Annotated in this window: 55 protein-coding genes (2 of these 55 running past the window's edge); 1 reads left to right on the top strand and 54 read right to left on the bottom strand. The window is 40.9% G+C overall.

The genetic code is table 11. The features are described from left to right. The 5 genes from ACQKKK_RS15035 to ACQKKK_RS15015 all read right to left on the bottom strand — a co-directional run. A protein-coding gene (locus tag ACQKKK_RS15035; RefSeq protein ID WP_427616940.1) for an ABC transporter permease crosses the window boundary here: on the bottom strand, nucleotides 1-4 show its beginning. 956 nt of this gene lie to the left of the window's left edge; 4 of the gene's 960 nt are visible here — the first part of the coding sequence; its start codon is at nucleotides 2-4; the stop codon falls past the left edge of the window. Continuing rightward, nucleotides 5-1048 carry an ABC transporter permease gene (locus ACQKKK_RS15030; protein ID WP_427616938.1) on the bottom strand — a complete coding sequence of 348 codons (1044 nt, stop codon included), beginning with the start codon at nucleotides 1046-1048 and terminating at the stop codon, nucleotides 5-7. Then, nucleotides 1041-2576: an ABC transporter ATP-binding protein gene (locus ACQKKK_RS15025; RefSeq protein WP_427616937.1), complete on the bottom strand. Its 1536-nt coding sequence runs from the start codon at nucleotides 2574-2576 to the stop codon at nucleotides 1041-1043. Before ACQKKK_RS15025 ends, ACQKKK_RS15030 begins: the two co-directional genes overlap by 8 nt. A gap of 202 nt (nucleotides 2577-2778) precedes the next feature. Next, nucleotides 2779-3870, bottom strand: a complete 1092-nt coding sequence (locus tag ACQKKK_RS15020) for a BMP family lipoprotein (protein ID WP_427616935.1) — start codon at nucleotides 3868-3870, stop codon at nucleotides 2779-2781. A gap of 156 nt (nucleotides 3871-4026) precedes the next feature. Further along, nucleotides 4027-4752, bottom strand: coding sequence for a GntR family transcriptional regulator (locus tag ACQKKK_RS15015; RefSeq protein ID WP_427616933.1), 726 nt, complete (start codon nucleotides 4750-4752; stop codon nucleotides 4027-4029). A gap of 308 nt (nucleotides 4753-5060) precedes the next feature. Here ACQKKK_RS15015 and ACQKKK_RS15010 point away from each other — a divergent pair, with 308 nt between their 5' ends. Further along, complete coding sequence (locus tag ACQKKK_RS15010; protein ID WP_427616932.1) at nucleotides 5061-5363, top strand: DUF6509 family protein; 303 nt, start codon at nucleotides 5061-5063, stop codon at nucleotides 5361-5363. Nucleotides 5364-5391: 28 nt separating this feature from the next. On the opposite strand, the gene ACQKKK_RS15005 is transcribed toward ACQKKK_RS15010, so the two are convergent. From ACQKKK_RS15005 to ACQKKK_RS14765, 49 genes are all read right to left on the bottom strand, one after another. After that, complete coding sequence (locus ACQKKK_RS15005) at nucleotides 5392-7722, bottom strand: DNA translocase FtsK (protein WP_427616930.1); 2331 nt, start codon at nucleotides 7720-7722, stop codon at nucleotides 5392-5394. A gap of 239 nt (nucleotides 7723-7961) precedes the next feature. Further along, nucleotides 7962-8189, bottom strand: coding sequence for a YlzJ-like family protein (locus ACQKKK_RS15000; protein ID WP_427616928.1), 228 nt, complete (start codon nucleotides 8187-8189; stop codon nucleotides 7962-7964). Beyond that, nucleotides 8186-8932: a ClpP family protease gene (locus ACQKKK_RS14995; RefSeq protein WP_427616926.1), complete on the bottom strand. Its 747-nt coding sequence runs from the start codon at nucleotides 8930-8932 to the stop codon at nucleotides 8186-8188. The genes ACQKKK_RS15000 and ACQKKK_RS14995 overlap by 4 nt, the downstream gene beginning before the upstream one ends. 128 nt (nucleotides 8933-9060) lie before the next feature. Beyond that, nucleotides 9061-10731, bottom strand: a complete 1671-nt coding sequence (locus ACQKKK_RS14990) for a ribonuclease J (RefSeq protein WP_427616924.1) — start codon at nucleotides 10729-10731, stop codon at nucleotides 9061-9063. 306 nt (nucleotides 10732-11037) lie between these two features. Then, on the bottom strand, nucleotides 11038-11907 hold the full coding sequence (gene dapA, locus ACQKKK_RS14985; RefSeq protein WP_427616922.1) for a 4-hydroxy-tetrahydrodipicolinate synthase: 870 nt from the start codon (nucleotides 11905-11907) through the stop codon (nucleotides 11038-11040). A 48-nt stretch (nucleotides 11908-11955) separates the two neighbouring features. After that, complete coding sequence (dapG, locus tag ACQKKK_RS14980; RefSeq protein WP_427616921.1) at nucleotides 11956-13176, bottom strand: aspartate kinase; 1221 nt, start codon at nucleotides 13174-13176, stop codon at nucleotides 11956-11958. 98 nt (nucleotides 13177-13274) lie between these two features. Next, on the bottom strand, nucleotides 13275-14333 hold the full coding sequence (gene asd / locus ACQKKK_RS14975) for an aspartate-semialdehyde dehydrogenase (RefSeq protein WP_427616919.1): 1059 nt from the start codon (nucleotides 14331-14333) through the stop codon (nucleotides 13275-13277). 213 nt (nucleotides 14334-14546) lie between these two features. Then, nucleotides 14547-15149 carry a dipicolinate synthase subunit B gene (locus tag ACQKKK_RS14970; protein ID WP_427616917.1) on the bottom strand — a complete coding sequence of 201 codons (603 nt, stop codon included), beginning with the start codon at nucleotides 15147-15149 and terminating at the stop codon, nucleotides 14547-14549. Further along, on the bottom strand, nucleotides 15146-16048 hold the full coding sequence (gene dpaA, locus ACQKKK_RS14965; protein ID WP_427617062.1) for a dipicolinic acid synthetase subunit A: 903 nt from the start codon (nucleotides 16046-16048) through the stop codon (nucleotides 15146-15148). Before dpaA ends, ACQKKK_RS14970 begins: the two co-directional genes overlap by 4 nt. Before the next feature lie 224 nt (nucleotides 16049-16272). After that, complete coding sequence (locus tag ACQKKK_RS14960) at nucleotides 16273-16542, bottom strand: YlmC/YmxH family sporulation protein (RefSeq protein ID WP_427616915.1); 270 nt, start codon at nucleotides 16540-16542, stop codon at nucleotides 16273-16275. A gap of 164 nt (nucleotides 16543-16706) precedes the next feature. Next, complete coding sequence (locus tag ACQKKK_RS14955; protein ID WP_427616913.1) at nucleotides 16707-17933, bottom strand: M16 family metallopeptidase; 1227 nt, start codon at nucleotides 17931-17933, stop codon at nucleotides 16707-16709. Nucleotides 17934-17979: 46 nt separating this feature from the next. Continuing rightward, complete coding sequence (locus ACQKKK_RS14950; protein ID WP_427616911.1) at nucleotides 17980-18939, bottom strand: polysaccharide deacetylase family protein; 960 nt, start codon at nucleotides 18937-18939, stop codon at nucleotides 17980-17982. A gap of 157 nt (nucleotides 18940-19096) precedes the next feature. Continuing rightward, complete coding sequence (pnp, locus tag ACQKKK_RS14945; RefSeq protein WP_061462449.1) at nucleotides 19097-21214, bottom strand: polyribonucleotide nucleotidyltransferase; 2118 nt, start codon at nucleotides 21212-21214, stop codon at nucleotides 19097-19099. 319 nt (nucleotides 21215-21533) lie between these two features. Further along, nucleotides 21534-21803: a 30S ribosomal protein S15 gene (gene rpsO, locus ACQKKK_RS14940; protein ID WP_061462448.1), complete on the bottom strand. Its 270-nt coding sequence runs from the start codon at nucleotides 21801-21803 to the stop codon at nucleotides 21534-21536. Nucleotides 21804-21949: 146 nt separating this feature from the next. Continuing rightward, entirely contained in the window at nucleotides 21950-22900 is a 951-nt protein-coding gene (ribF, locus tag ACQKKK_RS14935; RefSeq protein ID WP_427616909.1) for a bifunctional riboflavin kinase/FAD synthetase, read from the bottom strand. Between the two features lie 33 nt (nucleotides 22901-22933). Further along, nucleotides 22934-23854, bottom strand: a complete 921-nt coding sequence (truB, locus tag ACQKKK_RS14930) for a tRNA pseudouridine(55) synthase TruB (protein WP_427616908.1) — start codon at nucleotides 23852-23854, stop codon at nucleotides 22934-22936. Between the two features lie 168 nt (nucleotides 23855-24022). Further along, on the bottom strand, nucleotides 24023-24391 hold the full coding sequence (gene rbfA, locus ACQKKK_RS14925) for a 30S ribosome-binding factor RbfA (RefSeq protein ID WP_427616906.1): 369 nt from the start codon (nucleotides 24389-24391) through the stop codon (nucleotides 24023-24025). Between the two features lie 17 nt (nucleotides 24392-24408). Continuing rightward, a complete protein-coding gene (locus ACQKKK_RS14920; RefSeq protein WP_057913375.1) occupies nucleotides 24409-24690 on the bottom strand; it encodes a DUF503 domain-containing protein in 282 nt (93 codons plus the stop codon). Next, nucleotides 24687-26843: a translation initiation factor IF-2 gene (gene infB, locus ACQKKK_RS14915; RefSeq protein WP_427616904.1), complete on the bottom strand. Its 2157-nt coding sequence runs from the start codon at nucleotides 26841-26843 to the stop codon at nucleotides 24687-24689. Before infB ends, ACQKKK_RS14920 begins: the two co-directional genes overlap by 4 nt. 19 nt (nucleotides 26844-26862) lie before the next feature. Next, a complete protein-coding gene (locus ACQKKK_RS14910) occupies nucleotides 26863-27168 on the bottom strand; it encodes a YlxQ family RNA-binding protein (RefSeq protein WP_061144653.1) in 306 nt (101 codons plus the stop codon). A 4-nt stretch (nucleotides 27169-27172) separates the two neighbouring features. Next, nucleotides 27173-27448: an RNase P modulator RnpM gene (gene rnpM, locus ACQKKK_RS14905; RefSeq protein WP_061462443.1), complete on the bottom strand. Its 276-nt coding sequence runs from the start codon at nucleotides 27446-27448 to the stop codon at nucleotides 27173-27175. Nucleotides 27449-27465: 17 nt separating this feature from the next. After that, complete coding sequence (gene nusA, locus ACQKKK_RS14900; protein ID WP_427616902.1) at nucleotides 27466-28596, bottom strand: transcription termination factor NusA; 1131 nt, start codon at nucleotides 28594-28596, stop codon at nucleotides 27466-27468. 43 nt (nucleotides 28597-28639) lie between these two features. Then, complete coding sequence (gene rimP / locus ACQKKK_RS14895) at nucleotides 28640-29113, bottom strand: ribosome maturation factor RimP (RefSeq protein ID WP_061462441.1); 474 nt, start codon at nucleotides 29111-29113, stop codon at nucleotides 28640-28642. A 193-nt stretch (nucleotides 29114-29306) separates the two neighbouring features. Then, nucleotides 29307-33629 carry a PolC-type DNA polymerase III gene (locus ACQKKK_RS14890; protein WP_427616900.1) on the bottom strand — a complete coding sequence of 1441 codons (4323 nt, stop codon included), beginning with the start codon at nucleotides 33627-33629 and terminating at the stop codon, nucleotides 29307-29309. 164 nt (nucleotides 33630-33793) lie between these two features. Further along, nucleotides 33794-35494 carry a proline--tRNA ligase gene (locus ACQKKK_RS14885; RefSeq protein WP_427616898.1) on the bottom strand — a complete coding sequence of 567 codons (1701 nt, stop codon included), beginning with the start codon at nucleotides 35492-35494 and terminating at the stop codon, nucleotides 33794-33796. 277 nt (nucleotides 35495-35771) lie between these two features. Then, nucleotides 35772-37040, bottom strand: coding sequence for an RIP metalloprotease RseP (gene rseP / locus ACQKKK_RS14880; RefSeq protein ID WP_427616896.1), 1269 nt, complete (start codon nucleotides 37038-37040; stop codon nucleotides 35772-35774). Between the two features lie 7 nt (nucleotides 37041-37047). Then, nucleotides 37048-38208, bottom strand: a complete 1161-nt coding sequence (dxr, locus tag ACQKKK_RS14875) for a 1-deoxy-D-xylulose-5-phosphate reductoisomerase (protein WP_427616894.1) — start codon at nucleotides 38206-38208, stop codon at nucleotides 37048-37050. A gap of 42 nt (nucleotides 38209-38250) precedes the next feature. After that, nucleotides 38251-39048 (bottom strand): phosphatidate cytidylyltransferase, encoded by a 798-nt coding sequence (locus tag ACQKKK_RS14870; RefSeq protein ID WP_427616893.1) that lies wholly within the window; start codon nucleotides 39046-39048, stop codon nucleotides 38251-38253. 25 nt (nucleotides 39049-39073) lie between these two features. Beyond that, a complete protein-coding gene (locus tag ACQKKK_RS14865) occupies nucleotides 39074-39847 on the bottom strand; it encodes an isoprenyl transferase (RefSeq protein ID WP_427616891.1) in 774 nt (257 codons plus the stop codon). A gap of 400 nt (nucleotides 39848-40247) precedes the next feature. Next, nucleotides 40248-40805 (bottom strand): ribosome recycling factor, encoded by a 558-nt coding sequence (frr, locus tag ACQKKK_RS14860; protein ID WP_125161954.1) that lies wholly within the window; start codon nucleotides 40803-40805, stop codon nucleotides 40248-40250. A 3-nt stretch (nucleotides 40806-40808) separates the two neighbouring features. Then, nucleotides 40809-41531, bottom strand: coding sequence for a UMP kinase (gene pyrH / locus ACQKKK_RS14855; protein WP_427616889.1), 723 nt, complete (start codon nucleotides 41529-41531; stop codon nucleotides 40809-40811). A 125-nt stretch (nucleotides 41532-41656) separates the two neighbouring features. After that, on the bottom strand, nucleotides 41657-42541 hold the full coding sequence (gene tsf / locus ACQKKK_RS14850; protein ID WP_427616887.1) for a translation elongation factor Ts: 885 nt from the start codon (nucleotides 42539-42541) through the stop codon (nucleotides 41657-41659). A 306-nt stretch (nucleotides 42542-42847) separates the two neighbouring features. Then, nucleotides 42848-43561 (bottom strand): 30S ribosomal protein S2, encoded by a 714-nt coding sequence (gene rpsB / locus ACQKKK_RS14845; RefSeq protein WP_056526825.1) that lies wholly within the window; start codon nucleotides 43559-43561, stop codon nucleotides 42848-42850. 152 nt (nucleotides 43562-43713) lie between these two features. Next, nucleotides 43714-44352, bottom strand: coding sequence for a hypothetical protein (locus ACQKKK_RS14840; RefSeq protein ID WP_427616885.1), 639 nt, complete (start codon nucleotides 44350-44352; stop codon nucleotides 43714-43716). Between the two features lie 12 nt (nucleotides 44353-44364). Next, on the bottom strand, nucleotides 44365-44682 hold the full coding sequence (locus tag ACQKKK_RS14835; RefSeq protein ID WP_427616883.1) for a hypothetical protein: 318 nt from the start codon (nucleotides 44680-44682) through the stop codon (nucleotides 44365-44367). A gap of 295 nt (nucleotides 44683-44977) precedes the next feature. Continuing rightward, nucleotides 44978-45745 carry a FliA/WhiG family RNA polymerase sigma factor gene (locus ACQKKK_RS14830; protein WP_427616881.1) on the bottom strand — a complete coding sequence of 256 codons (768 nt, stop codon included), beginning with the start codon at nucleotides 45743-45745 and terminating at the stop codon, nucleotides 44978-44980. Between the two features lie 133 nt (nucleotides 45746-45878). Further along, the gene (locus ACQKKK_RS14825; RefSeq protein ID WP_427616879.1) at nucleotides 45879-46382 is read right to left on the bottom strand and encodes a chemotaxis protein CheD; all 504 of its coding nucleotides are present in this window, start codon (nucleotides 46380-46382) and stop codon (nucleotides 45879-45881) included. Next, nucleotides 46375-47013: a chemotaxis protein CheC gene (locus tag ACQKKK_RS14820; RefSeq protein ID WP_427616878.1), complete on the bottom strand. Its 639-nt coding sequence runs from the start codon at nucleotides 47011-47013 to the stop codon at nucleotides 46375-46377. The genes ACQKKK_RS14825 and ACQKKK_RS14820 overlap by 8 nt, the downstream gene beginning before the upstream one ends. Before the next feature lie 4 nt (nucleotides 47014-47017). After that, complete coding sequence (locus ACQKKK_RS14815; protein ID WP_427616876.1) at nucleotides 47018-47473, bottom strand: chemotaxis protein CheW; 456 nt, start codon at nucleotides 47471-47473, stop codon at nucleotides 47018-47020. A 110-nt stretch (nucleotides 47474-47583) separates the two neighbouring features. After that, nucleotides 47584-49629: a chemotaxis protein CheW gene (locus ACQKKK_RS14810; RefSeq protein WP_427616875.1), complete on the bottom strand. Its 2046-nt coding sequence runs from the start codon at nucleotides 49627-49629 to the stop codon at nucleotides 47584-47586. A gap of 20 nt (nucleotides 49630-49649) precedes the next feature. Next, a complete protein-coding gene (locus tag ACQKKK_RS14805) occupies nucleotides 49650-50747 on the bottom strand; it encodes a protein-glutamate methylesterase/protein-glutamine glutaminase (RefSeq protein ID WP_427616874.1) in 1098 nt (365 codons plus the stop codon). A gap of 10 nt (nucleotides 50748-50757) precedes the next feature. After that, nucleotides 50758-51624: a MinD/ParA family protein gene (locus ACQKKK_RS14800; protein ID WP_427616873.1), complete on the bottom strand. Its 867-nt coding sequence runs from the start codon at nucleotides 51622-51624 to the stop codon at nucleotides 50758-50760. Continuing rightward, on the bottom strand, nucleotides 51608-52765 hold the full coding sequence (gene flhF, locus ACQKKK_RS14795; RefSeq protein WP_427616872.1) for a flagellar biosynthesis protein FlhF: 1158 nt from the start codon (nucleotides 52763-52765) through the stop codon (nucleotides 51608-51610). Before flhF ends, ACQKKK_RS14800 begins: the two co-directional genes overlap by 17 nt. Beyond that, nucleotides 52762-54798 (bottom strand): flagellar biosynthesis protein FlhA, encoded by a 2037-nt coding sequence (gene flhA / locus ACQKKK_RS14790; RefSeq protein ID WP_427616871.1) that lies wholly within the window; start codon nucleotides 54796-54798, stop codon nucleotides 52762-52764. Before flhA ends, flhF begins: the two co-directional genes overlap by 4 nt. Nucleotides 54799-54838: 40 nt before the next feature. Beyond that, nucleotides 54839-55921, bottom strand: a complete 1083-nt coding sequence (gene flhB / locus ACQKKK_RS14785; protein ID WP_427616870.1) for a flagellar biosynthesis protein FlhB — start codon at nucleotides 55919-55921, stop codon at nucleotides 54839-54841. 1 nt (nucleotide 55922) lies between these two features. Then, entirely contained in the window at nucleotides 55923-56699 is a 777-nt protein-coding gene (fliR, locus tag ACQKKK_RS14780; protein WP_427616869.1) for a flagellar biosynthetic protein FliR, read from the bottom strand. Nucleotides 56700-56702: 3 nt separating this feature from the next. Beyond that, the gene (gene fliQ, locus ACQKKK_RS14775) at nucleotides 56703-56972 is read right to left on the bottom strand and encodes a flagellar biosynthesis protein FliQ (protein ID WP_089362478.1); all 270 of its coding nucleotides are present in this window, start codon (nucleotides 56970-56972) and stop codon (nucleotides 56703-56705) included. Nucleotides 56973-56986: 14 nt separating this feature from the next. Further along, nucleotides 56987-57652, bottom strand: coding sequence for a flagellar type III secretion system pore protein FliP (gene fliP / locus ACQKKK_RS14770; protein ID WP_427616868.1), 666 nt, complete (start codon nucleotides 57650-57652; stop codon nucleotides 56987-56989). Further along, nucleotides 57649-57671, bottom strand: the end of a protein-coding gene (locus ACQKKK_RS14765; protein ID WP_427616867.1) for a flagellar biosynthetic protein FliO. It continues 637 nt past the right edge of the window; only the last 23 of its 660 coding nucleotides appear in the window; its start codon lies off the right edge, out of view; its stop codon occupies nucleotides 57649-57651. The genes fliP and ACQKKK_RS14765 overlap by 4 nt, the downstream gene beginning before the upstream one ends.

Genomic DNA, 57671 nt, shown 5'->3' with positions numbered 1-57671 from the left:
CCACTTATTTCACCCCTTTCTTAAATCGAGCGGAAATCCAACGAATAAAATAACTGGATGCGACGAAGAAAATAATCAATGCAATGACAATATCTACAATTTCACTTGGTATGCCGGTTTCTAGCGGCATATTTAAGGCCCCTGCTTTTAGTCCGCCAAATAATAAGGCAGCTAGAACAACTCCTATAGCTGTATTCGCTCCTAGTAAGGCCACTGCAATCCCGTCAAAGCCCATACCTGTGAATCCACCTTTGACAGCTGCATAACCAAAAGTTCCAAGACCTTCCATCGCACCAGCAAGCCCTGCAAATGCACCGGAAATAACCATTGAAAGTATGATGTTCTTATTTACACTCATCCCTGCATATTCGGATGCATGCTGATTGAAACCTACCGCTTTCAGTTCAAAGCCCGTTTTTGTCCTTTCAAGAATGAACCACATGATGATGACGCAAATAATCGCTACCACTATTCCCCAATGCATTCGTGAAAAATCGGTTATGCTTTCAAAAAAAGGAGACCTTAGTGATGCTGTATCTGCAATTCTTTCTGTTTTATCCAGCTTGTCAGTCATTACATTCCGAATTAAATAATTCGTTACATATAAAGCTGTATAATTCAACATGATTGAAACGATTACTTCATGTACACGGAACTTCGCTTTTAAATAACCGGGAATAAATGCCCACAAGGCGCCAGCAGCTGCCCCAGCCATGATCGCCAACGGTAAATGGATGATCCTAGGAAGATCAAAAGCGATTCCGACCCAAACTGCCGCCAGCCAGCCAACAATTAATTGCCCTTCGACACCGATATTGAATAGGCCCGTACGAAAAGCAAAAGCTACTGCCAAACCAGCGAGGATGTAAGGAATGATTGTCCTGACGGATTCCCCTACGTAATAAGAATCCCCAATAATTCCATTTATCATGGAGCCATAGCCGGCAACTGGGTCATAGCCGCTTACTAACATGATTATGGCCCCAACGACTAAGCCGAGAATAACTGCTATTAACGGACTAGTTAATTTAGATAAATACTTAGACATTTTGTTTCCCACCTGCTTCCGTCCGTTTACTGCCTGCCATAAGAAGGCCAAGCTCCTGTTCAGTCGTTTCTTTCGGATCGACAATTGCGACGATTTCCCCTTCATATATAACGGCAATTTTATCGCTCAGATTCATGATTTCTTCCAATTCAAATGATATGAGGAGTACGGCTTTTCCTGCATCCCGCTGTTCGATTAGCCGTTTATGGATAAATTCAATCGCTCCTACATCAAGCCCGCGTGTAGGCTGTGCAGCAATCAATAAATCCGGGTTTCTATCAACTTCACGACCGATTATTGCTTTTTGCTGGTTCCCCCCAGAAAGGGCCCTTGCTGGGGTATATTCACTCGGAGTACGAACATCGTAACTTTTAATCAATGAACGGGCTTTTTCAAATATTTTCTTTGAATTCAAGATACCAGCTTTTGAGAAAGGCTTTTGATAGTAGGTTTGCAAGACAATATTTTCCCCTATGCTGTAATCAAGAACCAAACCATGCTTATGCCTGTCTTCTGGAATATGGCCGACGCCTGCTTCAGTGATTTTACGCGGCTTCAGATTCCTGATTTCTTTTCCATTTAGTTTTATGGAACCTGCCGTTGTCTTCCTTAGGCCAGCCAATGCTTCAATTAATTCGGATTGACCATTTCCATCAACTCCGGCAATTCCGACAATTTCTCCTGCATGGACAGTTAAATCCAAGTTCCGAACGGCTGAAACCCCCCGGGAATCCTTTACTTCTAGTCCGCTAACATCGAGAACAACATCAGAAGGGGAAGCTGCCGTTTTTTCCGTTTTAAAAAGAACTTCCCTACCGACCATTAAACTGGCCAATTCGTTAGGATTCGTTTCGTTGACATTCACCGTGCCAATTCCTTGTCCTTTGCGTATAACCGTTACCCGGTCACAAACTTCCATGATTTCCTTAAGTTTGTGTGTAATTAATATGATAGATTTCCCCTCTTTGATAAGGGCTTTCATGATATTAATCAATTCCTTGATTTCTTGAGGAGTCAGTACAGCGGTCGGTTCATCAAAAATCAATATCTCCGCACCACGGTAAAGCGTCTTAAGAATTTCGACCCGTTGCTGCATCCCTATCGAAATGTCGGCAATTTTTGCATTGGGGTCAACACGAAGCTGATATTGTTCTGATAGTTTCCTAACTTCCTCACTCGCTTCCTTTAAATCAATCTTCCCCGCTTTTGATGGTTCTTTTCCTAAAATTATATTTTCCGTTACTGTAAAAGGGTCAACGAGCATAAAATGCTGATGGACCATTCCAATCCCCAAATCATTGGCAATGTTTGGACTGGTAATCTTGACTGGCTTACCTTTCACACGAATTTCTCCCTGCTCAGGCTGGTATAAGCCGAATAAAACATTCATCAAAGTGGATTTACCCGCGCCATTCTCACCTAATAATGCGTGAATCTCCCCTTTTTCAACCTGAAGGGTAACGTTATCATTTGCGACGATGCCTGGGAATTCCTTACGGATATTGAGCATCTCAATTACATATTCCACGTATTATCAACTCCTAAAATGAGTGTAAGTATCTTATTTATTAAATGGATGATCCTACCATATTGATTTTTTTAAAAAACCAAATGAAAAACTACGATCCTATCATAATTTTTCATTCGATATTTTACAGTTTCCAGGAGCAATTGGGGAAAAGAAAGAATAGAGGGCATTTTTGCCTCCCTATTCTTCCATTTATTACAGCTTATAAACCAAGTTTTTCGAATTCTTTATCCGTACCTGGAACTACGAATTCACCTGATTTAATTTTTTTTGTCCATTCATCGACCGCTTTTAAAGATTCTTCAGTTACGTTATCTTTTGTATCAGAAATGCCTACACCATTTTCTTCAATACCGTACTCAATTACTTTTCCACCTGGGAAGTTTCCTTCTTTTGCTTTGGCAGAAAGGTCTTTAACTGCAATATCAACACGTTTTATCATAGAAGTTAAAGTAACGTTGTCGTCTGTTCCAGGAACAGCTCCTAATTTAGCTTGGTCACTATCTACACCGATAACATAGATTTCCCTTTTAGGATTTTTTTGCTTTTGCTCGACAGCTTCAGTAAATACACCTTTTCCAGTTCCGCCAGCAGCATGATAAATGATATCGATGCCTGAAGAATACATGGATCCTGCAGTTGATTTACCGATGTCAGCTTTATTGAAATCTCCGGCATATTTAACTTCCACTTTCGCATCCGGATTTACGGATAAAACACCAGCCTTAAAGCCAACTTCGAATTTCTTGATTAATTCAGATTCAACTCCGCCGATAAAACCGACCTTATTTGTTTTCGTTTGCAATCCGGCAATTACACCTACAAGGAATGATCCTTGCTGCTCTTTAAAATTAATGCTGGCAACATTCTTTTTATCAACAACTGTATCAACGATAGCAAAGTTTGAATCTGGACGCTGGTCAGCCACTTCACCGACAGCTTCAGCTAAAAGAAAACCGATACCATAAATAAGTTTGTAATCTTCACGTACAAGCGTATTCAAGTTTTTAGCGTAGTCGGCATCAGATTTGGATTGCAGGTAGTTATAGCCATCTTTACCTTTTTCCAAACCATTGTCCTTACCGAATTCCTGAATTCCTTTCCAAGCGGATTGGTTGAACGACTCGTCATCCACGCCGCCAGTATCAGTTACCATGGCAACCGTGAAGTTATCTTTCTTGTCTTTCCCATTTGAAGATTCTTTATCATCCTTCTCTGAATTACCACATGCTCCCAATAGCGTACCTGTTGCAAGAACAAGTGAAAGAGCTAGGCCTAATTTGCGCTTTTTCAAATTTTATCCCCCTAATATACATAGTTTTTTGAGCAGAAATGTTCTGAAAAGTCATTCATGTTGGCGTTTTCACATCTCGTTATTTTTTTTTGCATACGTTTGATCAATTTTTACGGAATCGAAACAAACGCTTGCACCCGTATGCCGAGTTAAGGGCTATACACGTTTACGAAGGACATGAAAACTGAACATATTGGCTTTAAAGTAGTTAACAGAATACAGGATAGGCTGGTCCCAATCATCCAGATGCATCTGCTTTAGAACGAGTAGTGCGGCTTCTGGCGAACATTTAAGGATAGGAGAAACTTTCTCATGATATCCAATAGGCTCGATCTCTGCTACGGCATGCGTAATTTTTCGATTCGCATCTCTTTCCAAAATATCAAAAAGAGACTCATCATTACGGTCAAAATTTTCTGATAGTATTGATTCAGGAATTTTGTCAACACAGTAGACAACTGGTTCGCCATTCGCTGTCCTTACACGTTCGATGATGACGATGCGTTCATCTGGTGAACAAGAAAACCTGTGTACATCCTCTTCTGTAGGTTCTTGGGCCGTAGAGCTTAAGAAAATCGTACCCGGCTTCATTCCTGCCTCTTCAATCATGTTCGTGACACTTTTTAATTGCTCGATACCTGAAGTGAAGCGAGGTTTTGGATTGACAAAGGTCCCAACTCCATGGCGGCGAATGATAACGTTTTCTTCTTCTAAAATTCGCAGCGCTTCTCGAAGTGTCGCCCTACTCACTCCCAATTTTTTTGCAAGATCGAATTCTGAAGGGAATTTTTCATTTTCCTGATAGACTCCTGCTTCAATATCCTGCTTCAGGTAATCAATGACCTGCAAATATAAATGTCGACTATCTGATTTTATTGACATACAGTTTCCCCCAGCTAATTTCTTAAGACATCAGACCTCTGATGTTGAATCATTCCTACTAATCGAAAATAATATAACATTTTTTTAGATATAAATAAATAGTGTTTTACTATTTACTTTAAAAGAATTTAGGAGAAATTACCCTCCTCTGTGTCTTTCAATCTAGGAATAGCCGCGGAATTAGTACGATTATTCTCCTAAATCAGATAAATTTTTTTTTGAAAATGCAAGATGAATCCAGCCAGCTTTCTTTTCAAGGCACCATTTTCCTGTATAATAAGATTTATCTTCTTTGAAGGGATGTACACATGATGTTAAAGATTACAGAATACACGATTGAAAAATTGAATGATCCATTCGGAATTTTATCCGGGGAGCGTTACGAGTTGTTCTTGGATATTGAAGTGCCGGAAGAGGATGAGCTCTTTTCGGAAAATGGTTTATATATCCGGGTGCTTTTTGTAGTGGAAGAACAAATAGGCAAGCTGATTAAATATGATATTTTTGAAAAAGGGAACGAAGGCGCACTCGAATTCGATTTAGAGGAAGATGAAGAAGCGATGATTACCGACTTCTGTCTTAAACATTTAGAAGAGGCGATGAATAATTAAAAAACCGGGCAGCCGCCCGGTTTTTTTTCTATGATAAATGCGCTTCATCCTGTTCATCTTTAGTGACTAATACATTTCGTGGCTTACTGCCTTCATATGGACCGACAATTCCCCTCGCTTCCATTTCATCAATCAATCTTGCTGCCCGCGTGTAGCCAATCCGGAAACGGCGCTGCAGCATGGAAACGGATGCGGTCTGCATTTCTATGATCAAGGACACGGCATCCCCGTATAAACTATCTTCGACTTCACCATTTGAAGTTTCTGCAATTTCATCCGGTATCATCTCTTCGTTATATTGGGCTTTTTGCTGTGAAATGACATATGTGACAACTTCCTCGACTTCATTGTCGGATAAAAAGGCCCCTTGGACGCGAACGGGTTTAGAAGCTCCTGCAGGGAGGAAGAGCATGTCACCCCGTCCTAATAGTTTTTCGGCTCCTCCCATGTCCAGGATCGTTCTCGAATCGGTCATTGATGAAACACTAAAAGCAATCCGAGATGGGATGTTCGCTTTAATGACCCCTGTAATAACATCGACGGAAGGCCGCTGAGTGGCTATTATCAAATGGATGCCAGCAGCCCGTGCCATTTGCGCAAGTCGTGTTATGGCATCCTCAACATCATTTGAGGCGACCATCATCAAATCTGCCAGCTCATCGACAATGACTACGATATAGGGCAGGAGCGGTTGCTTGGCATCTTCTTCAATGTTATATCTGTTAATATAATCGTTGTAACCTTCAATATTACGCGTACCAGAATGAGAAAATAGCTCGTAGCGCCTTTCCATTTCACTGACTACTTTTTGCAAGGCCTGTGCAGCTTTCTTTGGATTTGTCACTACAGGTGCGAGTAAGTGGGGAATTCCATTATAGACATTAAGCTCGACCATTTTTGGATCGATCATCATCATTTTCACTTCATGCGGTTTTGCCCTCATCAAGATACTCGTGATAATTCCGTTGATACAAACGGATTTTCCGCTGCCTGTAGCTCCAGCTACTAGTAAATGCGGCATTTTATTGAGCTCCGCCTTAACCGCTTCACCAGAAATATTCCGCCCTAGGCCTATTTGCAGTTTTGCGTCAGGCTTGTCAACTTCTTTGGCCTCCAACACTTCCCTTAATGACACCATCGCCACTTCTGAGTTAGGAACTTCAATTCCTATAGCCGATTTACCGGGTATCGGCGCTTCGATCCTAATATCCTTTGCGGCCAGTGCAAGGGCTAAGTCATCGGAAAGGCTGACAATCTTACTTACCTTCACCCCTACATCTGGATGCACTTCATATTTGGTTACGGCTGGTCCTAAATGCACTTGAGTGACCCTCGCTTTTACTCCAAAGCTATGAAATGTGCGTTCAAGCTTTGCCGCATTTTCATGGATCAATTGGTACTCTCCGCTTTGGTCCGTTTTTTTGGGCTGTAATAATAATGAAAGCGGCGGTAAAAGATATTCTTTATTTTCCACTTCAGTAAAATTCATAGCCGGAGCGGCATCATCCTGCTCTTCTGCACTTTCAGCTGCAGGTTCCGTCGCAACGGGAATTACTTCGGTTTCGTCGCTATAGGCTTTATCAGCAAAGCTGGAAATGATCCGTTCCGTCGCCACTTGCTGTGTTTCCTCTTCTTGATGAAGGGGCTGATCCGTTTCTTCCTCCGAATCTTTTTCTCGTTTCTTCTTTTTAACGGGATTTTTTTTCTTTTCTTTTTTGTCTTCATTCCACGTTTTCATATCATCCCTGAATTCAGACCATTGCTTAGTGAAAAAACCGCCAAGACCCATGAAAAACTTCCCGAGGGTTTCACCTAAAGTTTTCCCGGTCAATAGTACAGCACCTACAATGATAAAAAGGAATGAAATGATTTTCGATCCAGCTTCGTCGAATAAAAAGTATGAGGAAGCAAATAATATCGCTCCAATCATACCGCCCCCGAGGTCCTTTGTGCTGGCCTTGCCGGTCACTTCCATCCAAAATAGTTCCCATGTATTCGAAATGACGCTGGGCTTCGTAAACGGGCCTCCATCTGCAAGCATGTTAAACAGCGTCACATGACTTAGTAAGAGCATGCTCGCGACAAGGAAGTACAACCCGATGAATTGCCGTTTTAACAGGTAAGGGACCTCCCTCCTTATCATCAAATAAAACCCTGCTGCAATCGCTCCCAACAAAAAGAGGATATACCATTCCCCCATGAAGAAGCGGATTAAAAAGACCGTCCCATTTCCAACTGCTCCTAGCTTGGCAATGGCAATGATGGCTAACCCTATTAAAGTAAGGCCGATCAATTCATATTTAAGCGTTAGTTTTAACTTCTCTGTGCTTTTCTTTTTTCTGCGTTTCTTTTTTGCCATAATATCACCTGATTCTTCATGAAACTATTCTAACTTTCCTATTCAACATCACAACATGATTTCCCTTCACGAAACAAACGTTCGCTTTCCGATTATACCAAAAAAATATGTCCCTGTCCTTGATATATGTACCATTTCTTCTTAAGGCTGACAATTTGCCAGTATAATGAATAAAGCAGCCAAGCGGCTGCTGATTATCATTATAGTATATCATAATTTACCTCAGTTAGTCGTTTTTACTAGGTATTCATATGTTCGAACACATTGATGACAGCTCCCGGCTGAATGTGTACATTCATATAATCTTCAGGCTCCGTGCTCACAATTCGATCAATGCGAAAAGTGCGTCCACCGTCATATTCAACCATAACATGTACACCATTATAAATCATTTCTATTAAGTTTGCCGTCTTCTCATGGTGATGTGGGAAAATGACATCATCAGGAACGATTGTATAAAGCGTCATTGCAGAAGCCCCTTCTCTTCCCCGGCTATTTTTGGCCTTCTTTCTTCCATGAAGCTATTTAGTTTTCTCATGGCCTGGCCCACTCCTCCTACATCATCAATCATACCTATTTCAACTGCCTCGGCCCCGATTACATTCGTGCCTATATCACGGGTTAAATTTCCTTTAGCAAACATTAAATCCTTAAAACTTTCTTCCGTAACATTGGAGTGCCGCGTAACAAACTTAATGACTCTTTCCTGCATTTTATCCAAGTATTCAAAGGTTTGAGGCACGCCAATGACTAGACCTGTCAAACGAATGGGATGAATCGTCATCGTTGCTGTCTCTGCTATATAGGAATGGTCACACGAAACTGCAATCGGTACCCCGATTGAATGACCGCCCCCAAGGACAATCGAGACGGACGGCTTGGACAGTGACGCTAGCATTTCTGCGATGGCTAGTCCCGCTTCGACATCTCCTCCCACTGTATTTAAAATGACAAGCAGCCCCTCAATATTGGGATTTTGTTCAATTGCCACAATTTGTGGAATAACATGTTCATATTTGGTCGTTTTATTTTGAGGCGGCAGCTGCATATGTCCTTCAATTTGTCCAATTATCGTCAAGCAATGGATTTTTGAGTCCTGAGATAGTTGCGGGACATTAGTAGCCCCCAGCTGCTGGATCTTTTCGACTAAAGTTGAATTCTTACCTTCCTGCCGGCCTTCATTTTCATTTGGTAATGGTGCATTATCCACTATGCCAACCCCTTTCTTCTAAGCCTATAGCTTTATTATGTCTCGAGTCTCGGACTTCATTCTTCAAGTTATAAGAGGTTTGAATCGAAAAAAAGAACCCCTGATTGCTCAAATCAGGGATCCTTTACTTAATATTCCATGATGATTGGTAAAATCATTGGACGGCGTTTCGTTTTTTCATAGAAGAATTGGTTTAATGCATCACGCATTTCCTGCTTCAACGTGGACCAATCGAAGGGTTGGCGCGAGCCATTTTTTTTCACGATTTCGCTTACTATTTCAGTTGCTTCCCCAATCATTTTTTCTGATTCGCGAACATAAACGAATCCCCTTGTAATGATTTCAGGTCCTGCTGCAATGCTTTTATCCTGACGGTTCAATGTGACAACTACAATCAATATGCCATCCTGGGATAACAAGCGCCGATCACGAAGAACGATATTACCCACATCTCCAACACCACTGCCATCTATCAAGATATTTCCTGCAGTAACTTTGCCGGATAGACCCATTTTATTGCCCTTTAGTTCGATGACATCACCCTTTTCGGCAATTATGATGTTTTCCCGTTTGATTCCCGCGGCAATCCCAACTTTTTGATGGGCATATAATTGGCGGTATTCCCCATGTACAGGGATAAAGAATTTTGGATTCATCAAATTGATCATCATTTTCAGTTCTTCCTGGCTGCCGTGCCCAGTTACGTGCACTTTATATTTATTAGCAGATACCACTTCCGCACCTACCCTGTACAGCAAATCGACGGTTTTTGATAAGATAAGTTCGCCGCCCTGTAGTGGTGATGCACTGATCAAAACTGTGTCTCCCTTTTTGATCGTTACCTGCTTATGAGTCTGTTTTGCCATTTTTTGAAGTGCTGCAATGGGCTCCCCCTGATGACCCGTCGATAACACGACGATTTCACGATCGTCATACTGGCTAATTTCATTAATTGGGATGATCAGCTCTTCTTCGACCTTCAAGTAGCCAAGATTCAAGGCTGTTTCATAAACACGTTGCAGACTTTTTCCTACAACTGCAACTTTCCTGCGACTTGCAGCCGCTGCATTGAAGACATGTTGAATCCGGTTGATGTTAGAAGCGAAGCACGCAACGATGATCCTTCCGGAGGCAGCATGGAAAGCCTCTGTAATATCTCTGGCCACAACTGCTTCTGATGGCGTATAACCTGGCCTCTCAGCACCCGTACTATCCGAAAGCAAGCAAAGGACACCTTCTTCACCTATACTAGCCATTTTACCGATTTCCGGTTTATAAAGACCGGTCGCCGCTTGGTCGAATTTGAAATCTCCTGTGTATACGATTGCACCTTCACGCGTGTGGATCACGATTCCGACAGAATCGGGGATGCTATGGTTAGTCCGGAAAAAAGACACGGCTGCTTGAGGGAAACTTAAAAGAGAATCGGAATCGATTTCAGTAAATGTTGCTCTGCCGTTAAAGCCATCTTCCTTTAATTTGGTCTTGATTAAAGCAAGTGTAAGCTTTGTTCCATAAACAGGTACCGGTAAGTATTTCAAAACATAAGCAAGCGCTCCCATATGGTCCTCATGACCATGTGTAATGAATATCCCCTGCACCCGTTCCTTATTATCCATCAAATATGATATATCAGGAATAACCGCATCGATTCCCAGCATTTCCTCTTCTGGTAGCATTAACCCTGCATCAAGAAGATAGATGTCCTCATTCACCTCAACGACATACATATTTTTACCAAGTTCCCCTTGTCCTCCAAGAGAAATGACTTTTATCCCATTATTTTTATCTTTACCCAATCGAATATCCTCCTTAAAAAATCCCGTTCATAATTTCCCAATGATTTCATTATAACTGATGTTCAAAAAACATGACAACACTTACCATTTTCAAAAGGGACTTTTTCTTTTATTCATAAATAAAAATTTTTCATGTATGTACTGGACATTCATCCCATGTACTATTCGAATGGTTTTATCCTCTTTCGATCGAATATTGGAGGAAATCGCAATATTCAACCAAAACACGGAAAATATATCCTATTTCAAATACATCTTTATGTAAAAACAAGCCAATCTTCAACGATCAGCTTGTTCCGTGTATTTTTATTTTTTTAATACCGAGGTTAAAGCAAGGCGCTCCTGCTCCGTCAATTGCACGATTGGAAGTCTGACCGATCCAACGTCAATTCCATATAACTGAAGAGCTGTTTTGACAGGTGCCGGGCTTGGCGCTGAAAACAAACCTTTAATAAGCGGTAACAGTTCCTGATGCAGCTGAGCCGCCTCTTTCAGGTTACCACTGATGAAAGCCTCCACTATTTTCTGCAACTCATTACCAGCAATATGTGAAGCAACCGAAACTACACCCACACCGCCAATCGCTAGTACAGGCAGTGTTAAAGCGTCGTCCCCACTATATAATGCAAAATCATCATCTGTTCCTGCTATGATTTGAGACATAGCGTTTAAATCCCCGCTTGCTTCCTTCACGGCTACGATATTAGAAATTTGTGAAAGACGGATGATCGTTTCCGGTTCAATGTTAACCGAAGCGCGCCCAGGGATATTATATAACATAACAGGGAGAGTGGTACTGGCCGCAATAGCTTTAAAATGCTGGTACAGACCTTCTTGATTCGTTTTACTATAATACGGGGCCACCAGCATAATCGCATCGGCGCCATTTTGTTCTGCTTTTTTTGTCAACTCAATGGAAGCATACGTATTGTTGCTTCCTGTACCCATAATGATGGGCACACGTTTTTCAACCACCTTAGAAACATGACGCAATAATGCGATTTTCTCCTCCGAAGATAAAGTTGGAGATTCCCCTGTTGTTCCCGAAAGCACAAGAGAATCCGTTCCATTCGTCAATAAGTAATTAACCAACTTAGTCGTTTTTTGAAAATCTACATTTCCCTTGCTATCGAAAGGGGTGACCATTGCGGTTGATACTCTACCAAATATCATCATCTAACACCTCTTTATTTTTTAAAACCTTTATTTATTGAAAAACCATGATTAACGGACTTCATGCAGTTGAAATGCATCGTGCAGTGAATTAACAGCTTCAATTAAATCTTCTTCTTTTACGAGTGCCCAAATAGTCGTATGGCTGTCCGCAGACTGAAGAATGGCAATTTCCTTCTCGGATAGCGCTGTGACAATCTTCGCTGCAACGCCTGGCACTCCGTTGATGCCTGCACCGACTACGGAAACTTTGGCACAATTTCGTTCAATGACCGGTTCATGACCAAGCTCGGCCAAAATCGCGAGGGCTAGTTCTGTCATCTCTTCCGAAACCGTATAAACCACGCCATTTGGATAAATATTTATAAAATCCACTGAAATGGAGGCATTGGCCATTGCTTTAAAAACTTCTGCCTGTAGATTGTATTGATCTTTTTTCGCACGTACTTTGATTTGAGTGATTTTTGGAACATGGGCAATCCCAGTTACAAGCCTCTCACGTATGTCACTACCTTGGCTTTCCTTGTTCACACTTGTAACAAGTGTCCCCAAACCTTCGCTGTATGTTGACCTTATCCGAATCGGGACTTTGGCCTGCATGGCAATTTCAACAGCTCGCGGATGAATCACTTTCGCCCCTTGATATGCCATATTGCAAACTTCCGTATATGAAACGATTGATAATGGACGAGCTTGATCGGCAATACGTGGATCTGCCGTCATGATTCCTTCCACATCCGTAAAAATATCGACCCGCTCAGCTTGCAAAGCCGCACCTAATGCAGCTGCTGAAGTGTCACTTCCACCACGACCAATAGTCGTGATATCCCCATTTTTTGCCGCTCCCTGGAATCCTGCTACAACGACAACATCCCTTACTTCCAGTTCTTTCATGAGACGGTCACATTTCATTTCAATTATTTTCGCACTGGAATAGTCGGAATTCGTCAAGAACCCCGCTTGAGCTCCAGTATAGGCGACGGCTTCAATACCGTGTTCCAACAGCATGTTCGTAAATAAGACAGAAGATATCGTTTCCCCTACTGACATAAGTAAATCCTGTTCTCGTTTTGAAAGGTTGGCTTTTGCTCCATTTACTAAAGAAAGTAAGGTATCCGTTGCATAAGGATCGCCTTTTCTTCCCATTGCTGAAACCACAACCACCACTTTATACCCTTCTTTGAGTGCCTTTTCAATATGCCCTTTTGCAAATGAACGGCTTTCCTCATCACGGACAGATGTTCCTCCGTATTTCTGGACGATAATTTTCATAATATGCACCCCAAATATAAGCCAGCTTCCCGATTAGGGAAGCTGACAAAAGCTCTCTATCCTATTGAAAATTATTTTTCAAATTCATTAAGAATAAATTATTCCTTAACTGTAACCAAACCTAATTTCAAAAGGCTTTCAGCAATTTGAACAGAATTCCAAGCTGCTCCTTTTAATAGATTATCGGAAACCACCCATAAATGGAAGCCTTTATCTTCATCCAAATCTTTGCGGATCCGACCGACGAATACATCATTCTTGCCGACGGATGAAGCAGGCGTTGGGTAAATTTGTTGTTCCGGTTCATCTTCTAACACTATTCCAGGTGCCATCCGCATTAAATCTTTGATTTGGGACGCCGCTACGCCTTCTTTTTCAACTTCAATATAAACAGATTCTGAATGACCTGTTACAACAGGAAGCCTTACGCATGTTGCAGCTACTGGAAGGTCATGCATATGCATGATTTTCTTTGTTTCATTGATCATTTTCATCTCTTCGAATGTGTACCCATTATCTTGGAATTTATCGATTTGAGGAATGACGTTAAAAGCGATTTGATAATGCTTTTCGTCCCCTTTTACCGGTAAAATTTTCGGATCTATTTCTTTTTCATCAAGCAAGTCTCGAGCTTGTTCTTTTAATTCATTTATCGCTGCAGCCCCTGCACCCGAAACAGCCTGATAGGTAGAGACGACAACTTTTGATAATCCGTATGTTTGGCGGATAGGTTCTAATGCCACAACCATTTGGATAGTTGAACAATTCGGGTTCGCAATGATCCCATTATGCTGTTTCAAGTCTTCTTCGTTTACTTCAGGCACGACTAGCGGCACATTTTCATCCATGCGGAATGCGCTGGTGTTATCCACTACTATTGCTCCGCGTTTCACTGCTTCTGGAGCCAATTCCCTAGACACGCTTCCTCCAGCACTGAATAAAGCGATATCGATGCCTTCAAAGCTTTCAGGTTTTGCTTCCTGCACTTCGATTTCTTCGCCCTTAAATCTAAGTTTGATTCCAGCGGAACGAGCAGATGATAAAAAGATGATTTTCTTAATCGGTAAGTCTCTTTGTTCGAGTGTTGAAATCATTTGTTGTCCTACTGCTCCAGTTGCTCCCACAACTGCAATACGCAATCCCTGTGTCTCAGTCATTTATACATACTCCTTTTCTATCTCTTAAAATTAGTTAATAGTTGGATTTACTCTTCTTGTTCAGAATATCATTTATTTTATCACATTAACATTCCAAAGGGTCGGACTTTAACAAAATATTCTGGTAGTGGAGTGGTTTTTTATAACTTCACCCTACAAAGTTATGCATATATGTCAGTCATTAGAAAGCGGGAGCGTGCCTGAAGACTTGTTTTAGTCTAAATCATCCTTGAACCTTTCGACGATGACCGGTTGAATCTGTTCCCTTTCCAGTGCCGCAACGATCGTATCCCTTAACATGCTCATCCTGGCAACCATGGAACTTGGTTTTCCCATTGGATTATCCTGGCCATATGGAACAAAATAAATATCTTTTGCTGCCATCAGCCTCATTAGATTGACACCATTTAACCCAAGTGCATCATTCGTTGATATAGCGACCACAACTGGACGGTGATTTCTCATCGTCGCTTTTGCAGCCATAAGTACAGGCGAATCGGTAAGAGCATTTGCCATTTTACTCATTGAGTTACCCGTTAAAGGAGCGATCACCATGCAATCAAGTGGCAATTTAGGCCCTAATGGCTCTGCTTTGACGATTGTATCAACGACATGATTCCCCGTCAATTTTTCAATCCTTTCGATCCAGTCCTCGCCCTTTCCAAAACGGGTTTCCGTGTTCTGGACAGTAGATGTTACGATTGGAATGACTTCTGCCCCTTCGTTTACAAGTTTTTCTATTTCAGGAAATACTTCATCATATGTGCAATGTGATCCTGTTAATCCGAAACCGATCCGTTTCCCTTGGAGACTCATAGTTTTTTCCCCTTCCTTTTCATGAACTCGCCTTGAATCAATAGTCCCAGTGCATTTGCTAATATCTGACCAGCTGTTTTCGGGGCAACTATACCCGGTAGGCTCGGTGCCAACAGCGCTTTAATTCCCCTTTTTTCAGCGTAACGAAAATCCGTCCCCCCTGGTTTTGAAGCAAGGTCGATGATTAATGTATGAACGGGCATATTAGATATAACTCTTGCGGTAATTATCGGAAAAGGAATCGTATTGATACATATATCAACATTTTTCATTTCTGCAGCAAGATCATTTAAATGAAAAGGGGTTAGTGCCATTTCACTGATCCTCGCAATATCTTCGGTTTTTCTTGCCCCCACCTTGACTTTTGCTCCAAGGGCCTGGAATGACCGGGCTACACTCATACCGACCCTTCCCAGTCCAAGAACGGCTACATTCGATCCATGGATAGTAAAATCCGTATGTTGAATGGCCATCATGATCGCACCCTCTACAGTGGGAATGGAATTATAAATAGCCACATCATCACGTTCGAACAATAGCACGAGTCTGCGATCCGCTTTCTTAAATATCCCATTGAGGTAATCGTTACTGATTCCTGCATAAAAAGTGCAATGTGCAGGAGTCTTTTTTATCATTTCTTCAGTCAAAACAACCTCTTCACTGGAAAAGATCGTTTCCACTTTTCCATCTGAATCCGTGCCCCGGACAGGTAAAATAACTGAATCAAGTTCCTTGAAATTTATATCTTTCATTTTTTCCTTAACCGCACCGGTAAAAGCATGGTCGAGCTGTTCAAACCCTACCAATAATAGCTTCGCATCAAGCTCCGTCAGTTTACGGACAACTTCAAGCTGACGCGCATCTCCACCAATTACAGCGATTTGCATGCCTGTGAGCATTAAAACCGTCACCTTCTTTATATAAAAGATCCTAAACATTCCTCGCCTCATGATAAACTTCTCTCAAGAAGCAATTCGGTTTTTGCTACATTCTCTAGTTACCCTGCCATCTTATGTTTTCACTTAAAAAACGGTGATAAGAAAAGAAAAAACGCCTTAGCCATTGCCAGCTGAGGCGTTTTAACTATATCCAGACATTCCAAGGAGAATGGTGTGTGAGGTCTTCACCCGTCCATTTGTTCTCCATCTTTAAGTGATAGTCCTTCCTGAAAATCAATGATGACCATATCCGTGCCTATTTTTTTTATATGTTCCCATCGCACTCTTATTTCACTGCCATTCCTTAAGAGGCCGAACCATTTGACAGAAGGGATGATCAACGTGGTAATTTGTCCAGTTTCATCTATTTCCAAATCCGTCTGACCAAGGATTCCCAATCTTTCCGCTCTATTCACATCGACTATTTCCTTACCGCTCAGTTCGCTCAGTCTCAATTATAGCTCCCCCTTTTTCACCTTCTATTCAATCTATATCCGAAAAAGGGAAACTTAGAAGCATTTATCCAAATATTGTCCATAACACCGGCCCTTCCATAAGCCTTATTATAAAAAAAGCCTGACCTCCCATTAATACAAGGAAGGTGCAGGCTTGTTCGTTTTTATTTGTCCCAGTTTTCCAGCGGGCTCACTAATGACAAGGAATGTTCCGTAAAGATCTGGTTTGCCAGTTCATTGACGGTATCCTCTGTCACCCCGTCAATTTTGATGATAATATCATCAAGGGAACGGTGCTCACCCAACATAAGTTCATTTTTTCCGTTTCGGCTCATCCGGCTATTCGTGCTTTCAAGGCTAAGCATCAAGCTTCCTTTAAGCTGTTCTTTACTATTTCGTAATTCCTTTTCCGTAATGCCATCCCTCTTTAATGTATCCAGTGTTTCCTGAATGGTTTCATACAGGCTGTCTAGTTGATTTGTTCCTGTCCCCCCATAGACTGTCACCAAACCGCTATCTTGATAGCTGGAATGATAGGAGTAAACGGAATAGGCAAGGCCGCGTTGTTCCCTGACGTCCTGGAATAGGCGGCTACTCATGCTTCCTCCAAGAATATTATTCAAGGTAATTAAGCTGTATGTTTTATCATTGCCGATTTCCAACCCTTTGTAACCAAGGCATAAGTGGGCTTGTTCCGTTTCTTTTTTACGGGTGATCCTATTTTCATGGAAGGAAGGTTTGATTAATTCAAGACGGTCTTCCCCACCTTGATACGACCCAAAGTAGCTTTCAACCTCTTGAATCATTTTTTCATCCACATTACCAGCAATGGAAACCACTACTTTATCAGGTGTATACATATCATGGACGTATTTTTTCAATGTATCACTATTGAATGTTTCAAGTGTATTTTCCGTCCCTAGTATAGGATAGCCAAGAGGATGATTTTCATATACCGCCTTGCTTAAGAGGTCATGTACAATGTCATCCGGTGTGTCTTCGTACATTTTGATTTCTTCGTAGACTACATTTTTTTCTTTTTTCAATTCTTCCCCATCAAATGTTGAATTGAAGAACATATCGGCAAGGATTTCAAGCGCATAGCTTGCATGGTTATCCATTACTTTAGCATAATAGCATGTATACTCTTTTGAAGTGAATGCATTTACCTGCCCGCCAATACTATCGAACGACTCGGCAATTTCACGCGCATTCCTCGTAGTTGTCCCTTTGAAGAACATATGCTCCAGGAAATGTGAAACCCCATTCAATTCAGGTGTTTCATTTCGTGAACCTGTTTTGATCCATACTCCAATTGCTGCTGAGCGTACTGTTGGAATATTTTCTAATACAATTCTAACTCCATTTTGACACGTGTATTTCTTAATCAACTAACATTCCTCCCAATCATTCTATGCTGCTATCGTAACCAAAACATTATGGATTCGATCGCTGTTCATCTACAGCTTCTGAAACGGTAACAACATCCAGGTCTTTCTTCTTTATTTCAATTATTAACGTTTCCAATGATTTTGCAGTAGATTCCGTCGGATGCATTAAAATAAATGCTCCTGGGTGTACCTTAGAAAGCACTCGTTGTTGAAGGATTTCAGGACTTGGCTTTTGCCAGTCGATCGTATCCACACTCCACATGACTGTTTCCATACCGAAAGAATCCGCGATTTTCACCGTTTCATCTCGGTAGCTGCCACTTGGTGGCGCGAACCATTTCATCTTCAGACCTGTCACCGCTTCAATGACTTCGTTCGTTTTTCGAATTTCCTCACGTGTAGCTTGTGCGGATATATTTTTCATATCGGGATGTGAATAAGAATGATTTCCTATTTCATGCCCGCCACTCTTAATCATCTTGGCCAAATCTGGATTTTTCTTGGTCCAATTACCTTCAAGGAAAAAAGTGGCCTTGACATTATTCTTTTTCAGTACAGCCAACATATCTTGTAAGTATTCATTCCCCCAGGCCACATTGATTAAAAATGAAACCACTGGCTTTTTGGGATGGGCCCGGTAAATCGGAGCCGGATCCAGATCCTCTAAGTGTATCTTTGCAGGGACCTGCTGAAATACCAGCTTATCCTTATCGAAGACACCCTCCTTCTTCATGGCTTTATACGAATCATCAATATTTACCTTAAGGCCATTATATGCAGGAACGGTTTTCCATACCGAATCTATTCGTGCATCCTCTGGTGCAATCTCATATTTTTTTGTTGATTCTTTTATTTGTAAAAGAAGTTCATCTTCTTGCTTCATTGAAGCAACTGAATGATCTGTTAATTGGGTCAAATAAATTTGTGTATATGGATTTTGCACTAATAACCATGATATACCTGCAATGGCACTTATCGCAACTATCTGCTTCCATTTATTATTCATTTTTTACGCCCCCTTCATACCAAAATGTATGAAGAAAACGGACAAGGTAGAACATGACATACTATTAATGCCATTTACGCTATGTATTATCCAATGCCTTTTTACAAAAAAAAGCATGCAGATTCACAAGGAATCGCATGCCGGAATTTCATTTCTATTACGATTGAGACGGGTTAGCTGCCTCTTTTTGCTCTTTCAAGACCGCTTTACGGGAAAGGTTTACCCTTCCTTGCTTATCAATCTCAGTAACTTTAACCAATAATTCATCGCCAAGTGAAACGACATCTTCCACTTTTCCGACTCTTTCTTCAGCCAGTTCGGAAATATGTACCAAACCGTCCTTACCATTGAAGATTTCAACAAAAGCACCGAACTTTTCAATACGTTTAACTTTACCTAAGTATAGTTCGCCCACTACGACTTCACGTACGATATCCTCAATGATTTTCTTCGCTTTTTGAATCATTGGTTCATCTGTAGAAGATATGAATACCGTTCCATCTTGTTCGATGTCGATTTTCACGCCAGTTTCTTCAATGATTTTATTGATATGTTTTCCGCTCGGTCCAATGACATCACGGATTTTATCCGGATTTATAGACATTGTAACGATTTTTGGAGCATATTTGGATAACTGCTCACGCGGTTGATTGATTGTTGACATCATTGACTCCAAAATATGCATCCGGCCGTGTTTGGCTTGAAGCAAAGCTTCTTCAAGGATTTCTCTTGAAAGACCCTCAATCTTAATGTCCATTTGTAGGGCAGTAACACCTTTTGAAGTACCTGCGACTTTAAAGTCCATATCTCCCAGATGATCTTCCATGCCTTGAATATCCGTTAAGATTGTATAGTGCTCACCAGTTTTGACAAGGCCCATTGCAATACCGGCAACTGGAGCTTTCAATGGAACACCAGCATCCATCATTGCCAATGTGCTTGCACAGATACTAGCTTGTGAAGTTGAACCGTTAGATTCAAGCACCTCTGAAACAAGTCTGATTGTATAAGGGAAGTCTTTATCGTTTGGAATGACAGGTTCCAATGCTCTTTCACCAAGTGCACCATGACCAATTTCACGGCGACCTGCTCCACGGATAGGACCAGTTTCACCAACACTGAAATGTGGGAAGTTATAGTGGTGCATGAAACGTTTGGACTCTTCGGTTCCAAGCCCATCCAGAATCTGCACATCACCAAGTGCACCTAAAGTACAGATGGATAGCGCTTGGGTTTGTCCGCGTGTGAACAATCCAGAACCATGTGTACGGGGCAGAATGGTAACTTCTGATGATAATGGTCTGATTTCGTCAGGATTACGGCCATCCGGACGCACTTTTTCTTCCGTAATTAAACGGCGTACTTCAGATTTGACCAATTTATTCAGGATTTCTTTGATTTGTTTTAATTTAGCTTCATCAGTTTCTTCTTCATAATGAGCCAATACACGATCTTTTACTTCTTTAATCGCGTCTTCACGAGCATGTTTTTCCTGAACTTGTACAGCTTTGTTCAAGTCGGCTTCACATAGGCCTTTAACTTCTGCTTCCAGTTCTGCATCCACCTGATATAAAGCGATCTGCATTTTTTCCTTGCCGATTTCAGCAACGATTTTCTCTTGGAATGCAATGATTTTCTTGATTTCATCATGTCCAAACATGATTGCTTCAAGCATGGTTTCCTCTGGTACTTCATTAGCTCCGGCTTCAACCATGTTGATAGCATCTTTAGTACCGGCAACCGTCAAATTGATGTCACTTTTTGCAAGTTGGTCAACAGTAGGATTAATCATGAATTCATTATTGATTCTTCCTACTACAACTCCAGCAATTGGTCCTTCGAATGGAATATCGGAAACTGAAAGTGCAAGGGATGATCCAAGCATCGCTGCCATTTCAGAAGAGCAATCTTGATCGACACTCATGACCATGCTGATGATCTGAACATCGTTCCTGAAACCATCAGCGAATAGCGGGCGGATTGGACGATCAATTAAACGGCTTGCAAGAATTGCCCTTTCACTTGGTCGGCCTTCACGTTTGATGAAGCCACCTGGAATTTTACCGACTGCATAAAGTCTTTCTTCGTAGTTGACTGTCAAAGGGAAGAAGTCGACATTTCTAGGCTCTTTCGAAGCTGTTGCTGTACTTAATACAGCAGTTTCTCCATAACGGACTAAAACTGCTCCGTTCGCTTGTTTGGCCAATTGCCCTATCTCTACCGTTACATTACGGCCGGCCCAGTCAAATGAATACGTATGTTTTTCCTGTCCCATTTATTAAACCCCTCTCTGAATCTTCACTTAAAGGCTTAGTTTATCTAAACCTGTATTGGATTAAATCATTATATGTGAAAGTAACTGAACTCGAGTTAAAACCAAACTATTCCTATTATGCACGAAAAAAACAAGCATTAACAGTAAAATGAATAAAAACTTCATTCATTTGATTATGTATATCCTGATCATTTATAAATGGAAAAGGACCCGGCTCCTGCCGAGTCCCAAGGACGAAGGCTCAGCCTTTAAGTAGAACACGTCCAAATCATTTGATTAACATCAAAAAAGCGGGAAATTTCCCGCCTTCCTGAAAAAATTATCTACGTAGACCTAATTTGTTAATTAGTGTACGGTAACGAGTAACGTCTGTGTTACGTAGGTAAGTTAAAAGATTACGACGTTTACCTACCATTTTAAGAAGACCGCGACGTGAATGGTGGTCCTTTTTATGTGTGCGTAAGTGACCGTTCAAGTTGTTGATTTCTTCTGTTAAAACTGCGATTTGAACTTCTGGAGACCCAGTGTCAGTATCGTGAGTTCTGAACTCAGCGATAAGTTCGTTTTTGCGTACTTGTGTAATTGCCATGTTATTATTCCTCCTAAAATTCTGTAAAATCACCTATTACCGAGCCAGCGTCGGAGTCTCGACTAGCCAAGCAATGGTTATTTTCATACATACAATAGAATACATGTTTTTCATTAAAATTGCAAGTCTTGTCTATTACTGCCCTTTTATGCTTTCAGTTTTGAAAAATAGGCTATTGCATTTTGCTTATCCGTTTCAATCTGAGCGACCAATGCTTCAAGTCCGGAAAATTTCTGCTCACTCCGAAGCCTTGTATGCCATTCAACCGAAACCTGGTCGCCATAAATATCTCCCGAGAACTCCAAGGCATGGACCTCTACAGTAGGGTATTTAGGCTTTTCTTCGTGGAACGTAGGTTTGTAACCGACATTGCAAACTCCGCAATACCATTTACCGCTTATTTTGATCCTGACGGCATATACGCCTGCAGCAGGGAAGATATAATCGTCGCTTACTTCAATATTAGCGGTGGGGAACCCCAACTTCCTGCCCCGTTTTTCACCGTGGATGACATGACCTTTCGTTAAATAGCGCCGGCCAGCCAAATGATAAAAGTCGGAAAAGTTGCCATTACCGAGAGTTTCCCTGATTCTCGTTGAACTAACCTTTTCATCTTCAAGTGTCTGTTTTTCAACGACAGTCTGCGAAAACCTTCCTTGGGCGTAAACAGGCAAATCTTCCATTGACCCTTGACCATAGCGGCCGTATGAATAATCAAAGCCTGCTACGACGTGACGGACATTCAGCCCGGCAATGTATTCGTCAACGAACTGTTCCGGCAGTACCGAAGCAAATTCCTTGCTGAAATGGACTATGAATAAATAATCTATCTCCATCGACTCTATGATATCCACCTTATCTTCAAGTGGAGTAATATAGCGGATATTTTCCGTTTTCCTCCCTAGTACTGCTGAAGGATGCGGGTCAAATGTCATGACTGCTGACTTAAGATTCATTTCATCGGCTTTTTGCTTGGCGGTTTGAATAACAATCTGATGTCCTTTATGTATACCATCAAAAAATCCAAGCGCCATTACAAGCTCAGGAAAATCATCCGATTTAAATTGATGAGGATGCTCTATTGCGATCACTTTCACCTTTCAATCTCCTCTTTCCGACGGTAAAACGGTCTATAATTCTTGTGCCAATACTTTTACAGGTTTAATTAACCCCACTTTTGTCGGATGTATTTGATAAATGGCAATCGCCTTACCGGATGGATCGACCATCACAAAAGGCTTACCTTTTTCAACAACGACATCCTCTGTTTGTTCCAATACCGCACCGTTAAGTACTTTCTTTGCTACTTTATCACTAATCTGAAATTTGGGCAAATGAAATAATCCCCGCTCCAAAGGCAAAAGAAAATCATCAGTTCGTTCGGTTTCCATGAATGCTTCCACCTCAGCAAATGTAAAACAGTCCTCTTGCTTAAAACCTGCTGATTCAATACGGGTTAAATCTGACATATGGGCAGGAAACCCTAATTCTTCACCCATCATGACTGCAAGTGTCCGAATATACGTACCTTTGCTGCACTTGACGCGAAAACGGAAAGAAATGGTTTCCCCTTTGAATTCAGAACGATCATCGAGAAGGGTGATTTCATAGATGGAGACCTCTCTTGTCGGCCTCTCCACTTCTACTCCTGCACGAGCATATTCATATAACTTCTTCCCGTTTACCTTAACAGCTGAAAACATTGGCGGAGTCTGTTCAATTTTCCCAGTCAATGATTCCAGCACCTCTAGAATCCGTTCACGCGGAATCACTTGTTCAATCTTTTTCTCTTCCACTTTTTCACCGCTTGCGTCTTCAGTTGTCGTTGAAAAACCAAGGGTCACTTCCCCTTCATACGCTTTGCCGGCTTCAGTCAAATATTCAGCGATTTTAGTTGCCCTGCCAATACAAATAGGCAAAACACCTGTTACATCAGGATCTAAAGTACCTGTATGTCCAACCTTTTTTGTCTTTAAAATCTTTCTTAATTTAAAAACACAATCATGGGATGTCAATCCCTTGGGTTTCCATAATGGAAGAATACCGTTCACGCTTTCACCTCATCATTTATAAAACACCATACGGCTATCATGAAGCAAAATGAATTTCAATTCCGAAAGGTGTTTTTTTGTTTTTTTTAATATTTCGTTTTCAAAAAAAAGAGACCGACTTCAAGAAGTGCAAAGCACTTTTTGAGTCGGCCTCCTTTTACTGCTTGCTTATTCTTCGTCTTTTTCAGCCGGTTTTTCCTCAGAATTGATTTGGGAAATCAACGACTCGATACGATTACCATAATCAACCGATTCATCAAATTCAAAAAACAGCTCAGGGGTTTTGCGCAGGCGGATTCTTTGCCCAATTTCTGAACGCATGAATCCTTTTGCCTTTGCTAGGCCTTGCAGAGTTTTCTCCCGTTGTTCCTGGTCACCCAAAACGGAAATATAAACTGTTGCCTGCTGTAAATCGCCTGTAACCTCGACATCCGTCACAGTTACAAATCCGATTCTTGGATCTTTAATTTTTCGGCCGATAATTTCACTCAGCTCTTTTTTCATTTGTTCGCCAACACGATTTGAACGAAGGCTCATAATATCACCTCGATAGCCTAAAGCCAGTCTATATCTGTTATTGTTCGCTCTAGTTCCGGAAAAGAATCTAGAAATTTAAGGGCATTTTGAAGTTCCCGCTCTGTAGCCTTCCTTGAGGATGTTACGGTTACGATAGTAATCTTTGTCCGCTGCCATAAATCCTGAAAATCGGTCTCGGCTACAGAAATATTGAACTTCTGTTTAAGCCGTGTCATGACACGCTGAAGCACGGCCCGTTTTTCTTTCAAAGAATGGGTGTCATGGATGATGCATTCACATTGGACAGAGCCAACGATCATTTACGTTCGATCTCTTCCATTACATACGCTTCGATTACATCGCCTTCTTTAAGGTCGTTGTAATTTTTAATGGTAATACCGCACTCATAGTTCGTTGCCACTTCTTTTACATCATCTTTAAAACGTTTCAATGCATCAATTTCACCTTCGTAAATGACGACACCTTCACGAATTAAGCGAATACCGCTATCACGTGTAATTTTTCCTTCTGTGACATATGAACCGGCAATCGTACCTACTTTAGATACTTTGAAAGTAGTACGAACTTCAGCCTGACCGATAATTTTTTCTTCGAATTCTGGGTCAAGCATCCCTTTCATAGCCGACTCGATCTCTTCGATCGCTTTATAGATGATGCGGTGAAGGCGGACATCAACATTTTCTGATTCAGCTGCACGCTTTGCATTCACGTCAGGACGGACGTTAAATCCGATGACGATTGCATTGGAAGCTGTAGCAAGGATGATGTCAGACTCTGTAATTGCACCGACGCCAGTGTGAATGATTTTCACTTTAGCGCCTTCCACTTCTATTTTATTCAGGGAAGCGGCTACTGCTTCCGCAGAACCTTGAACATCCGCTTTTAGAATGATGTTCAATTCTTTAATTTCCCCTTCTTTCATTTGCTCGAACAATGTATCAAGCGTTACACGGGATTTTTCATTACGTTGTGAAGCAAGTTGTCTCTGCGCACGCACTTCCCCAACTTGACGGGCCGTTTTCTCATCTTCAAAGACGATGAAACGATCACCGGCCTGTGGCACTTCGTTCAATCCAGTGATTTCAACCGGTGTTGAAGGACCTGCATCCTTAACACGGCGTCCAAGATCGTTAAGCATAGCACGAACACGGCCGAATGTATTACCGATAACAATCGGATCTCCGACTTTTAACGTACCGTTTTGAACAAGCAAAGTAGCAACCGATCCGCGACCTTTATCCAAACGCGCTTCGATAACCGTTCCGTTTGCTTTCCGGCTTGGATTTGCTTTATATTCTTCTACTTCACTAACTAGGAGAATCATTTCCAACAAGCTGTCGATTCCTTCACCTTTTTTAGCTGAAATAGGTACGAAAATTGTATCCCCGCCCCATGCTTCAGAAACTAAACCGTGCTCTGTCAATTCTTGCATAACACGGTCTGGATTAGCGGCTTCTTTATCCATTTTATTAACAGCGACGATAATTGGAACTTCTGCTGCTTTAGCATGGTTAATCGCTTCAACAGTTTGAGGCATAACACCATCATCTGCTGCTACGACTAGGATTGTAATATCTGTAACCTGAGCTCCACGAGCACGCATTGTTGTAAACGCAGCATGGCCTGGTGTATCAAGGAATGTAATTTTTTTGTCGTTAACTTTAACTTGATAAGCACCGATATGCTGAGTGATTCCGCCTGCTTCGCCTTCTGTTACTTTCGTATGACGAATAGAATCAAGCAATGTCGTTTTACCATGGTCAACGTGTCCCATGATTGTTACAACAGCCGGACGTTCGATCAAATCTTCAGAAGCATCTTCAGTGACTAGTGACTCAAGGTCGGTCAAGTCAACACGAATCTCTTCTTCGGCGGCTACACCGTATTCTGCACAAATCAATTCAATTGCATCTTTATCCAAAGTTTGGTTGATTGTAGCCATAACACCAAGCATAAAGAGCTTTTTAATGATTTCAGAAGGTTCACGGTGAAGTTTCTTACCAAGTTCCATAACGGTCAAAGACTCATAAAACGTAATTTTCTCTGGAAGTTCTCTTTCCTTACGCTTTGTAACGGGAGCCTGTGGGGCTTGTTGTCTTTGTTTATTATTTTTATTCTTATTATTGCGACCCCTGTTAAACTGCCCTGTTGGTTTTTTCGTACCTACAGGTTTAACTGGTGGTTTCTTCTTCAGCTTTTCTTTATTAACTGTGCTCTTTTCATCCGCTTCAGCTTCGTACTTCGCAACCGTAGCGTTAGCCTTTGGTTCAGCAGCTTGGCTTTTATCTTCGTTTTTAGGTTTAATTGAATCGTTTAATTTATTTACAGTTGAATCGTCTAATGCTGTCATATGGTTTGTTACCTCTATATTCATTTCTTTAAGTTTATTTATTACATCCTTGCTTGAAACGTTCTTTTGTTTTGCATATTCATATACACGCAATTTTGTCATACGTTCACCCCCGTAAAATTTAATCGAGCAGCGTTCGGAGTTTTTGTGCAAAACCTTCATCCAGAACTGCGACGGCAACTCTAGCATCCTTACCTATCGCATGGCCGAGCATAGACCTGCTTTCGACTCTTTTTAAAGGAACCTGATAAAATGCGCACTTATCAGATATTTTTTTTTCAGTGTTTTTTGAAGCGTCCGCGGATAAAATAACAACTTTGGCATTACCGCTTCTAATCTCTTTAACCACTAATTCTTCACCCGAAATTAGCTTGCGTGCTCGATTGGCCAAACCTAATAGAGACATCCATTGTTGTTGTTGGGTCATGGTGTTAGTTTTTCTCCTTATTCACTAATTCAAGCAATTGTTCATAAAGGGAAGAATCGATTTGGGTACTAAGGTGATTAGCCAGCACGTTTTTCTTTTTGGCCAGCTCGATAACATCCCGATCAAGAGTCAAATAAGCTCCCCTTCCCGATTTCTTTCCGGTCGGATCAAGGCTGACTTCCCCTTCTTTAGATCGAACGATGCGAATGAGTTCTTTCTTCGGCTTCATTTCACCTGTAGCCACACATTTACGCATCGGGATTTTTTTTCGGCTATTCATCTTTTTTCACCTCTGAATTACTCGTTATCCTCTTCGAATTCTGTTTCCTCTTCATTAACATAACTATCTCTGCTCAAAAGGAATTCCTGTTCTTCCACTGGATAAATACCAGCTTCGCGGGCTTCCGTTTCACTCTTGATATCAATTTTCCAGCCTGTAAGTTTGGCAGCTAAACGGGCATTTTGTCCGCGCTTACCAATTGCCAGGGAAAGTTGATAATCCGGAACAATCACAGTCGTCGCCTTTTCCTCTTCTTTTACGATAACTTCAAGTACTTTTGAAGGGCTTAAAGCATTCGCAACGAAAATGACCGGATTCTCCGACCATTTAACGATATCGATTTTTTCACCTTTCAACTCATTGACGATGGCCTGAACACGTTGTCCTTTTTGGCCTACACATGAACCAACAGGATCGACTTCCTCGTTATCTGAGTGCACGGAGATTTTTGAACGGTCGCCTGCTTCGCGGGCAACTGACTTAATTTCCACTGTTCCATCAAAAATTTCAGGCACTTCGATTTCGAATAAACGTTTTAAAAGGCCAGGATGTGAACGGGATACAAAAATTTGCGGGCCCTTAGAAGTTTTTTCAACTTTAGTGATGAAAACTTTAATGCGATCATGAGGTTTATACTGTTCATTCGGCATTTGCTCATTCACCGGGAGCAAAGCTTCGATTTTACCTAGACTCACATAGATGAATCGTGAATCTTGGCGTTGAACGATCCCAGTCATGATATCCTCTTCCCGATCAATGAATTCGGCATAAATGATGCCTCGTTCTGCTTCACGCACTCTTTGAGTAACGACTTGTTTTGCTGTTTGTGCAGCAATACGGCCGAAATCCTTTGGTGTTACTTCCATTTCGACAATATCCTCTAACTGATAGTTGGGATCAATTGCTCTTGCTTCTTCAACAGAAATTTCCAGACGTGAATCGAATACTTCGTCAACAACGTCTTTTCTGGCAAATACACGCATAGTTCCTTTACCAAGGTTCAAGTCGATACGTACATTTTGCGCTTGGTTAAAGTTACGGCGATATGCCGATATAAGGGCAGCTTCAATCGCGTCGATCAAAACTTCCCTGGAAATTCCTTTTTCGTTTTCTAAAATATAGAGAGCATCCAATAACTCATTGCCCATGGTGATCCCCCTTACGGATATTTAAATTAATGATTTGCTTGACTTAAGAGAAGGTAATCGCCAATCTTGCTTTGGCCACCTTTTCGAATGGTATGACGATGGTTTTCTTTCTTGTCTTGATTCTGACTTCGAGTGTCACTTCTTTACCATCGAAACTGGTTAAGATTCCTTCGAATTCTTTTTCATCTAAAATGGGCTCGTATGTTTTTATGTAAACATTTTTACCGATAGCTTTAAGGAAATCCTTCTCTTTTTTCAGAGGTCTTTCAGCTCCGGGAGATGAAACTTCGAGAAAATAATTTTGTGGAATCGGATCAACCTCATCAAGCTTTTCACTGAGTTTTTCACTCACATTTCCGCAATCTTCAATATCTACGCCTGTTTCTTTATCAATGTACACTCGAAGGAACCAGCTTTTACCTTCCTTCACATACTCCACTTCGACTAATTCAAGCTGCAATTCTTCAAGAATTGGTAATGCAAATTCCTCTACAACTTCCGTTACCTTTTTACTCATTTGTTTCCTCCATACGTGCGTTGTATGCGCTTGGTTTCGGATTCAAAATTAAATGGTCAATACAACACGAAAGAGTGGGTTTCCCCACTCTTTTCATTGGTTCCTCTTAGTATTTCCAATAAAAATATACCATAATCAAGATATTTATGCAAATATCATGTCTGTTTCTTCCTTTTTGACAACAGTTTCCTCTTTAAAATAATGATAACTGATTTTGTTCAGGCAATGACTCTAGACAGCCTTGTTTATCAAGGTATTCAAGTATGGTCTTCGAAACCTTCCCCCGCTGTTGTAGGTCTTCTTTCGAGAGGAATTCACCATTCTTGCGTGCGTTGACGATATTGATGGCTGCATTCGTTCCAAGACCAGGTATTGAATTGAAAGGCGGTATCAAAGTATTTCCTTCAATTAAGAATTGATCAGCACTGGATTTGTACAAATCCACTTTAGCGAATGCATATCCTCGTTCACACATTTCCAAAGCTAGTTCAAGAACCGTTAAGGTATTCTTTTCCTTTGTGGATGCATCCAATCCCTTTACAGTAATTTCTTCCATTTTTGTTTTTATTGCTTGCGGCCCCCGTGTCATGGCATCGATTTCAAAATCATCGGCACGGACTGTGAAATAGGCTGCATAATACAATAAAGGCAGATGCACTTTAAAATAGGCTATCCGGACAGCCATTAAGACGTAAGCTGCAGCATGGGCTTTCGGGAACATGTATTTAATCTTCTTACATGAATCGATATACCATTCCGGCACCTCATTTTTCCTCATTTCCTCTTCAAATTCCTCCGAGAGCCCTTTCCCTTTACGTACAGATTCCATAATTTTGAACGCCAGGGAAGGGTCGAGTCCTTGATAAATCAGATAAACCATAATATCATCACGACAGCCTATAACCTCACTTAGTGTGCATATCCGGTTGTGGATCAGTTCCTGTGCATTGCTCAGCCACACATCCGTACCATGAGAAAGCCCTGAGATCTGAACAAGCTCGGAAAATGTCGTAGGTTTCGTATCTTCAAGCATCTGCCGGACGAAACGCGTTCCAAATTCGGGAATGCCGAGTGTACCCGTTTTACACATGATCTGTTCTTCTGTAACTCCTAAAGATTCGGTACTGCTGAATATTTTCATTACTTCAGGATCATCTGTGGGAACGGTCTTTGGATCGATGCCGCTTAAATCCTGAAGCATCCGGATTACAGTCGGATCATCATGTCCAAGTATATCTAGTTTCAAAATATTATCGTGAATGGAATGGAAATCAAAGTGAGTTGTTTTCCATTCGGAATTCCTGTCATCCGCGGGGAATTGAATAGGTGTGAAATCATAAATATCCATATAATCAGGAACAACGATGATTCCGCCTGGATGCTGTCCTGTCGTCCGTTTCACCCCAGTACAACCGGCAACGAGTCGATCAGTCTCAGCTCCGCGCATATGGATATTATTATCAGCGGAATACCCTTTTACATATCCATACGCCGTTTTTTCAGCGACAGTACCAATAGTTCCCGCACGATATACATATTCTTCACCGAATAAAACTTTAGTGTAGTTATGGGCCTTCGGCTGATATTCACCAGAGAAGTTCAAATCGATATCGGGAACCTTATCCCCTTTAAATCCAAGGAAGGTTTCAAACGGGATATCATGCCCGTCTTTTGTATAAGCAATGCCACATTCGGGACAGTCCTTATCTGGGAGGTCAAACCCCGAACCTACAGAACCGTCATTGAAGAATTCGGATTTCTTGCACTCTGGACATACATAATGTGGCGGAAGCGGATTTACCTCCGTAATTTCAGTCATCGTGGCAACGAAAGATGATCCAACCGATCCCCTTGAGCCAACGAGATAACCATCATTCAATGATTTTTTTACTAGTTTATGAGAAATTAAATAAATAACGGCAAAACCGTGGCCAATGATACTTTTCAATTCTTTCTCAAGACGGGCTTCCACGATTTCCGGCAGGTTCTCTCCATAGATCTTCCTTGCCATGCCATAACTCATCTCACGCATCTCTTCTTCGGCACCTTCAATTTTAGGTGTATAAAGCTCATCCTTGATTGGCTTGATTTCTTCAATCATATCAGCGATTTTATTGGTGTTAGTTACCACGACCTCTTTGGCTTTCTCTGAACCAAGGAAAGAAAATTCCCGTAGCATTTCATCAGTTGTCCGAAAATGTACGTCAGGCAGCTTATGACGATTCAGCGGGTTTGCTCCACCTTGTGAATTTACAAGGATTTTCCGGTAAATTTTATCATTCGGATCCAAATAATGCACATTTCCCGTGGCTACGACTGGCTTATCCAATTTTTCACCGAGCTTGACGATATTGGAGATGATCGTTTCTAACGATTTATCATCCCGGACATATTCAAGCTCAATCAAATGCTGATATACTTCCTTCGGATGAATTTCAAGATAATCGTAGAATTCTGCGATATCGACGACTTCCTCAAACCCCTTCTGCATCATCCCTTCAAAAACTTCCCCTTTATCGCATCCCGATCCGACCAAAATTCCTTCACGATACTTTTTAAGTTGTGAACGCGGTATCCGGGGCACACGATAAAAATAATCGATGTGTGATATTGAAATTAATTTGAAAAGGTTTTTTAAGCCTGCCTGTGTTTGCGCAATCAACGTACAATGGGATGGCCGGGAACGCTGATAAGCATTTCCTTTACCCATATTGTCATTAAGCTGATCATGATGGGTAATCTCTTTTTCCATTGCATCCTTCAGCATCTTCAGCATAAGGTAACCTGTAGCTTCGGCATCATAAATGGCCCTATGATGCTGGGTCAAATCAATATCGAACTTTTTACATAATGTATTTAACCGGTGGTTTTTAAACTCCGGATATAAGAAACGGCCAAGTTCCAATGTATCAAGAACAGGATTGGAAGCTTTAGGATATCCCATGTTTTTATAACCTATATTCAAAAAGCCCATATCGAAGGCTGCGTTGTGGGCAACTAGGATCGCATCGCCTGCCCAGTTCTTGAACTTTTCTAGTACTTCCGAGACTTCTGGAGCATTTTCCACGAGATCATCAGTGATTCCAGTCAAGTCTATCGTCGTATTGGATAATGGGTGATGCGGATTCGCAAATGACTCGAATCTATCAATGATGTCCCCATCACGAATTTTCACTGCAGCAAACTCAATGATCGTATCATAAACGGCTGACAGGCCAGTCGTCTCTACGTCAAACACAACGTAGGTGGCATCTGCCAAAGCAATATGCGCCTCATTATAAACAATGGGCACCCCATCATTCACAAGGTTCACTTCGACGCCATAAAGGATTTTGATACCATTCTTTTTCCCGGCACTATAAGCTTCAGGGAATGATTGTGCACCTGCATGATCCGTAATGGCAACAGCCTTATGCCCCCACTTGGCAGCCTGGGCAACAAGTGCAGAAGTAGGTGTCACTGCATCCATCTGGCTCATTGGGGTATGCATATGCAGTTCTACACGCTTTTCACCTTCAGGTGCCTTATCCTGCCGTCCTTGTTTAGAAATTTCATTTATATCATTTGCGATCATTACCAAGTCACGTACGAATGTATCATTTTGGATACTGCCTTGGGCACGTACCCACATCCCTTTTTTCACTCGGGCAAGTATGGCAGCATCCTCTTTATCACGCGAAAACATTTTGACTAATATTGAACTTGTATAATCCGTGACTTTAAATGTCAAGAGGCTCCGTCCGCTGCGTAACTCACGGACTTCTGCATCAAACACGAAGCCTTCGATAGCAATCCTGCGTTCTTCATCGATAATCTGTTCGATTCTGCGGAAATCCGCATCTTCTTTAATCGTATAGCCAATTTTAACCGGTCCTTCGTAGACGCCTTCGTCGCCGCCTTTTTCCGATTCTTTTTTCTGCATTTCCACTAGGGCAGCAAGTCCCTTTTCCGCGTCTTCCTTTTGTTTCTCTTCTAAAAACTTCTGGTAATCAGGATTCGAAACCGTTTCCTTCACTTCCGCTTCCAGAGTCAACGGGGGGAAACCGAATGTTTGGTAGATATTCGAAATGATGCCGGAGTACTTACGTTTTAATTGGCCAGCCTCCGTATCATTTCGGGCGCTTACGATAAGTTTATATCCATTCACTGCGGGCTCTTGTTCATTCAGAAGTGACAACAGGGCTGGAGACATGCCTTCAAGCTCGCCAATGCAATTTTTCCAATACTCTTTTACCAATTGTTCCGTCACTTGCGGATTGGCCACATTTAAGTTGAATGTTACCTTCGCAATATGGGAAAACGTACTTGCTAAATGAGTAGCAAGTCTTGTATGAACACTGCAAGGAATTAATGCAGGTATATTAAAGGCAAAATGCCATTTTTTGGACTCCCTCTCAATTGAGAGTTTATCAATTTCGGCACCTATGAAATAATTCACAAAGGCATCCTCAGTCAAGTCCATTTGCTGGAGCAAGAGTTGAAATCTCTCTCTACCGCTATTTGGATTTTGATCCATTTCCTCTCTCCCCTATCTACTATCTCTAAGATTTTATTCATTAACATTTTCACTATGATACCAGAGGCTATTATAACATATCACGAGTGTTTCACTAGTATCTAAATCCATGAAAAAGAAAGGCATCATCCAATTGAATGATGCCTAATTCCCCTATTTTGAAATTACCCAAGTATTTCTTGAAGTTTTTGAGTCAGTTCAGCTCTTTCCATTTCAAGAACCTCACCCGTTTTACGGATTTTGACTTCGACAATTCCATCGGATGCCTTTTTACCGACCGTCACCCTGACAGGAAGACCGATCAGATCAGAGTCGGCAAATTTTACGCCAGCACGTTCTTGACGATCATCCATAAGAACATCCATGCCTTGTGCCTTTAGATCATTATACAAATCTTCTGCCAGGGCAGCCTGGGCCTCATCCTTCATATTGATTGGAATCAAATGGACTTGGTATGGTGCTAAATTCGCTGGCCAGACCAATCCTTTTTCATCGTTGAATTGTTCAGCCACAGCTGCAAGTGTACGTGAAACACCAATTCCATAACAGCCCATGATCATAGGCTGAGACCGTCCATTCTCATCTAGGAATGTCGCATTCATAGCTTCGGAATATTTTGTTCCCAGTTTGAATACGTGGCCTACCTCAATCCCTTTGGCAAATTTAATTTTTCCGTTTCCGTCCGGTGATGGGTCACCCTCTTGAATGAAACGAAGATCTATATAATTGTCCACGTTAAAATCACGAGCGGGATTTACGTTTATATAATGATGGTCTTCTTCATTTGCACCACAGATTCCATTAACCATTGCTTCTACGGCTACATCGGCAATCACTTCCACTTCAGAAGTGACATTGATTGGTCCAAGGGATCCAATTGCACATCCTAAGACTTCTTTCGTCTCATTTGGATCGACCAATTCAACGATTGAAGCGTTATAGAAATTCTTCAGCTTTATATCATTGACTTCATGATCCCCTCGTACCAATACAAGCACATACTTTTCATCCACTTTAAACAATAGTGATTTGATCAGTTTCTCTGCATCTGTATTTAAGAATGAAGCCACTTCTTCAATCGATTTTTGACCAGGTGTATGAATTTTTTCAAGTGCAATTTGTTCTTCGGAGCTTTTTTCATATTTTACACTCACCGGTGCCATTTCAATATTCGCTGCATATTCGGAAGTATCAGAATAGGCGATGGTATCTTCCCCTATTTCGGATAGGACCATGAATTCGTGTGTATCCTTTCCGCCCATAGCCCCAGAATCGGCAATGACGGCACGGAAGTCCAACCCACAACGGCTAAAAATATTTGAATATGCCGCATATAAATTTTTATAAACAGCATCCAGGCTTTCTTGATTGGCATGGAAAGAATAGGCGTCCTTCATGATGAACTCACGACCACGCAACAATCCGAAACGCGGTCTTTTTTCATCACGGAATTTGGTTTGGATTTGGTAAACCGTTAAAGGAAGACGCTTGTAAGATTTCACCTCATCACGAACTAAGCTGGTTATCACTTCTTCATGTGTGGCACCTAGCGCAAATTCACGGTTATTGCGGTCCTTAAGGCGCATCAACTCTGGCCCATAGGTATACCAGCGTCCAGATTCCTGCCAGAATTCAGCTTGTTGTAAAGCAGGCATCAATAGTTCTACTGCACCAGCATTCTCCAACTCTTCACGAACAATCGCTTCAACCTTCTGAAGCACCTTTTTTCCTAGCGGCATAAAACTGTAAACCCCGCTGGAGTTTTGTCTCATAAATCCTGCACGTAATAGAAGCTGATGACTTTTAATTTCAGCATCTGCAGGCACTTCTCTCAATGTAGGGATTAACGTCATACTTTGTTTCATATCTGCACCTCTTCAATATTTCCTTTAAATTAAACTGCGGCTGCGGTAAAATTCATACCGCAGCATGAATACGGTCATATCATACAAAAAAGTCTTTCTGGTTTATTCAGAAAAGCTAATTTAATATACTCATTCTCGATTATACTTACGATTTCCCTAGAAAACAAACTATTTCCCTAAAACGGTTAAAAAACTAGGAAATGACTATTCCTTCTTGGAGATAAGAAACAGCCAACAGAAAAATCTGCTGGCCTGTTTTACCTTATCCAAACATGTCTTATAAGAAGAACCGCTGAATGTCATTCCATGTAACGACTATCATCAATAACATCAGCAAAGCAAAGCCGATGAAGTGAACCATTCCTTCTTTTTGGCGATCAATCGGTTTCCCTCTTAAGAATTCGACAACAAAGAATAACAGTCTTCCTCCATCCAATGCCGGTAGCGGTAGCAGGTTCATAATTCCCAGGTTAATGCTGAGCAGCCCTGCCCATTTCATTAACGTGAATAAACCTTGTTTCGCTACTTCTTCAGTTGATTTATATATTCCTACAGGACCGGATAGGCTGTCAATCGTAAAACCACCCGTTACGAGGTCACCAAGGATGACGAAAATTTGTTTTGTCCAAAAATATGTTTCCGTAAAACCGTATTGTATAGCTTTAATCGGTGCTTTTTCAACTGGAGGATAAACTCCGATAATCCCGATTTTCTTACCTTCCCTCTCCACTTCTTGTGGAACAACCGGCACTTCTAACGTTTTCCCGTCCCTGTCTACGACAAACTCGATCTCTTGCCCAGGGTTCTTTTGAATGCTTTCCTGAACATCTTCCCAAGATGAGACTTCCGCCCCTTCTATGGATTGAATGACATCCCCAGATTTTAACCCGGCATTAACAGCCGAACCATCTGCAGTCAACTCACCAAGTTTCGCTTCATTCACCACGACCCCTTGAAACAGGCCGATCAGCACAAAAATGACAAAAGCCAAAACAAAGTTCATTGCTGGTCCAGCTACAATCGTAAGGAAGCGATGCCCAAGCGACTTTGAAGCAAATTGCCTGTCATATGGAGCAATCTGGTTCTCCACACCATTTTCAACGATTACCGCTTCTTTATGAATGGTAAACGTTTTTAGAGTATCTTCCTCACCCTCTTCATAGCCAGTAAGGATAAGTTTATGATCAAGGTCAATCACTTCAACTTCCACAAGACGAATATCAGGATATTTATCTTTATTGTTCAAAATGATTTTTGTAACATTCTCTTCATTATCAAACATTAATCCTACTCGATAGCCTGGCTTCAATTCTATATTTTCTGCATCTTCACCAGCCATACGCACATACCCGCCCAGCGGAAGCAAGCGAATGGTATAAACGGTTTCCTTCTTTTTATATGTGAATACTTTTGGGCCGAAACCGATTGCGAACTCACGGCATAAAATTCCGGCACGCTTTGCAAACACTAAGTGTCCAAGCTCATGGAAAAATACAAGAGCGCCAAAAATGATGATGAACGCTATAATCGTTTCTAAAGTCTGCATGTTCCGGTCACCTATCTTTCACTAAAGATTCTATATACTGCCTTGTCATAATATCCACTTCAGAAATCGTTTCTAAATCCGGAAGGGCCATCACGGAATGCTGATTCAGCGCTCTTTCAATTAACGTTTCAATTTCAAGGAAGGATACCTTTCCAGATAAGAATGCAGCGACTGCCGCTTCATTGGCGGCATTCAGCACAGTAGTCATCGTTCCGCCCATTTTACCCGCTTTATAGGCGAATTGCAAACAAGGATATCTGGTGAAATCCATCTCGCTAAAATGCAATTTGCCTGCTTCAGCCAGATTCAGACGCTTGCGCCCTAATAGCGGAATACGGTCTGGATAAGTAAGTGCATATTGAATCGGCACTCGCATATCCGGTGTCCCCAGTTGTGCAATCACGCTGGAGTCATGAAACTCAACCATGGAATGGATGATACTCTCCCTATGTAACAATACATCAATTTTATCGTATGGAAGATCAAATAGCCAGTGAGCTTCAATTACTTCCAAACCCTTATTCATCATTGATGCTGAATCAATCGTAATTTTAGCTCCCATTGACCAGTTCGGATGGTTCAGTGCCTCTTCCACCGTTACATCCTTCAATTCTTCCCTGGTCCGATCACGAAAACTGCCACCTGAAGCAGTTATGACAAGACGTTCTATATTTTTTTCCTTTTCACCCTGCAATGCCTGAAAAATAGCGGAATGCTCGCTGTCAACCGGCAGCAAACGAACCCCCGCTTTTTTAGCTTCACTTATGACCAAATGACCTGCCGTTACCAAAGTCTCCTTGTTGGCGATAGCAATATCCTTTTTAGCCTTTATCGCTTGAAGCGTCGGATAAAGGCCAACGCTTCCGATGACGGCATTGACCAATATCGTCGCTTGATCATACATAGCAACAGCAGACAATCCTTCATCGCCATACATGAACTCGATATCTTTGCGGCTGGAGAATTCACTTTTCAAAACATGATAATCTTCTTCCGTCTGGACCGAAACTAGTTTCGGTTCAAACTCTTGTATATAGGTCCTGACCAATTCTATATTCTTTCCAGCAGAAAGAGCCACTATCTTGAATTGGTCAGGATGTGACCTTACCACATCCGCAGTTTGTTGACCAATCGAACCTGTCGCGCCCAAAAGGCTGATGTTTTTCAAATTGCTCATCTCCTCATTCATATAACACTGCCTATATTTATATTATAAAACATGCAATAAATGCAAAATCGGTAAAATGAATATCAAGCTATCAAGCCTGTCCAAAATTCCGCCATGTCCCGGGAGAAGTTTCCCAGAATCCTTAACCCCATAATGACGTTTATACGCCGATTGGACGAGATCCCCCAATTGGCCGAATACCCCAATGATTAGTGAAATCAATAATAATTGTAATAACGTGTAGTCAAGACCCGAGAAGACGTAAAATAGCACACCCACTACCATCGCGGAAAATAATCCGCCAATAAATCCTTCCACAGTCTTGTTTGGACTTATTTCTGGCCATAGCTTTCTTTTACCAAATGATTTACCTATGAAGTAAGCTCCAGAATCGGTTGCCCAGATCGTGAATAGGGTAAGCAAGATATAGACCAGACCCAGTCCTAAAGAATCACGTGTTTCAAAAAGGAAGTAGAAACCCATTCCCAAGTATAAGATTGAAATCACCAAAAAGCCTGCGTCATCAAAAGTAAATCGATTTTTAGAAACAACTGTATAAAGTAACAGCAGCAAAACCCCGATTAAGAAGACTTGTACTTTATCGTAATTTATTTCTGCTAAAAAAGCGGTATGTTCATTAGGCAATAAAAGTACCCACAATAATATATGAGAAAGTAACGCCTCAAAAGATACAACACGTAAATTTTTCATTTTCATCAGTTCATACAAACCAATGGACCCTAACAGATAAACCATCAGTAAAAAGGGAATTCCCCCTAAAATAACTATTGGAATGAAGATAGCGGCTGCAACGACCGCCGTAATAATTCGCTGTTTCATTATTCCATTTTCCTCGCCTTCTACATTAAACGCCACCGAATCTTCGTGAACGTTTTTGATACTCCTCAACTGCCTGTAATAAATGCCCTTCACTAAAATCCGGCCATAGCACCTCTGTAAACCATAACTCAGTATAAGCCGCCTGCCAAAGCATGAAATTACTCAAACGGATTTCACCACTTGTACGGATCAGTAAATCAGGATCCGACAAATGTTTGGTCATCAGGTAACTGGATATAATTTCCTCATTTACATTTTCCTTTATTATACCATTCTTAACATCTTGAATCATGCTATTCACTGCAGATACAATCTCCCCGCGGCTTCCATAGTTCAGGGCAAAATTCAGAATCATCCCATCATTATCCTTCGTGTCTTCCATTGCCCGTTTAACGGCATTTTGAGTATGTGAGGGAATGAGTGACAAGTCCCCGATCGTTTCAACTCTTACATTTTCAGAAATGAGCTCGGGTAAAAATGTCCCAAGAAATTCCTGGGGAAGCTTCATCAAAAAGTCGACTTCACTTTTCGGGCGTTTCCAGTTTTCAGTGGAAAACGCATAGACTGTCAAAGTTTTAACCCCTAATTTATTGGCAACTTTCGTAATTTTACGAACGGTTTTCATTCCTTCATGATGACCCGCCACACGTGGCAATGCACGCTTTTTGGCCCAGCGGCCGTTTCCATCCATAATGATGGCGATATGCTGAGGAACATCAAACTGTTTAATATGCTGAATCCTATTTGTTACATCGGAAGAAGCATCTTTTTTAACGAAACGCTTCCAAAGTGAATACATATGTTAGTCCCCCATCAGGTTGTACTTATCTCTCTACAAAGGCAAAGTTATCGTGCACTATGTATATCAAGCTTTCTGCCGCTTAAAAAGAATCTATATCATAATATCAAAAAAAAACTGGTTCTCATATTATTATTATGAAAATTATTTCTTCATTAGAAGCTAGAAAGGGAGAAATCATTACTTCTTTTTTTCTAAAACCGGATATAATTACCGTGAAAAATGCAAAAAAAGGACCACCTCCAACGTTTGCATGCAACATACTAACTCAAGGAATAATCATTATCGGAGAAACCTTATTATAACAGTTTTCTCTTTTAAGCACACCTATATGTTAGAATCAAGACATGACCCAGTATGGATTCGGCCCTCTTTATTTAATCAATTCTTTAAGTAAAAATTATACTTCCAAAATTTCTTTTTCTTTATCTTTTGTAATATCATCGATTTTCGTGATATTGCCATCTGTCATCTTTTGGATGTCATCAGCATAGCCACGTAAGTCATCTTCAGTGATTTCACCATTTTTTTCAAGCTTTTTCAAATCATCATTAGCATCGCGACGCACATTACGGACAGCTATTTTCGCTTCTTCCGCTTCTTTTTTGACAACTTTCACAAGCTCTTTTCTGCGTTCTTCAGTTAAAGCGGGAATGGCTATCCTGATGATTGAACCATCATTAGAAGGATTCAATCCTAAGTCTGATTTCAAAATCGCCTTTTCGATTTCACCCAATACCGTTTTATCATATGGTTGAATGACTAAAAGCCTAGCTTCCGGGACAGAAATACCAGCCACCTGATTAACCGGTGTCGGCGAACCGTAATAATCAATCGAGATTCTATCAAGCAATGAGGCATTTGCCCTTCCGGCACGGATGCTGGCTAATTCACGTGTGTACGCTCCAATGGCTTTTTCCATTTTCGTTTTCGCATTCGAAATAACTTGTTTCGGCATCTTTTATTTCCCCCTTACAATAGTTCCAAGCGTTTCGCCTAGTACGGCTCGTTTAATATTACCTTTTTCCATAATCGAGAAGACGATCAATGGAATATCATTGTCCATGCATAGTGAGGACGCGGTCGAATCCATTACTTCTAAGCCTTCTTTAATCACATCAAGATAGGAAAGCTTATCATACTTCACTGCATTCTTGTCCTTAACCGGATCTGCATTGTATACGCCATCCACATTATTCTTCGCCATCAAGATGACATCAGCTTCAATTTCAGCAGCACGCAGGGCGGCAGTGGTATCCGTTGAGAAGTATGGATTACCTGTACCAGCTGCAAAAATCACCACTCTTTTTTTCTCTAGATGCCTGATTGCACGGCGTCTAATATATGGTTCTGCAACTTGTCTCATCTCGATGGAAGTTTGTACACGCGTTTCAATTCCAAGCTGATCAAGGCTGTCTTGTAACGCCAATGAGTTCATGACTGTAGCCAGCATCCCCATATAATCAGCATTAGCACGATCCATGCCCATTTCGCTGCCTATTTTGCCGCGCCAAATGTTTCCGCCGCCGACCACGACAGCCACTTCCACATCAAGCTCAGCCACTTCCTTGACTTGTTCAGCAATAGATTTAATTACTGCAGGGTTAATTCCAAATCCTTCTTCACCGGCTAATGCTTCGCCACTTAATTTTAGAACTACACGTTTATATTTAGCGTCACTCATGAGAACCTCCAACTATGTAATCTTTTCATTCGTTCATCATGCTTTCTTGCAATATAACCAAAAATTCATGACATTTCAAAAAATAGGGAACACCAGAGTGTTCCCTATTATTAATTATCTGCCAATTAGTCTTTTTTAACTTGGTTCATTACTTCTTCAGCAAAGTTTTCTTGACGTTTTTCAAGACCTTCCCCTACTTCATAACGAACGAATGATTGGATTTTTCCGCCTTTTGATTCAACGAATTGTCCCACTTTTTGATCAGGGTTTTTAACGAAAGCTTGTTCGTTAACACAGATTTCTTCGTAGAATTTATTGATACGTCCTTCAACCATTTTTGCAACGATTTTTTCTGGTTTACCTTCGTTAAGCGCTTGTTGAGTAAGAACTTCGCGTTCGCGATCTAATTCACTAGCATCGACTTGGTCACGAGAGATATATTTAGGGTTAATTGCAGCGATGTGCATTGAAACGCCTTTTGCTGCATCTTCGTCAGTTGTACCTTCAAGAACTGATAGTACGCTGATACGTCCACCCATGTGAAGGTATGCACCGAATGCGTCGTTATCTGTTTTAGTAACAACTTGGAAACGGCGAAGAGTTAATTTTTCCCCGATTTTAGCAACTGCAGCATTGATATGATCTGCAACTTTTGCTCCATTTTCCATTGTTTGTTCAAGAGCAACTTCAACGCTTTCAGGTTTGTTAGCAAGAAGGAATGCAGCCAATTCTTTAACAAGAACTTGGAAGCCTTCATTTTTAGCAACGAAATCTGTTTCGGAGTTCACTTCAAGAATAACCGCTTGGTTTCCTTCAACAACGATAGAAGTTAAGCCTTCAGCAGCGATACGGTCTCCTTTATTAGCAGCTTTCGCAATTCCTTTTTCACGTAGGAAATCGATTGCTTTTTCCATATCTCCTTCAGTTTGTACTAGCGCCTTTTTACAGTCCATCATGCCGGCACCAGTTTTTTCACGCAATTCTTTAACTAATTGTGCAGTGATTGCCATAATATTTATCCTCCTCAAATTAAATGCAGTTTATTCAGTCTTTACCCATTTTTACCAAAAAATACTTGTTATCACAAAGAAAATAACGAGCAATGGCAATATTCCAGAAAAGCCATCCACTTAGTCAGTCAATTTGACGGCACTAAATACATAATGATTTCTTTTCCTTAAAAATCGACTATACCTGTAAAAAAAACATTCCGTACAGTGATTTATGTATGCTTATTTAGTGCAAAAAAAAGGGATAAAAGGCATTATCCTCTTATCACCTTTTTTTCTTGCTAATTAAGCAACCTTTTTTGCCTATTAAGCAGTTGTTGTTTCAGTTGCTGTTTCTTCGCCTTGTTTAGCTTCTAAGATAGCATCTGCCATTTTACCTGTTAATAATTTAACAGCACGGATTGCATCGTCATTCGCAGGAATAACTACATCGATTTCATCCGGATCACAGTTTGTATCAACGATACCTACAAGTGGAATGTGTAATTTGTGTGCTTCCGCAACAGCAATACGCTCTTTGCGAGGGTCGATAACGAAGATCGCATCTGGAAGAGTCTTCATATCTTTAATTCCGCCTAAGAATTTTTCTAAGCGATCCCATTCTTTTTTAAGTTGGATAACTTCTTTTTTAGGAAGGACTTCGAAAGTTCCGTTTGCTTCCATTTTTTCGATATCTTTAAGACGAGTAATACGTTTTTGGATTGTTTCAAAGTTTGTTAAAGTTCCACCTAACCAACGTTGGTTTACATAGTACATACCAGAACGGATAGCTTCTTCTTTAACAGATTCTTGAGCTTGTTTTTTAGTACCAACGAAAAGAACAGTTCCGCCGTTAGCAGCTAGTTCTTTCACGAAGTTATAAGCTTCTTCAACCTTTTTAACTGTTTTTTGAAGGTCGATGATGTAGATGCCGTTACGCTCAGTGAAGATATATTTCTTCATTTTCGGGTTCCAGCGACGTGTTTGGTGTCCGAAATGCACACCAGCTTCAAGCAATTGTTTCATAGAAATGACTGACATTTTAGTTCCTCCTAAATGGTTTTGTTTTTCCTCCGCACCGATCATTTTCATACAGAAACTGTCGAAACAGCACCAACTGCAAGAATCACGGGGCGTGTGTATTAACACCATTTCATAATATACCATAATGGCTCTTCTCAATCAAGTAATATTTATCTATTCATGCGAAACTTTAGTAATAGCTCTATTTCCGTTTGACCGCGACCTAACCTTTTGGCGATTTCTTCAATTGAATGACCTTGATCAGCTAACATATCTACTTGTTCATTTAATGAATGTTCATTTACCGAGGCCTGTAGCATGTCCGCAAATTCTTTACCCGTCGGCTTCCCCTCGTTCGGAAGGGTGGTGGCTGCTGATGAAAGTTCCAATTTGTCCTCAACTATTACAGGTAAAGCATTATCCTCATCGGCTTCAGGCATTATTTTGTAAGCGTTGATCGCCTGCTTTTTAGTGGCGGCACTGCTTCCTTCTTTATACTCTTTCAGCATGTTTTGTTCTTGTGTTACTTCTTTATCTTCCATGTTTTCTCTAATTGCGCCATGTTCTTTTCTTTTTTGATCATGCTCGGAATTCATTGCAACTGAATTGGTGAATGCCTTTACCAATGTCTCGTTGTCCTGTTTCATCTCCATCAAAAAACCAGACAAAAGTTGTTCCATTTCATCAATCATGGCTTTTTGGTCTTTTTCCACCTTACTTAAACGGTTTTGTCGAAGATATAAAACGATGATGGCGAAAATGGTGAATATATTTAATACAAACAACAGAAACATAAAAAATACTGACATGTTGCCTCCTAATTAACCGGAATAGTCAATCCAGTTTCCTTTATACGGATGGGAATCATTTTTCAATGTTGTTTTTTGGGGGATTTCTTTCTGTTTATATTTTTTTTGAGACTGTCCCTTGTCTGCATTACCTTCTTTTTCATAAAAATGGGCCGGAAGCTTTCGTTCTTCACCTACAATGGTCCTTTGTTTTCGTTCTAAATCCTTTTGGACTTGATGGGCAGCATGATCTTGTTGGATTAAATTCTTTTGTTGATCTTGCTCTTGGATTTTCCCTGCATCCTGTGTTCGTGGGAGTGCAATTTGCATCTCAATCGCTTTTAAACTCATATGGAAACCGCCTTTCCATTTCCAATAACCAGACAAAACCGAGCTGAAAGTGAGTTCTCATTGGACTTCTTAATAATATTTATGATTACCTTACAATGGAGTAAGGATCAACTTGAACTGCTCTTCGTGACCAAGTTCAGTTCGAACATTCTGTGATTTCGAAACATTTATTGAAGTGTGTTCCTAAGACCTTTCAACCTGCCCCTGACATTAAAGAGGCATTTTTCGTGCAATCGGATTTTTGGATCAACAGGATGCATCCCCTGGCTCCATTCCCTTTTCAAACAACATATGATTAATTCTTTTGATCTTGCATCGAGTTTCTTAATTTATATATCGCTTTCGAGTGAATCTGGGATATCCGAGAAGTAGATAGGCTCATCACTTGTCCGATTTCGGTTAATGTCAGTTCTTCTTTATAAAAAAGTTGTAAAACCAACTGTTCTTTTTCATTAAGCGTTTCTATGACTTTGGCTAATTCCACATACAGTTCTTCCCTTAAAACATGTTCCTCAGGTAAATCTGCCTTTTCATCTTTAATATGAAAATTCGTGCTTTCTTTGTCGTCATGTTCTTGGGGACTTTCATCCATTGAAAGTACATTGGCAAAGAAATTCCCATTTAAAGCAGCATATACTTCGTCTTCCGGAATATTCAATTCAGCAGCAATCTCGTTTGGAGAAAGGTTTCTCATATATTGCTGTTCTAGCTTTTCTATTGCAGATTCAATTTTCTTAGCTTTATCTCTTGCACTCCGTGGAAGCCAATCCTCTTTTCTTAATCCATCTAAAATAGCACCACGAATTCTAAATGAAGCATATGTGTCAAACTTCAGGTCACGCTTCGTATCAAAACGTTCCAGGGCATCGAATAATCCCATCATCCCTAAACTCCTTATATCATCTCGGCTCACATTTTTAGGAAGGCTTACTGAAATGCGTTGAACATGATACGAAACGAGAGGAATGTATTTCTTAACTAAAATGTCCCCCGCTTGCGGGTCCCTGCAATCAACCCAATTTTCCCAACATAACTGCTCTTCTTCGATGGTCAGACGAGACATTGGACATCCTCCTTACATTATATACGTCTTATGATCAAAAAGGCCCTTAAAGGCCATAAATGCAACAATAATCTGATTGCAAGTGCACCTGTCATATTTTTAGCGGTTCTTTTTAAGTAAAGCCTAATCGTTACTATATGTTTTTTGTCCCTTTATTAACGGTCCGTATATTCAGTAAACAATCGTTCAAATTGAACTCGATCGTTCTCCCGCTATTCCCGCCTATATCTTCTGCAACGACTTGAATGCGCAAGTCAGATAACTCTTTCCGGACAGCATCCACATTTCGGGGACCTATTCTCATTAAATCTCCTCCTGAGGCAAATTGAAACATTTGCGCACCGCCAGCCAACTTCGCTTTTAGGAATCGAATTCTTGCTCCTTCATTTACTAAAAGCTGTACTAATTCCTTTATCGCCGTATCTGCAAATTTGGCAGCGTTGATCTGTCCCGATTTAGAGAGTGAAGAGTCAGGCAGCATGATGTGAGCCAAACCGGCAATCCCCTTTTTTTGGTCATAAACCACAACACCCACACACGACCCCAGACCAGAAGTGCGAATCGAATATGGAGGTTTTATAATATTCATATCCGCTATTCCAACCTTCACAACCTTGACCTTTAACAATTCAGTCATTAGGTGACACTCCTAAAGCGGAAAAAATGGTATCAAAAAATCCGGGATCAGGTAATAGAAAGAAATGACCGTCAATAGATTCAGCAAAATGCTGACCTTTTTCAAGTACAGTATCAATGACAATGGCTGCGTCACTTACTTGAGATAATTCCAATAATCCATAACTTAGTGTGGCCCCTACCATATCAATGCTCAATGACGGTACGGATGGATAGATATTCAATCCAGTGAAATCGGAAAGTGAAGAAAGATAGGATCCAGATAAAATATTCCCTAATTCCTGAAGGCAGGAGAGTGCCAATTCGGTATAGGGTGTGGCATCTATCAAAAAGGTTCCATCACCAGTCATTTGACGAATAAAGTATTGAGCTACCGGAAGCGAAAGGATAAAAAACATACTTCCGGAAGCATCTCCTTCTATTCTAAGGAAAACGCTGGCAACGACGTGATCGGCCCCGCCAGCCATTTCCATCATTTCATCAAAGGAAACGATCCGGACATTAGGAACATTCATATCAACTTTCCTATTAAGGATGGAAGAAAGAGCCGTTGCTGCGTTGCCTGCACCTATATTGCCAATTTCCTTCAAAATATCGAGTTGAAGAGGATTGATTTTCTCAATGAACGACATATGATTATCCTTCTTTTAACATATTTTCAGTCACTTCAAGACTTAAAGCCTTTTCCAAATTAATCAAGACGAGCAGACGCTTTTCAATTTTAGCCACTCCGCTTATGTATTCTGAAGCTAAATGTCCCACAACTTCAGGCTGCGGCTCGATACTATCCACCGGAATATCCAAAACATCATTGGCAGAGTCCACTATCAACCCCACTTCCATATCATCCAGAATGACGATGATGATTCTTGTTGATTCATCGTATGCCATCTCTTCGAAACCAAAACGTACCCGTAAATCAATGATTGGAGTGATTACACCCCTTAAATTTATGACTCCCTTAACAAACTGAACAGCCTTTGGAACTCGGGTAATATGCAGAAGCTTTTCGATACCGCTGACCTTTTCCACCGGAATGGCATATTCTTTATCCTTAATTTGAAATACGATTACTTTCATATCCTGCGACATCCGTTCCCCTCCTCTAAAAAAACTTCATGATGACAGGTGTAACCTTATGAGAACCTGAATGCGGCACGGGAGAGCAAACGTCCCATTACCTTGCCCTCTTCATCTATCATTCAATGAATCAATGTGTTGCAATCTATGATTAAAGCAACTTGTCCATCTCCAAGAATCGTTGCCCCCGATATTGCAAAGGCACTTGTTAAATAATTACCCAGTGATTTCAATACAATTTCCAGCTGCCCAATAAATGAATCAACGACTAATCCAGCTAATTTATCTCCTTTTCTTACAATGACCACAGAGAGAAACGCTTCTTCTTCCTGACTGATAGGCACTTCAAAAATATCTTTCAGGAACAGAAGTGGCAGAACCTTCCCCCTGAAGTCAATAACTTGTTGATTATGGGCATTCATGATATCTTCTTTTTTTATGATCGCAGTTTCTATAATCGATGAAAGCGGTATGGCATATTTTTCATTTTGGATTGCAACCAGCATGACAGAAATAATAGACAATGTAAGTGGAAGCTGAATAAGGAAAATGGACCCTTCGTTCTCCTTGGAATCAATCGTGACAGATCCACCGAGAGACTCAATAGTATTTTTAACTACATCCAGACCTACACCGCGCCCCGATACATCCGAAATGGTTTCCGCTGTTGAGAAACCAGAAGCGAATATCAATTCATAGATTTGCTTATCCGTTAGAGTGGCAGCAGTTTCCTTAGTTAATATCCCATTGGAAAGTGCTTTGTTCAAGACTCGCTCTTTATTGATGCCTGCACCGTCATCATCGATTTCAATGAAAACATGATTGCCGCTGTGATATGCTTTTAATAGGATTTTACCTTCTTCATTCTTCCCTTTCGCCAAACGTTCTTCAGGCGTTTCAACACCATGATCCATGGCGTTTCTTAATAAATGGACGAGAGGGTCACCGATTTCATCAATGACTGTACGATCAAGTTCCGTTTCAGCTCCGATGATTTCCAAATCGACTTTCTTGTTTAAATCCCTTGCTAATTGACGAACCATTTTAGGAAAACGATTGAATACCGTTTCCACGGGGACCATCCGCATATTCAATACGATTGTTTGTAAATCACTTGTTATACGGGACATTCTTTCAACTGTTTCGTTCAATTCTTGATTATCCAAATCACTAGAAATTTGATCAAGTCTGCCTCTATCGATTACAAGTTCCTCGAATAAGTTCATTAATATATCAAGCCGCTCAATGTTCACCCGAATGGTCTTGCTTGATGCCGGCTTAAAGGGTGCCTGTTTTTTCTTCTCATTATTATCAGTTGGAAGCTCGGTATCGGTTGTCTCTTGTTCCTGAACTTCAGCAATTTTATCCTCTTTAGCATTATTGGCGGTATGTCGCATGCCTTCAAGATCAATGGCATTTATAACAACGTGACCTACTTCTGAAACCTTCATGATTCTTTTCTTTATCTCTTCACTCGATTCTTTTGATACCATCGTGACTGTAAATTGCTGATCGAACTGCTCTTCTTCCAAAACTTCAACAGGTGGGTGTGACTTGATTATTTCACCTGATTTTTCAAGCACCTCAAATACCATAAACACCCGGGCAGCTTTTAAAAGACAGTCTTCACGCAAACCTATCGAAATCTCAAAGCTATTGAAGCCTTGATCTTTGGACTGCTGAAGCACTGTCCATTCAAATTCATCGTACTCTCCCGCAGTCATTTCCTCCATTTCAAGAACGACAGAAGCTGCAGCAATCTCTGCACTGGAGGAAGTAACCGGCGACTCCCCTTTTCCAATCAATTCAAGCTGGTGAACAACCCTCTTCACATCTCTTTTTCCATCTCCACCTTCAGCAATGGACATGACCATCGCTTCTAAATCATCAACCGCTAAAAATATCACATCAAATAATTCGGGCGTAAGGATGATTTGACTGTTTCGGATCGCATCCAAAACATTCTCCATTTTATGGGTTAAATTGGCTAAGTCCTCATATCCCATAGTTGCCGACATCCCTTTTAGGGTATGGGCTGAACGAAAGATTTCGTTCACAATCGAGAGGTCTTCCGGGTTCTTTTCGAGTACCAGCAACTGTTCGCTGCACGTTTGAAGATGTTCTTTACTTTCCTCTATAAATACCTCTAGATACTGGTTCATATCCATACACTTTCCACCTCCAAGTGTTAACAATAACTTATTATCACTTTAGCTATTTTTTCTACATCCTTTATGTAATCAATTAAATTGGTATTGATTGCCGCTTTCGGCATACCAAAAACGATTGATGTTTCCTGTGATTCGGCTATAGCTTTTAAAGGACCCCATTGCTTCAGCTTAGTAAGCCCCATCGACCCATCCATGCCCATCCCGGTCATGATAACGGCTATTTTCGCAAGATCCTTCATTTCACTTACCGATTCAAATAGCACATCAACCGACGGCCGATGTCCATTTCGCAATTCGGATTGATCCAAAAGGACCGCCAAGCTCATTCCGACTTTTTTCACTTTTAAGTGAAAACCTCCAGGTGCTATGTAGGCGACACCTTTTTGTATCAGTTCTCCCTCTTCAGCTTCCTTCACTTTAATCTTGCATAATGAGTTCAAGCGTGTTGCCAAAGATTTTGTAAAACCGGGGGGCATGTGCTGGACAATGAGTATAGGCGCATCAATATCTAGTGGGAGTTCTGTCAAGACGGTCTGAAGCGCTCTTGGACCTCCAGTAGATGTACCAATGACTATTATCTTCTTGTTTCTATAGGACCATGTTTTTTTATTTTTTTCGTTTTTTGTTGATTCTATTGAATCTATTTTACTATATTTTTCCCAAAACGATGGGCTTATTTCCATATTCATTGCATTTTTTTGTAGTTTGTGAACATTTGCCCTGCTGGCTGCCATAACTTTTTCAAGGAGTTCTGTCTTAATTTTATGTAAATCCAATGAAATGGCACCTGAAGGTTTAGCCACAAAGTCAAAGGCTCCACTGTCCATGGCAGCAAATGTATTTTCCGTTCCTTCTTTCGTTGTGCTCGATAACATGACTACAGCAGTTGGACATTCCCTCATGATCCGGTTTAATGCTTCCAATCCGTCCATAACCGGCATTTCTACATCCAAAGTCACGACATCGGGTTTTAAAGCCTTTATTTTATCTAAAGCATCTCTTCCATTCCTAGCAGTCCCGATGACTTCAACTCTGCTATCTTCTGTTAAAAACTCTGAAATTAACTTTCTCATAAACGCAGAATCATCCACTATCAGCACTTTTACAATACCCATGAAAGGAGACCTACTTTCCAAGAAAATATCTCTTCATATTTCGGAGGAAATGGCTTCTTTGCAAAGTCAATTCTCCCCCAAATGAATGATTTGCATATCTCGACGCAATGTCCATAATAGCTTTGGATACAGCTGCCTCAGGATCGAAAAGAATGAAGGGCATTTGTTTGGTAACAGATTTTGATACTATTCCATCGTCTGGTAAGTACCCTAGAGCCACTGTTTCCCGACCCAAAAATTTCACTAGTGCATTTTGGAGCCGCTTAATCGTTTCTTTGCCGTCCTTACTCGTGAAAACCCTATTGCAAACAAGGAACAACGGAACCTCTTTATTTACGGAGTTAATATATTTCATAGTGGAGTATGCATCCATGATTGAAGTAGGTTCAGGCGTCGTGATAACGACTAATTCATCCACACATAACATGAATTTCATAGAATCCTGAGTAATACCTGCTCCCATGTCAAATAAAATATAATCGTAGCTAACCAACAATAAACTGAATTCTTCATTAAAACGGGTATACTTATCTTCATCAAGTGAAAAGAGATTCGTCAGCCCCGTTCCACCGGTAATGATTGAAATATTCCCCGGTCCTGCCGTGATGATATCTTTTAAACTACAATCATTTTCAAAGAAATCAATAATACTGTAGGGAGAGTCTTCCCCTATCAAAATATCAATATTCCCCATACCAATATCCATGTCGAACAAAAGGACCTTTTTCCCCCTCTGGGATAAGGCAATGGAAAAATTCAAGGAAAAGTTTGATTTTCCCACTCCTCCCTTCCCGCTTAAAACGGCAATCGTCCTGGCCATTGATTGATTTTGGCGGGCTTCCAATCTTCTTCGTAAGTTCTCAGCTTGATCTTTCATATTTTTTAGCCTCAAAAGCCATTTTCAATAGCTGTGATGATGTAGCTATTTCAATATCGTCTGGCACATTCTGTCCATCTGTTATATAAGCGGCTCCTAATTTATGAGTGTGTATAAAATTGAATATAGCCCCGAAAGTGGAGGTTTCGTCCGCTTTTGTAAAAATCACCTGTTTAATCGGTATGGTGGCAAACTGTCGATAAATATCTTCCATATCCTTTTGTTTTGAGGTTAATGACAACACTAAATAGGTTTCCATCTCATCTGTAAAATGGATGATTTCATTAAGATCCTTGACATATTGCGGGTTACGGAAATTCCTCCCGGCCGTATCTATAAAAACATAATCATAATGGGAGAAACGTTCAGTCGCCTTTTTGAAATCCTCCAAATTATAAGCGACTTCAATCGGAACGTTTAAAATCTTCGCATATGTCTTAAGCTGATCTATTGCAGCAATCCTGTACGTATCCGTCGTAATGAAAGCCACCTTTTTATCATGCTTCAACATGGTTTCCGCAGCTACTTTTGCTAAGGTCGTTGTCTTTCCCACACCTGTTGGGCCAACAATATTAATATATTTTTTTTGCAGCCCAGGTTTTCCGTTTTCAACCTTTTCCAAAATACCGTACATGGCTTCCTCCAACCAAACTTGAATCTCTTCATCAGTTGATTGTTGTTTGAAAACGAACCATTTCTCAAGTAGTTCATCCATGATTTGGGAGCGGAGTGATATATCTACTTCTTGCTCCATTAGGTAATCGTGGAATTTCTGCAGTTTCCCCGGATATTCTCTATCAGGAGAATAGATTTGCATACTCTTGATCATATCTTTCAAACCTTCTATTTCTTTTAATAAATCGGCACTTTCCTTATTGCCCTCATTAATATCAGGTGTATGATTTGCCATTTTCGGCTTCGATGGCAACTTCTTCGATTTCTGTTTCATTACCGTTTGGATAGGCTGGGAAACCGGGTCTATGGCTGCAATGACCTCAATACTCCTCTTTTTGAATAATCCTAGGAAACCACCATTATACACAGCTTTTGAACTTAAGATGACCGCATCACTGCCTAGTTCCCCCCTTATTCGCTTCATCGCCTCGTTCATTGATGGTGCCAAATATTTTTTTACCTTCAATCGATATTCACCACCCCTACACTTTGTACTTCTACATTCGATTCTAGTTCATTGTATGAAAGAATCGGTACATTAGGAAAATAACGTTCAGTTAATTGCCGGGCATACATCCTTACCGCAGGAGAGCATAGTAAGATCGGTTGGTGATCCATTAACGTCAGCTCTTCCAATTTGGCTGCAATTGCCTCCAATATGGATTGCGATTTAGTTGGATCCAATGATAAAAAGTTACCATGTTCGGTTTGCTGTACACCATCGGCAATGGCCTTTTCCACTTTCCCCGATAATGTTATGACTTTAATTCTATTTTCATCAGCAATAAAAGAATTCGTTATCTGTCTGGCTAAATTCTGCCTTACATATTCAGTCAGCAAATCTGTATCAGTCGATAACTTTCCATAATCAGCAAGTGTTTCGAAAATGACCGGTAAGTTCCTTATAGAAACTTTTTCCTTCAATAATTTTGCCAATACCTTTTGAACATCACCTATAGACAAGGGATTCGGAGTGACTTCCTCTACTAGTATAGGTGAGGATTCATGGAGATGATCGATTAATTGTTTCGTTTCCTGCCTGCCCAATAGTTCCTGTGCATTGGCCTTTATGACTTCCGTCAGATGTGTGGATACTACACTTGGCGGGTCTACTACCGTATACCCCATCATCTCCGCATGTTCTTTCATATCATCCGTGATCCATTTGGCTGGTAAACCGAAGGATGGTTCTATCGTATCGATTCCTTCTATTGAATCATCCTCCATCCCTGGACTCATGGCCAAGAAATGATTAAGGAGCAATTCCCCCTTTGCCATGACACTTCCTTTAATTTTCAGCCGATACTCATTAGGATTCAACTGAATGTTATCACGTATTCTGACGACAGGAATCACGAGCCCCAATTCAATTGCAAGCTGCCTGCGAATCATGACGACCCGGTCCAGCAGGTCCCCGCCTTGATTGGCATCTGCAAGTGGAATCAATCCATACCCAAACTCAAATTCGATCGGGTCGACATTTAAAAGGTTAACGACGCTTTCTGGACTTTTCATTTCATCCGTTTCCAGGACTTCTTCCATTTCTTGTATTTCACTTTCATCCTGCTGTGGTATCCTTGAAATCGTATAACCTCCAACGACTAATAAAGCAGCAATCGGCATGGTGAATAAGTCGGAAATGGGAGTGAATAATCCTAAAAGGAAAATGGTCGCTGCTGTCAGGTAAAGCATTTTAGGAAATTGAAATAACTGTTCAACAATATCCGCTCCGAGGTTTCCATTTGAGGCTGCCCGAGTGACGACGATTCCCGTTGCTGTCGAAATCAATAAAGCAGGTATCTGACTCACGATACCGTCACCAACTGATAACATGGAAAAATGTACAGCGGACTCTCCAAAACTCATGTCCAATTGCATAACGCCAATGATCATACCAAAAATCAAGTTAATGATGACAATGATGATTCCTGCTATGGCATCACCTTTAACAAACTTACTCGCTCCATCCATGGATCCATAAAAGTCTGCTTCGTTACTTATTTTTTCCCTTCTGGCACGCGCTTCGTTTTCGGAGATCATCCCTGCATTTAAATCTGCATCAATGGCCATCTGTTTCCCTGGCATCGCATCCAGCGTAAACCTTGCAGCAACCTCCGAGACCCGTTCGGATCCTTTCGTGATGACGATGAAATTGATGATGACCAAAATGATGAATACAACTAATCCAACAAGCACGTTACCTCCGACTACAAACGAACCAAAAGTTTCTACAACCCCACCAGCATCACCATAGGTCAAAATGGCACGAGTCGTCGAAACATTCAACCCCAGCCTGAACAATGTCAATAAAAGGAGCAAGGAAGGAAAGATTGAAAATTCGAGAGGTTCTTTCATATTCATCGTAGTCAATAGAACCAGCAGCGCAAGAGAGATATTTAAAAGGAGTAAAATACTTAACAACCATGTTGGCAATGGAATGACCAACATGGCAACGATCATGATGACGCTCGAAATAACAACTAAATCTCTTGCTCGCATGTTTTTTCTCTCCTAACTAGCGGGTTACCCTGTTACTTCTTTACAGTTTACCTTTGGTTTTATATACAAAGGCTAATATTTCAGCGACCGCCTTAAAGAACTCCTCAGGTATCGCTTGACCTAATTCAGCTTGATCATATAAAGACCTGGCCAAAGGCCGATTTTCTACCATGATCACATCATTTTCTTTAGCAATGAATTTAATTTTCTGAGCGACAAAATCAACGCCTTTTGCCACTACATACGGAGCCTCGGCCTTATCTTCATCATATTTTAAAGCAATAGCAAAATGCGTCGGGTTAGTGATGACGACATCCGCATTGGGAATTTCCTGCATCATTCTTTGAGCGGCCATCTGCCTTTGCTTTTGCTTAATCTTGGATTTGATAAGCGGGTCCCCTTCGGAATTTTTATATTCATCCTTAATATCCTGTTTGGACATACGGATGTTTTTTTCAAAGTCATATTTTTGATACAAATAGTCTAATAGAGCAATGAACAATAAAGCCACGGCAGCATAAAATCCTACTTTAATCGTAATATCCGCCAATGTTGCCATCGCTGCTTCCACAGAAATCTGTGATAACATCATAATCTCGCCCATGCGCTGCCATAGTACATAAAAGGCAACAAAACCAACAAAAGATATTTTAAGAATGGATTTTAATAATTCAACAATTGCCCGCATTGAAAAAATACGTTTGAACCCTTTAATGGGATCCAATTTTTCAAGTTTAAACTGAATGGATTCAGTCGAAAACAAAAAACCGATTTGCATGACATTAGCCAATACCCCAGCCACTATCGCTGCAGCAAAAACGGGTCCAAGGACGAGACCCATCTCCTTTAAAACCTCAATCATGATAATTTGTACATTCTCCTCGCTGAATCCAGTCGATGTAAAATGTTGCAGATATTCTTTCATTAGACCCAGCAAATGATTATACATGTACGGCCCCATAAGCAATAGCACTGAAAACACTGCAATTAAATTAACAGAGGTATTTACATCCTGACTCTTTGCCACCTGACCCTTTTTCTTCGAATCCTGACGTTTTTTTGGAGTCGCCTTTTCGGTCTTCTCACCAGCGAAAAACTGTAAATCCAGCTGAAACCTCTCCATATCAAACGCCTCCCATCAACTGCATTAGATGACGCATCGTCAAAAGCAAAAAATTAAAAAGTTGGGTGACAACCGTCATCATCATCCCCATCACCAGTACTATAACCACTAACCCGGCTATGATTTTCACTGGAATTCCGACCACGAACACATTTAATTGAGGGACTGTCCTAGCAAGGATTCCAAGCGTGACATCTACTAAGAAAATACTTCCCACGACTGGTATGGACATTTGAAAAGCAATCATGAAAGCTTTACTGAATGCTTTCGCCAAATATTCGATTAGTGTATGATCTCCGAATGGCACAAATAATTGGTCAATCGGGATGAACTGATAGCTATAAAAGATTCCATCCAAAAGCAAATGATGGCCGTTAGTACTCAATAGGAATAATAAGGCGATTGTGTAAAGGTATTGTCCCATCAATGGGCTTTGAGCCCCAGTTTGGGGATCGATGACATTGGCAATTGAAAAGCCCATTTGAAAATCAATCAATCCACCAGCGATTTGAACGGCCGATAAAATCATATAGGCAGCAAACCCAATGAAAAGCCCTACAAGCGCTTCCTTTATAATTAATAAATAAAATGTGACATCCAAGTCCAGAACCGGGGCTTCAATGGTATAGTACATGATCCAGGCAAGGAAGATCCCTAGCCCTACTCGATGTTGTACCGGTATTGAACGATAAGAAAAAATCGGCATGGCCACGAAAAACGTAGTGACCCTTACTACAATTAATAAAAAGGCGGGAAAGTGCGGAAATATTTCTTCCATGCCCTACCCTACAAATCGATTCAGATTACCGAATATTTCATTTGCATATGATAATAGATGGCTCAGCATCCATGGAGCCAATAATATGAGTCCCAATAAGACTGCCACGATTTTTGGAACGAATGCCAAGGTTTGTTCCTGAATCTGTGTAGTCGCCTGAAAAATGCTTACTAATAGCCCTACAATAAGAGCAATTACCATCAATGGACCAGCGATAATCAAAACTGTATAAATTCCTTTTTCTGCTACATCAATAACAAACTCTGCACTCACTTTTTCTCACCTGCTTAAAAACTCTGTAATAATGACTTCACTACTAAATACCATCCGTCGACAAGAATGAAAAGGAGGATTTTAAATGGCAGGGAAATCATGACTGGCGGCAACATCATCATCCCCATCGACATCAGGACACTTGCAACGACCATATCAATAACCAAAAATGGAATGAAAATCATAAAACCTATTTGAAAAGCTGTTTTGATTTCACTGATTGCAAAAGCTGGTACAAAGGCAGTCAAGGGAATGTCCTGTATCGTTTCCGGTTTATCCACCTTGGCATACTCCAAGAATAAAGCCAGATCCTTTTGCCTTGTATGCGCACTCATGAATTCCTTAAAAGGTATCGAGGCCTGCACATATGCCTCTTCTAAATCTATTTCTTCATTAAATAACGGGGTTAATGCCTTTTCATTCACTTCCTGAAAAGTCGGTGCCATTATGAAGAATGTCATGAAAAGAGCCAGGCCGACCAGCACCTGATTCGGCGGCATCTGCTGTGTAGCCAGCGATGTTCTCACAAAGCTCAGGACAATGATGATTCTTGTAAAACAGGTCATCAAAATCAATATGCTTGGGGCCAGTGATAAAACGGTCATTAGAAGAACAAGTTTGACGGAAGTAGAGACATTGGCGGGGTCACTGTTATTAAAAAACTCCATGAACTCATTCATTCATTGCCTCTTCCTTTCC

It is taken from the genome of Peribacillus sp. NPDC006672 (genome assembly GCF_050274955.1).
Taxonomy (GTDB): domain Bacteria; phylum Bacillota; class Bacilli; order Bacillales; family DSM-1321; genus Peribacillus.
Note: the sequence above shows the minus strand (reverse complement) of the source record. Positions and strands in the feature narration are given on the sequence as shown.

What these genes read in the sequence shown, in the direction of transcription:
- ACQKKK_RS15030 (WP_427616938.1), bottom strand. Translation starts at nt 1,048, where the DNA reads ATGTCTAAGTATTTATCTAAATTAACTAGTCCGTTAATAGCAGTTATT.
- ACQKKK_RS15015 (WP_427616933.1), bottom strand. Translation starts at nt 4,752, where the DNA reads ATGTCAATAAAATCAGATAGTCGACATTTATATTTGCAGGTCATTGAT.
- ACQKKK_RS15010 (WP_427616932.1), top strand. Translation starts at nt 5,061, where the DNA reads ATGATGTTAAAGATTACAGAATACACGATTGAAAAATTGAATGATCCA.
- ACQKKK_RS15005 (WP_427616930.1), bottom strand. Translation starts at nt 7,722, where the DNA reads ATGGCAAAAAAGAAACGCAGAAAAAAGAAAAGCACAGAGAAGTTAAAA.
- ACQKKK_RS15000 (WP_427616928.1), bottom strand. Translation starts at nt 8,189, where the DNA reads ATGACGCTTTATACAATCGTTCCTGATGATGTCATTTTCCCACATCAC.
- dapA (WP_427616922.1), bottom strand. Translation starts at nt 11,907, where the DNA reads ATGATGATATTTGGTAGAGTATCAACCGCAATGGTCACCCCTTTCGAT.
- dapG (WP_427616921.1), bottom strand. Translation starts at nt 13,176, where the DNA reads ATGAAAATTATCGTCCAGAAATACGGAGGAACATCTGTCCGTGATGAG.
- asd (WP_427616919.1), bottom strand. Translation starts at nt 14,333, where the DNA reads ATGACTGAGACACAGGGATTGCGTATTGCAGTTGTGGGAGCAACTGGA.
- ACQKKK_RS14970 (WP_427616917.1), bottom strand. Translation starts at nt 15,149, where the DNA reads ATGAGTCTCCAAGGGAAACGGATCGGTTTCGGATTAACAGGATCACAT.
- dpaA (WP_427617062.1), bottom strand. Translation starts at nt 16,048, where the DNA reads ATGCTCACAGGCATGCAAATCGCTGTAATTGGTGGAGATGCGCGTCAG.
- ACQKKK_RS14950 (WP_427616911.1), bottom strand. Translation starts at nt 18,939, where the DNA reads ATGAATAATAAATGGAAGCAGATAGTTGCGATAAGTGCCATTGCAGGT.
- pnp (WP_061462449.1), bottom strand. Translation starts at nt 21,214, where the DNA reads ATGGGACAGGAAAAACATACGTATTCATTTGACTGGGCCGGCCGTAAT.
- rpsO (WP_061462448.1), bottom strand. Translation starts at nt 21,803, where the DNA reads ATGGCAATTACACAAGTACGCAAAAACGAACTTATCGCTGAGTTCAGA.
- rbfA (WP_427616906.1), bottom strand. Translation starts at nt 24,391, where the DNA reads ATGAGCCTTCGTTCAAATCGTGTTGGCGAACAAATGAAAAAAGAGCTG.
- ACQKKK_RS14920 (WP_057913375.1), bottom strand. Translation starts at nt 24,690, where the DNA reads ATGATCGTTGGCTCTGTCCAATGTGAATGCATCATCCATGACACCCAT.
- infB (WP_427616904.1), bottom strand. Translation starts at nt 26,843, where the DNA reads ATGACAAAATTGCGTGTATATGAATATGCAAAACAAAAGAACGTTTCA.
- ACQKKK_RS14910 (WP_061144653.1), bottom strand. Translation starts at nt 27,168, where the DNA reads ATGACCCAACAACAACAATGGATGTCTCTATTAGGTTTGGCCAATCGA.
- rnpM (WP_061462443.1), bottom strand. Translation starts at nt 27,448, where the DNA reads ATGAATAGCCGAAAAAAAATCCCGATGCGTAAATGTGTGGCTACAGGT.
- nusA (WP_427616902.1), bottom strand. Translation starts at nt 28,596, where the DNA reads ATGGGCAATGAGTTATTGGATGCTCTCTATATTTTAGAAAACGAAAAA.
- rimP (WP_061462441.1), bottom strand. Translation starts at nt 29,113, where the DNA reads ATGAGTAAAAAGGTAACGGAAGTTGTAGAGGAATTTGCATTACCAATT.
- ACQKKK_RS14890 (WP_427616900.1), bottom strand. Translation starts at nt 33,629, where the DNA reads ATGGATCAAAATCCAAATAGCGGTAGAGAGAGATTTCAACTCTTGCTC.
- ACQKKK_RS14885 (WP_427616898.1), bottom strand. Translation starts at nt 35,494, where the DNA reads ATGAAACAAAGTATGACGTTAATCCCTACATTGAGAGAAGTGCCTGCA.
- rseP (WP_427616896.1), bottom strand. Translation starts at nt 37,040, where the DNA reads ATGCAGACTTTAGAAACGATTATAGCGTTCATCATCATTTTTGGCGCT.
- ACQKKK_RS14870 (WP_427616893.1), bottom strand. Translation starts at nt 39,048, where the DNA reads ATGAAACAGCGAATTATTACGGCGGTCGTTGCAGCCGCTATCTTCATT.
- ACQKKK_RS14865 (WP_427616891.1), bottom strand. Translation starts at nt 39,847, where the DNA reads ATGTATTCACTTTGGAAGCGTTTCGTTAAAAAAGATGCTTCTTCCGAT.
- frr (WP_125161954.1), bottom strand. Translation starts at nt 40,805, where the DNA reads ATGCCGAAACAAGTTATTTCGAATGCGAAAACGAAAATGGAAAAAGCC.
- pyrH (WP_427616889.1), bottom strand. Translation starts at nt 41,531, where the DNA reads ATGAGTGACGCTAAATATAAACGTGTAGTTCTAAAATTAAGTGGCGAA.
- tsf (WP_427616887.1), bottom strand. Translation starts at nt 42,541, where the DNA reads ATGGCAATCACTGCACAATTAGTTAAAGAATTGCGTGAAAAAACTGGT.
- rpsB (WP_056526825.1), bottom strand. Translation starts at nt 43,561, where the DNA reads ATGTCAGTCATTTCTATGAAACAATTGCTTGAAGCTGGTGTGCATTTC.
- ACQKKK_RS14840 (WP_427616885.1), bottom strand. Translation starts at nt 44,352, where the DNA reads ATGTCAGTATTTTTTATGTTTCTGTTGTTTGTATTAAATATATTCACC.
- ACQKKK_RS14835 (WP_427616883.1), bottom strand. Translation starts at nt 44,682, where the DNA reads ATGAGTTTAAAAGCGATTGAGATGCAAATTGCACTCCCACGAACACAG.
- ACQKKK_RS14830 (WP_427616881.1), bottom strand. Translation starts at nt 45,745, where the DNA reads ATGTCTCGTCTGACCATCGAAGAAGAGCAGTTATGTTGGGAAAATTGG.
- ACQKKK_RS14825 (WP_427616879.1), bottom strand. Translation starts at nt 46,382, where the DNA reads ATGACTGAATTGTTAAAGGTCAAGGTTGTGAAGGTTGGAATAGCGGAT.
- ACQKKK_RS14820 (WP_427616878.1), bottom strand. Translation starts at nt 47,013, where the DNA reads ATGTCGTTCATTGAGAAAATCAATCCTCTTCAACTCGATATTTTGAAG.
- ACQKKK_RS14815 (WP_427616876.1), bottom strand. Translation starts at nt 47,473, where the DNA reads ATGTCGCAGGATATGAAAGTAATCGTATTTCAAATTAAGGATAAAGAA.
- ACQKKK_RS14810 (WP_427616875.1), bottom strand. Translation starts at nt 49,629, where the DNA reads ATGGATATGAACCAGTATCTAGAGGTATTTATAGAGGAAAGTAAAGAA.
- ACQKKK_RS14805 (WP_427616874.1), bottom strand. Translation starts at nt 50,747, where the DNA reads ATGGGTATTGTAAAAGTGCTGATAGTGGATGATTCTGCGTTTATGAGA.
- ACQKKK_RS14800 (WP_427616873.1), bottom strand. Translation starts at nt 51,624, where the DNA reads ATGAAAGATCAAGCTGAGAACTTACGAAGAAGATTGGAAGCCCGCCAA.
- flhA (WP_427616871.1), bottom strand. Translation starts at nt 54,798, where the DNA reads ATGCGAGCAAGAGATTTAGTTGTTATTTCGAGCGTCATCATGATCGTT.
- flhB (WP_427616870.1), bottom strand. Translation starts at nt 55,921, where the DNA reads ATGGAGAGGTTTCAGCTGGATTTACAGTTTTTCGCTGGTGAGAAGACC.
- fliR (WP_427616869.1), bottom strand. Translation starts at nt 56,699, where the DNA reads ATGGAAGAAATATTTCCGCACTTTCCCGCCTTTTTATTAATTGTAGTA.
- fliP (WP_427616868.1), bottom strand. Translation starts at nt 57,652, where the DNA reads ATGAATGAGTTCATGGAGTTTTTTAATAACAGTGACCCCGCCAATGTC.